The organism is Spiroplasma floricola 23-6, from assembly GCF_002813555.1.
Classification (GTDB): domain Bacteria; phylum Bacillota_I; class Bacilli_A; order Mycoplasmatales; family Mycoplasmataceae; genus Spiroplasma_A; species Spiroplasma_A floricola.
Genome location: NZ_CP025057.1, coordinates 576,713 through 634,383 on the forward strand (window position 1 = coordinate 576,713; position 57,671 = coordinate 634,383).

Annotated in this window: 46 protein-coding genes; 38 read left to right on the forward strand and 8 right to left on the reverse strand. The window is 22.3% G+C overall.

The window, feature by feature from the left end:
* Positions 1 to 1,081: 1,081 nt before the first annotated feature.
* The 10 genes from SFLOR_RS06165 (at position 1,082) to SFLOR_RS02720 (ending at position 13,622) form a co-directional block, all read left to right on the forward strand.
* Positions 1,082 to 1,327, forward strand: a complete 246-nt coding sequence (locus SFLOR_RS06165; RefSeq protein ID WP_425443404.1) for an ROK family protein — start codon at positions 1,082 to 1,084, stop codon at positions 1,325 to 1,327.
* Positions 1,328 to 2,779: 1,452 nt separating this feature from the next.
* Positions 2,780 to 4,504 (forward strand): hypothetical protein, encoded by a 1,725-nt coding sequence (locus SFLOR_RS02680; RefSeq protein ID WP_100916557.1) that lies wholly within the window; start codon positions 2,780 to 2,782, stop codon positions 4,502 to 4,504.
* Entirely contained in the window at positions 4,505 to 4,996 is a 492-nt protein-coding gene (locus tag SFLOR_RS02685; protein WP_100916558.1) for an ATP-binding cassette domain-containing protein, read from the forward strand.
* A gap of 12 nt (positions 4,997 to 5,008) precedes the next feature.
* Positions 5,009 to 5,437 carry an ATP-binding cassette domain-containing protein gene (locus SFLOR_RS02690; RefSeq protein ID WP_100916559.1) on the forward strand — a complete coding sequence of 143 codons (429 nt, stop codon included), beginning with the start codon at positions 5,009 to 5,011 and terminating at the stop codon, positions 5,435 to 5,437.
* 27 nt (positions 5,438 to 5,464) lie between these two features.
* Positions 5,465 to 7,219, forward strand: a complete 1,755-nt coding sequence (locus SFLOR_RS02695; RefSeq protein ID WP_100916560.1) for a hypothetical protein — start codon at positions 5,465 to 5,467, stop codon at positions 7,217 to 7,219.
* A 299-nt stretch (positions 7,220 to 7,518) separates the two neighbouring features.
* Complete coding sequence (locus tag SFLOR_RS02700) at positions 7,519 to 8,229, forward strand: ABC transporter ATP-binding protein (RefSeq protein WP_100916561.1); 711 nt, start codon at positions 7,519 to 7,521, stop codon at positions 8,227 to 8,229.
* Complete coding sequence (locus SFLOR_RS02705; protein ID WP_100916562.1) at positions 8,222 to 9,130, forward strand: ABC transporter permease; 909 nt, start codon at positions 8,222 to 8,224, stop codon at positions 9,128 to 9,130. Before SFLOR_RS02700 ends, SFLOR_RS02705 begins: the two co-directional genes overlap by 8 nt.
* Positions 9,131 to 9,255: 125 nt before the next feature.
* Positions 9,256 to 11,979 (forward strand): DEAD/DEAH box helicase family protein, encoded by a 2,724-nt coding sequence (locus tag SFLOR_RS02710; RefSeq protein WP_100916563.1) that lies wholly within the window; start codon positions 9,256 to 9,258, stop codon positions 11,977 to 11,979.
* A gap of 271 nt (positions 11,980 to 12,250) precedes the next feature.
* On the forward strand, positions 12,251 to 12,826 hold the full coding sequence (locus SFLOR_RS02715) for a hypothetical protein (protein ID WP_100916564.1): 576 nt from the start codon (positions 12,251 to 12,253) through the stop codon (positions 12,824 to 12,826).
* Positions 12,827 to 12,989: 163 nt separating this feature from the next.
* Positions 12,990 to 13,622, forward strand: a complete 633-nt coding sequence (locus SFLOR_RS02720) for a helix-turn-helix domain-containing protein (RefSeq protein WP_157806936.1) — start codon at positions 12,990 to 12,992, stop codon at positions 13,620 to 13,622.
* Between the two features lie 38 nt (positions 13,623 to 13,660).
* Here SFLOR_RS02720 and SFLOR_RS02725 read toward each other — a convergent pair whose 3' ends face one another.
* Positions 13,661 to 14,497, reverse strand: coding sequence for an SDR family oxidoreductase (locus tag SFLOR_RS02725; RefSeq protein WP_100916566.1), 837 nt, complete (start codon positions 14,495 to 14,497; stop codon positions 13,661 to 13,663).
* A gap of 845 nt (positions 14,498 to 15,342) precedes the next feature.
* On the opposite strand from SFLOR_RS02725, the gene SFLOR_RS02730 reads away from it, so the two are divergent.
* The 8 genes from SFLOR_RS02730 (at position 15,343) to nrdG (ending at position 25,927) form a co-directional block, all read left to right on the forward strand.
* The gene (locus tag SFLOR_RS02730) at positions 15,343 to 17,031 is read left to right on the forward strand and encodes a PTS transporter subunit EIIC (protein ID WP_169919186.1); all 1,689 of its coding nucleotides are present in this window, start codon (positions 15,343 to 15,345) and stop codon (positions 17,029 to 17,031) included.
* Positions 17,032 to 17,072: 41 nt separating this feature from the next.
* Entirely contained in the window at positions 17,073 to 17,771 is a 699-nt protein-coding gene (locus SFLOR_RS02735; protein WP_100916568.1) for a GntR family transcriptional regulator, read from the forward strand.
* A 24-nt stretch (positions 17,772 to 17,795) separates the two neighbouring features.
* Positions 17,796 to 19,781, forward strand: a complete 1,986-nt coding sequence (locus tag SFLOR_RS02740) for a PTS transporter subunit EIIC (protein ID WP_100916569.1) — start codon at positions 17,796 to 17,798, stop codon at positions 19,779 to 19,781.
* Positions 19,782 to 19,807: 26 nt separating this feature from the next.
* Positions 19,808 to 21,259, forward strand: coding sequence for a glycoside hydrolase family 32 protein (locus SFLOR_RS02745; RefSeq protein ID WP_100916570.1), 1,452 nt, complete (start codon positions 19,808 to 19,810; stop codon positions 21,257 to 21,259).
* Positions 21,260 to 21,265: 6 nt separating this feature from the next.
* Positions 21,266 to 22,186 carry a carbohydrate kinase family protein gene (locus SFLOR_RS02750; protein WP_100916571.1) on the forward strand — a complete coding sequence of 307 codons (921 nt, stop codon included), beginning with the start codon at positions 21,266 to 21,268 and terminating at the stop codon, positions 22,184 to 22,186.
* 138 nt (positions 22,187 to 22,324) lie between these two features.
* A complete protein-coding gene (locus SFLOR_RS02755) occupies positions 22,325 to 23,059 on the forward strand; it encodes a hypothetical protein (protein ID WP_100916572.1) in 735 nt (244 codons plus the stop codon).
* 250 nt (positions 23,060 to 23,309) lie between these two features.
* Complete coding sequence (locus SFLOR_RS02760) at positions 23,310 to 25,430, forward strand: anaerobic ribonucleoside triphosphate reductase (RefSeq protein ID WP_100916573.1); 2,121 nt, start codon at positions 23,310 to 23,312, stop codon at positions 25,428 to 25,430.
* On the forward strand, positions 25,430 to 25,927 hold the full coding sequence (gene nrdG, locus SFLOR_RS02765) for an anaerobic ribonucleoside-triphosphate reductase activating protein (RefSeq protein WP_100916574.1): 498 nt from the start codon (positions 25,430 to 25,432) through the stop codon (positions 25,925 to 25,927). The genes SFLOR_RS02760 and nrdG overlap by 1 nt, the downstream gene beginning before the upstream one ends.
* 118 nt (positions 25,928 to 26,045) lie before the next feature.
* Here the strand turns inward: nrdG and SFLOR_RS02770 are convergent, their stop codons facing one another.
* Entirely contained in the window at positions 26,046 to 26,900 is an 855-nt protein-coding gene (locus tag SFLOR_RS02770; RefSeq protein ID WP_100916575.1) for a DDE-type integrase/transposase/recombinase, read from the reverse strand.
* Positions 26,867 to 27,196, reverse strand: coding sequence for a hypothetical protein (locus SFLOR_RS02775; RefSeq protein WP_100916301.1), 330 nt, complete (start codon positions 27,194 to 27,196; stop codon positions 26,867 to 26,869). The genes SFLOR_RS02770 and SFLOR_RS02775 overlap by 34 nt, the downstream gene beginning before the upstream one ends.
* Positions 27,197 to 27,401: 205 nt before the next feature.
* Between SFLOR_RS02775 and SFLOR_RS02780 the strand changes: the two genes are divergently transcribed.
* The 10 genes from SFLOR_RS02780 (at position 27,402) to SFLOR_RS02825 (ending at position 39,407) form a co-directional block, all read left to right on the forward strand.
* Positions 27,402 to 29,273 (forward strand): lipoprotein, encoded by a 1,872-nt coding sequence (locus SFLOR_RS02780; protein WP_100916576.1) that lies wholly within the window; start codon positions 27,402 to 27,404, stop codon positions 29,271 to 29,273.
* Positions 29,274 to 29,393: 120 nt separating this feature from the next.
* Complete coding sequence (locus SFLOR_RS02785) at positions 29,394 to 31,190, forward strand: lipoprotein (protein ID WP_100916577.1); 1,797 nt, start codon at positions 29,394 to 29,396, stop codon at positions 31,188 to 31,190.
* 198 nt (positions 31,191 to 31,388) lie between these two features.
* Positions 31,389 to 31,976: an NAD(P)H-dependent oxidoreductase gene (locus SFLOR_RS02790; RefSeq protein ID WP_100916578.1), complete on the forward strand. Its 588-nt coding sequence runs from the start codon at positions 31,389 to 31,391 to the stop codon at positions 31,974 to 31,976.
* Positions 31,977 to 32,326: 350 nt separating this feature from the next.
* Positions 32,327 to 34,969 (forward strand): glycoside hydrolase domain-containing protein, encoded by a 2,643-nt coding sequence (locus tag SFLOR_RS02795; RefSeq protein WP_100916579.1) that lies wholly within the window; start codon positions 32,327 to 32,329, stop codon positions 34,967 to 34,969.
* Between the two features lie 172 nt (positions 34,970 to 35,141).
* Positions 35,142 to 35,678, forward strand: coding sequence for a hypothetical protein (locus SFLOR_RS02800; RefSeq protein ID WP_100916580.1), 537 nt, complete (start codon positions 35,142 to 35,144; stop codon positions 35,676 to 35,678).
* Positions 35,679 to 35,682: 4 nt separating this feature from the next.
* Positions 35,683 to 36,240, forward strand: a complete 558-nt coding sequence (locus tag SFLOR_RS02805) for a hypothetical protein (RefSeq protein WP_100916581.1) — start codon at positions 35,683 to 35,685, stop codon at positions 36,238 to 36,240.
* A gap of 50 nt (positions 36,241 to 36,290) precedes the next feature.
* On the forward strand, positions 36,291 to 36,614 hold the full coding sequence (locus SFLOR_RS02810) for a hypothetical protein (RefSeq protein WP_100916582.1): 324 nt from the start codon (positions 36,291 to 36,293) through the stop codon (positions 36,612 to 36,614).
* 19 nt (positions 36,615 to 36,633) lie between these two features.
* Positions 36,634 to 37,224, forward strand: coding sequence for a ribosome biogenesis GTP-binding protein YihA/YsxC (gene yihA / locus SFLOR_RS02815; protein WP_100916583.1), 591 nt, complete (start codon positions 36,634 to 36,636; stop codon positions 37,222 to 37,224).
* 30 nt (positions 37,225 to 37,254) lie between these two features.
* A complete protein-coding gene (locus SFLOR_RS02820; RefSeq protein WP_100916584.1) occupies positions 37,255 to 38,370 on the forward strand; it encodes an AEC family transporter in 1,116 nt (371 codons plus the stop codon).
* Positions 38,371 to 39,008: 638 nt separating this feature from the next.
* Positions 39,009 to 39,407, forward strand: a complete 399-nt coding sequence (locus SFLOR_RS02825; RefSeq protein ID WP_100916585.1) for a hypothetical protein — start codon at positions 39,009 to 39,011, stop codon at positions 39,405 to 39,407.
* Positions 39,408 to 40,240: 833 nt separating this feature from the next.
* On the opposite strand, the gene SFLOR_RS06040 is transcribed toward SFLOR_RS02825, so the two are convergent.
* Complete coding sequence (locus SFLOR_RS06040) at positions 40,241 to 42,193, reverse strand: ABC transporter ATP-binding protein (RefSeq protein ID WP_100916586.1); 1,953 nt, start codon at positions 42,191 to 42,193, stop codon at positions 40,241 to 40,243.
* A 138-nt stretch (positions 42,194 to 42,331) separates the two neighbouring features.
* Between SFLOR_RS06040 and SFLOR_RS02835 the strand changes: the two genes are divergently transcribed.
* The 8 genes from SFLOR_RS02835 (at position 42,332) to SFLOR_RS02870 (ending at position 52,599) form a co-directional block, all read left to right on the forward strand.
* Positions 42,332 to 42,769, forward strand: coding sequence for a MarR family winged helix-turn-helix transcriptional regulator (locus SFLOR_RS02835; RefSeq protein ID WP_100916587.1), 438 nt, complete (start codon positions 42,332 to 42,334; stop codon positions 42,767 to 42,769).
* 510 nt (positions 42,770 to 43,279) lie between these two features.
* Positions 43,280 to 43,972, forward strand: coding sequence for a hypothetical protein (locus SFLOR_RS02840; protein WP_100916588.1), 693 nt, complete (start codon positions 43,280 to 43,282; stop codon positions 43,970 to 43,972).
* Positions 43,973 to 44,064: 92 nt separating this feature from the next.
* Positions 44,065 to 45,408: a lipoprotein gene (locus tag SFLOR_RS02845; protein WP_100916589.1), complete on the forward strand. Its 1,344-nt coding sequence runs from the start codon at positions 44,065 to 44,067 to the stop codon at positions 45,406 to 45,408.
* Between the two features lie 7 nt (positions 45,409 to 45,415).
* The gene (locus SFLOR_RS02850) at positions 45,416 to 49,519 is read left to right on the forward strand and encodes an ABC transporter permease (RefSeq protein WP_100916590.1); all 4,104 of its coding nucleotides are present in this window, start codon (positions 45,416 to 45,418) and stop codon (positions 49,517 to 49,519) included.
* Positions 49,520 to 49,530: 11 nt separating this feature from the next.
* On the forward strand, positions 49,531 to 50,520 hold the full coding sequence (locus SFLOR_RS02855) for a hypothetical protein (protein WP_100916591.1): 990 nt from the start codon (positions 49,531 to 49,533) through the stop codon (positions 50,518 to 50,520).
* 331 nt (positions 50,521 to 50,851) lie between these two features.
* Positions 50,852 to 51,256, forward strand: a complete 405-nt coding sequence (locus tag SFLOR_RS02860) for a hypothetical protein (RefSeq protein WP_100916592.1) — start codon at positions 50,852 to 50,854, stop codon at positions 51,254 to 51,256.
* Positions 51,257 to 51,259: 3 nt separating this feature from the next.
* Positions 51,260 to 52,273: a DUF1700 domain-containing protein gene (locus tag SFLOR_RS02865; protein ID WP_100916593.1), complete on the forward strand. Its 1,014-nt coding sequence runs from the start codon at positions 51,260 to 51,262 to the stop codon at positions 52,271 to 52,273.
* Between the two features lie 35 nt (positions 52,274 to 52,308).
* Positions 52,309 to 52,599, forward strand: a complete 291-nt coding sequence (locus SFLOR_RS02870; RefSeq protein WP_100916594.1) for a PadR family transcriptional regulator — start codon at positions 52,309 to 52,311, stop codon at positions 52,597 to 52,599.
* Between the two features lie 122 nt (positions 52,600 to 52,721).
* On the opposite strand, the gene SFLOR_RS02875 is transcribed toward SFLOR_RS02870, so the two are convergent.
* Both SFLOR_RS02875 and SFLOR_RS02880 read right to left on the reverse strand, forming a co-directional pair.
* Complete coding sequence (locus SFLOR_RS02875) at positions 52,722 to 53,576, reverse strand: DDE-type integrase/transposase/recombinase (RefSeq protein WP_100916333.1); 855 nt, start codon at positions 53,574 to 53,576, stop codon at positions 52,722 to 52,724.
* A complete protein-coding gene (locus tag SFLOR_RS02880; protein WP_100916301.1) occupies positions 53,543 to 53,872 on the reverse strand; it encodes a hypothetical protein in 330 nt (109 codons plus the stop codon). Before SFLOR_RS02880 ends, SFLOR_RS02875 begins: the two co-directional genes overlap by 34 nt.
* A gap of 164 nt (positions 53,873 to 54,036) precedes the next feature.
* On the opposite strand from SFLOR_RS02880, the gene SFLOR_RS02885 reads away from it, so the two are divergent.
* Entirely contained in the window at positions 54,037 to 55,845 is a 1,809-nt protein-coding gene (locus SFLOR_RS02885) for a lipoprotein (protein WP_100916595.1), read from the forward strand.
* A gap of 251 nt (positions 55,846 to 56,096) precedes the next feature.
* Here SFLOR_RS02885 and SFLOR_RS02890 read toward each other — a convergent pair whose 3' ends face one another.
* Together SFLOR_RS02890 and SFLOR_RS02895 are read right to left on the reverse strand one after the other, a co-directional pair.
* Positions 56,097 to 56,666, reverse strand: coding sequence for a hypothetical protein (locus SFLOR_RS02890; RefSeq protein ID WP_100916596.1), 570 nt, complete (start codon positions 56,664 to 56,666; stop codon positions 56,097 to 56,099).
* 30 nt (positions 56,667 to 56,696) lie between these two features.
* Entirely contained in the window at positions 56,697 to 57,266 is a 570-nt protein-coding gene (locus SFLOR_RS02895) for a hypothetical protein (protein ID WP_100916597.1), read from the reverse strand.
* 140 nt (positions 57,267 to 57,406) lie between these two features.
* Between SFLOR_RS02895 and SFLOR_RS02900 the strand changes: the two genes are divergently transcribed.
* Positions 57,407 to 57,637, forward strand: a complete 231-nt coding sequence (locus SFLOR_RS02900; RefSeq protein ID WP_100916598.1) for a hypothetical protein — start codon at positions 57,407 to 57,409, stop codon at positions 57,635 to 57,637.
* The last annotated feature ends 34 nt before the right edge of the window (positions 57,638 to 57,671 follow it).

Sequence of the window (57,671 nt, forward strand, 5' to 3'; positions counted from 1 at the left end):
TTAAGATTAGTTTTGAATTAATATTTTTCAATTAAAATGGGAATTAATTAAAAAGATTAATAAATAAAATTTAAGAGTAAAAAAGAAATTCTAAATATTATAGTTATTGGTTCAATAAGTCTATAAAATATTTTTAAGCTACTAAAAGTATTTTACTTTTACTTCACTCATAGTTCATAAAATTTAATTAAGAGGAAGAGAATATGAAATATGAGCAAAAATGAATTTTTAGAACTATACTATAAAAAGATTAAAATTAGGTATATACTGTTTGGTATGCTAAATATTTTCATATTTATTGCTTTATTAATAATAACAATAGTTTTTTAAAAAAAATGAGATTTTAAACACTTGGGAAGTTTTAAAGTTTGCATGACTTTTTTCTTAATAATAAACTGATTTTTTACTATTATTTTTTTTAATAGTTTTTGGATTAATAAATGCGTGAAGAATAAAGAATGGAACTGATGAAAAAAAGGAATTAGGTTATAAATATTTTCTATCACTTTTTACTAGCGTAGAAAAAATAAAGATTATTTATCCCAAAACAAATGAAATATTATCTTTAGAAATTTTTATAAGTATAACATTTAACTCTTTTGCACTATATTATGACTTATTTCTTATTTAATTATTTTTATATTAATAAAAATAATCTTTATTCCTTTTGAAATGAAAATAAATAAGGAAATAAGAAATATAAAAATAGAAGAAGAAGGAATTGAAAGTAAATATATAAATAAAAAAAATTTAAAAATTAAATAATAAATTCTGAGTATTACAATTACTTTCAAAAATAGAAATAATATAAATTATTAAATTATATTATTTAGAGAATAAATATTTTTGAAATAAATTAAAAAAATTTTCATAAAAATTTAATTTCATAAAAATGAAAGAGGTAAAAAAATGAATTTATGCTTTGATTTAGGGGGAATGTCTTTAAAAATATTGTTATATTAAAAATAATAAAATTGTTTTTAAAGACTTTATAAAATTTCAAGGCTTTGTTACTGGAGATTATGTTTTAAATTTAATAATGAAATTAGTATAAGATAATCTTAATAAAAATATTGAAAATATCTGCATTTCAAATTCAGGAGTTATTAATTCGGGTATTGGTGAAATAACTGGCTTGTCGGCTATTATAGATTTACATAAAATTAATTTTAAAACTAGTCTCTTTAAAAAATACAAAATTCCTGTTTTTATAGAGAATGACTCAAACTGTGCAGCTTTAGCTGAATTAAAATTAGGAAATGCAAAATATGCTAAAAACTCTGTAGTTATTTTAATAGGTTGGAATAGGGTGTTCCTTAATAATTAATAAAAAAATTTTTAAAGGATCTTTTTTAGGCTTTGGAAAATTAGGTTGTATTTTAAACAGTTTTAAAAATGAAGAATATATAAATTGATCATATGCTGCAAGTATGAATTTTTTTAGAAAAAAATATTTTAGTTTAACAGCTAATGATATAAGTAGTAAAAAATTTATGAAAATTATTATAAAGATTTAATAGCAAAAGAAGTGATTACAGAGTAAATTACGAGTCTTGCTATTTTAATATTAAATTTGTAATTTATAATGGATCCAAAACTTATTGTTTATAGAATTATTAGAAGAAATTATATTTTTTATTTATCAAATCTGGACTGAAAAGAAACATGAAGTTAAAGAATGCTTGTTTTTTAACGATTCCCATTTATCAGGTACCAATGAATTAGGCAAATTATAGTTAGCAAAATATAAAATAAGTAAGTATATTATTTTAATACAAAAAGACTTTTTAAAACATAAAAATATTTTTATGAAAAAACTTAAAAATATATTATATTTTTAAGTTGAATTTAAAAAGTACTTTTTTAGTTTCTTTGAATACAATAATTTTAGGTTCTTACTATATATTTTATTTTAAGAAACATATTAAAAAAAAACCGAAAAAATTGTGATAATATTTTGATTAAATTATATATTTCAATCAAATGTATATGGTCTTAAATTTATATAGCTAAAAATAAAAAAAGTATTTTTAGAATTATTAATTTTAAAAAAAGACTATATTTTTAAAAAAATTTTGTATAAAAATAGAAACTAGTTATTTTTCAAAATATGAATTAGTAACAAAACTTAAAATAAAACATTTTTGACAATATATATGGATTAGAATTTTTTTTTTTTTTTTAAAAAAAAAAAAAAAAGAATGAAAAGCAAGATGAATAATTTTTTTCACTTATTAACAGCTTCAATTTTTATTATAAGTTTAAGTATTATAACATCTTTTCAAAAAAAGAGTTAGAAATAACTATTTAGTAGTAAATGACTTTGAGTCGAAAAAAATTAAACATTTAATTTATAAGAAGGCGGAAGAAAACTTTAATGAATACCATTCAAATTTTACTTACTAATTTAATTCAAGTAACCTCAACAAAAAAATTTAATAAATTTTTAAATAAACAAATGTTAATCAAAAAAATCTGTGAGGAAGAAATTTGATCAGATAATAACAAAACTAATTTTATTAGTAATCTTAAGCAAATTTTTAGGGATAATAAAGTTCAAAAAAAAATAAATAATATTTTGGAAATGAATGAGAAATAATATTATGAGAAATTTAAATTTTTTAAAGGGAATGAAAAATAAATATAGAGAAGAAAAAAATATTTATTTTCTTTTTAAAAAAATATTTTCAATTAAAAATTATTTAAAAGTAAATATAAATTTATTTTTAATATTAAAATATAGCAATACAATTAGTTTGGAACAATACTACATAAACTGATGGTAAAAGTAAGACGTATTATCTCTTCAGGAGTAATAATTAAATTTACAATAAAATTAATTATTAAAGAGAAAACATATCTAGCTATAAATATTTTTTCACTATTATTATCTGCTGCTTTTTTAACTTATTTTTTAACTATTAATAATAATGAAAAATTAGTTATAATGTTTGATTACTATGCTTTATTTTATTTATTTATTTTAATGTTTATGTTGTGCTTAAGATTAGTATTTTTTATTTTTATAAACAAAAGAGATGATAAGACGTTACAAATTATAATCTCACATCAAGTCAAAAGAACTAAGTTATTTTTATTTCAAATAATAACTATTCTTATATTAGTCACTATAAACATAATTATTAATTACTTATTAATTAATACTATCTATAGTTTAATTAGATGAGATATTAATTTTGTACTTTTAAGAATATCAAGTGTTTACTTCTTTTATGTTTTTATTAGTTGTATTTTTTTAATAAACTTTTTTTTACTAATGTCTTTAATTGCCGGTCAACAATTTTTAGCAATTATTGCAACATTTATATTGTCATTGAGTTTCATAAGTAATTTACCATTACAATTTTTATTAAAAGATATTGAAAATAAAAATATTACAATGCGAAGTAATAATTATGGTCAAACAACAATGAAAGTTAATGAGATGTATGATTCCTATAATCTTAGAAATCATGCACTTAATAAAAAAAATAAATATCCAAATTTAAGTTATGATATTTTTAATTTTTTTATAGAAAGTTCCTTTAGAACTTCTACATTCGAAGAAAACAAAAACAAAGAATTAAGAATTAATTTTTTAAAGAGTAAAGGCATCGTTGTAGAAAAACCTGTTGCAGTTGAATTAAAAACTCCAACTAGAATGGCAACTGCATATTCAAGATCATTGCTTAGTCCTTGAGTAGGATCTAATGTTACTTTTAAAACTTCTCTTAAATATAGATTTTTAAGTATTGAGGAGTTAAAAGAAAAATATCCAGATGATTTATTTATAAAAGAATTTATTGAATTTACAAATTACATAAATAGTATTTATGCTAATTTTCAATCTCAGTTTTATTCTCTTTTTGAGCATTTTATTATTTTAGATAATAATAATATTGCTACAAGTTATATTAAAAATGAGCAAACTGGACAAAGTCTAATATTTGATCCTGAATATTTAATTGATATTTATCAGAATTATTTCAATTTAAATCAAAACAAATTATCTCTTGACAAAACTACAGCACTAGATGTATTAATTACAGAAACAATTAATTTTCCTACAATGTTGAGTGTTAGAATTCTAGAAGACTATTTTTTAAGATACACAAGCAATCTTGTTATATTAGATGATAGTGTCATTATAACTACTTCAGCTGATTGAGAAGATTATAAAAATGTAACTTCCTTGTATGGTGGGTTCTTTCATGCTAATCTTATTTCCAATATGTTACTTAACTATTCTTATTATGGGGGTAGAGCATTTGATGAAATATGATTTGAACCTGATAGTACAAGTAAAATTTTCTTTAATAAACAAAACAATCTTTTTATAAGTCATATCTTTTATACTTTTAAATTAGATTCAACTTATAAAATAACTTATGATACATACAATAATTATTTAGAACCATATTTCTATATATTAGTTCAAATAGTTATATGTACAGTTAACTTTTTTATAGCAAGAAGAAAATTCAATAGAATGGATTTGGCATAAATGATAGATCAAAAACCTGTAATAACTTTTAAAGACTATTTAAAAAAATTTAAAAATTCTAAAATTGGACCACTAACTTTTGAAATTCAAAGTAGTAAAATCACAGCATTACTTGGTAGTAGTGGTAGTGGAAAAACAGTTATTATAAATACACTTTTAGGAATAATAAGAAAATATAAAGGCGATATAGTTTTAAACGATATAAATCGAAAGGCATATAGTTACTATAAAGCCAATTACAATGTTGGTTTTTATACACAAATGGATTTTTCGCTATATGAAGTTACAGCATATGAGTTTTTATTAGATATTTGTTTAATGCTTGGTCTTTATAAAAAAGAGTATAAAAAAAGAATTGAGTATTGAATGAAGTATTTTGATTTATGAGAATCAAAAGATAAAAAAATTAAAAATTACTCATGGGGTATGAAAAATAGAATGAATTTAATTTTATGTTTCATAAAAGAACCTTCAATAATTATTTTAGATTAACCCGGAGCAAATTTGGACTCTTATTGAAGAGAAAAAATAAAAAAGATCTTAACTAAATTTAAAAATGAAGGAAAAACTATAATAATTACTGTTCATAATATTGATGAAATAAATGAGATAATTGATGATTATTTAATTATTGATAAAGGACAATTAGTTTTTTCAGGTTCAAAAGTTGAATTAGATATATATTCAAAATATAAAATCTTTATTACAAAAAAATATGATGTAAATAAATTTAGACTTTTTTTGAAACAAAATAATATTAAATCATTTAAATATGATGAGGATGAAAACTCATTAGTAATATCAATTAGCAATTATAAAGAATTAAATTATATAGTTCTTTATTTAATAAAAAATAATTTACCTTTAAAGAATCTTATAAAATTGCCAATAAATATGGAATCAATTTATAAAGCTTTAGATGATAAAAATTAAAACAACTTTTTAGAAAAGAGGGTAAAAATGAAAAAAATATTAACACTACTTTCAGGATTGACTATATTTTCAGCTCCAATAACAACTGTTATTTCTTGTAGAACAACTCCTGTTGATCCACCTCCAACTACTGAAGAAGACGATTATGCGAAGTTAATTCAGGAATTAACTCAAGATGTTAGAGATATTTATAATAATCATTATGCACAAGTAATTTCAAATCTAATTGGTGTTCCATCAACAGAAATTTCAAATGAATTTTTAAGAGAAGAAAATATAAAAGCAAATTCTGGTAAAGAGTCAGAAATAACTGATAAACAAAGACTTGCAATAACAAATGATTTTAATAAAATCATGAGAACTAATGAGTTATTTGCAGAGTTTAGAAAAATGACAGAAAAAGATAAATATAAAATTTTATTTTACGATATAGAAACTATTTCTGAAATTACAATTAATTTTGATACTTTAAAAATTAATAATGGACATATAGAAGAAAATAATATTTGAATGGGAAATGTTCAATTTGATTTTAAAGTTATAATTAATTATAATAATGGAATTACTAATAATACAGAAGCTTTAACTTTAAATGAAACATTTGCATATTCTTCAACAGAAAGTGATGCTTTTAAACAAGGTACTGATAACTTTCTTGAAAATATAACAAGAGATTATTATACTTCAAATGATGCTATCGAATATACAGATTTATTTTATAACAAAATAGCTCCAAATGGAGAACCTCAAGATGCTTATTCAGGTTATTATGAAAATTATATTAAAGATTTTTATAATAAAGATGAAGAATTTAAAAATAATCTAACAAATTTTATTAGCAATAAATATTTTTCAAGTATTCAAAGTCTACCTTTAATTTTTTCACAAGATGGCATTTACCAAGAAATTAATAAAGTAAATAATATGGAAAAAAAATTAAATCCAATTGAATATACTTATGATGTAAACAATACTCAAAATGATGCTTGATTTTTATTTAATTCTATATTTAAATTAGATCCAAATTCACTAGAAGCTTCTAACATAATAAATGATAAATATTTACTTAAAAATAAAAATGACTTTGAAAGTGATTATTTAATAAAACAAGAAGAATTTTTAAAGGAAAAAGATATAGAACTTACTAGTGAAATTTCAGATCGTAAAGGATATAAAAATGCAATTTCAATGGATATAGTTTCTTTAAATGGACTTTCTATAAAAGTTGGAGGAGGTTCTTCATCAGTTTATGAACACCGTTTACCAAAATTTGATTTACTTATTAATTATTCAGCAAATGATCAAACAGGAAAATTAGATGTTGATGATTTAAATACTTTTATAAAACATGAAATTAAATCATTTAGAAATATTTTTGGTATTGAAAGTTCACAAATGGGAGATCCTAAAAAATTAATGACTATAACTAATACTAATGAATTTTTTGATTCTTGAATTGGAGAATTTGTACAAAATAGTGCAGTTCCAAAAAAAGGTATAAATGTACTTCTTAATTTAACAGGATCTTTGAACACTATTACTAATAATATAACTAATTTTGGAATTGGAATGAGAAGTAAATTACTATTAGAGTCAAAAAGTGATCAATATAGATTTGCTTTTGTAAATGGCGAAGGTCCGAAATTTTTAGAAGAAACTACAGAAAGTTATACTGGTTTTGCTACTCGTAAAAATTCAAACACTCCTATATCAGATGCTAAAAACATTTATTATTATTATGCAGATTGAGATATAAAAGGAAAAAATTTAAGATTACTATAATGAAATATGAACTGAATTAATTTACTTTTTGATGTTACTTCAATGTTTTCTTATGATAAAGTAAATAATCCAAATATAGCTTGAATTGATTTTAATCGTATTCCTAGTAATATTAAATAAGGAAATAAAAAAGAATATTTAAAATATTCTTTTTTATTTCCTTAAAAATATAAAAGTTTTTAAAATCTTTAAAATTTTATTCTTATAAGTAATTTTATTCATTTTTAAAAAAATAATAAAGAATATGTATTTTTTGTTATCATATATGTTATATTTAAATGAATTAAAGGAGAAGAAAAATGCAAACATTAATTGACATTAAAAATGTATCAAAGAGCTTTGGCAAAAAAGTAATATTTAAAAACTTTGATCTAAAAATTGAAGAAGGTCAAAGAGTTGCACTAATGGGAGCAAATGGTTGCGGTAAAACAACTTTAGTTGAAATGATAGCTCAATTTAGTAAGCCTGATTCAGGAGATATCAAAATCAATTTAACTGAAAATATTAAACAAGAAATAGGAATTCAATTACAAGAAGGAAATTGACCTACTGGTATAACAGCACAAAATATGTTAGATTTTTATAAATTTGTTTACCCAAAATTTACAAAAGAATGAGAAACTAAATTAAAGGAAGTTTTTGAAATTGATGAGTTTATAAACAGACCTCTTAAAAAATTAAGTGGTGGACAAAGACAACGATTTAATGCTATGATATCAATTATGAACAATCCAAAAATAATAATTCTTGATGAATTAACAACAGGATTGGATATGGAATTACAGTTTAAAATTATTGATTTTTTTAAAAAAAATACAAAAGAATTTAAACAAACTTTATTGCTAGTTTCACATCATCCTGAAGAAGTTGAAGAAATGTGCAATAGACTAATAATTATTAAAGATAGTAAAATTTGATATGATGATTCAGTTGAAAATACAGTTAAAAAATATGAATCTGTAAGAAAATTAATGAATAAATTCTTTAAAGGAGAGAAATATAATGACTAAAACTGAAAAGAAAAATAAATTTGAAGTTAAAAAACAAATTAGTATTTTTAATAACTTATCATTATTACTTTATAAATCTTTTATAAAAGAACCAAAATCAATAATTTTTATGATTTTTGTTCCAATATTTTTTAATATTATGTTTTTCTTTATAATGGGAGCTAAAATTCAAGGAGAAAAATATGGTGCATTATTTGGTTATACATTATTACCTTGTTTAACATGCTTAACTTTATTAGCTCCTGCTGTTGTTGAATGAAAAAACTCTGTATTTCTAAAAAGAATTGATATTACAGGAATTAGAAAATCAATGTTTATTGGAGCTCTTTGATTTGTTTATCTAATTGCGGGAATAGTAGCTTTCTTTTTAATGATGATATTTAATTTAATTTTTTCACAAATACATAAATTAGTTTCATCAAGTGATGCATTAAGCTTTGCACAACTTTTAGGAAAAGTAAATTGAGGTTATATGCTATTGTCTATGATTTTAATTACATTAACATCAATTGCTCTTGCAACATTTTTTGGTGGACTATTTAGTTCAGTTGGTTCAATGCAAGGAATGATAATGATGATATATTTCTTTAGTATTTTCTTATCAGGAATAATGTTACCTCCAGAAGCATTTGAATCAAGTAAAGGAATGATAATCTTTACATATTTTATACCTCATAAGTATGGTGTATTCTTATTTTTATATGCAACAAGAGGTTGAAGTGATAAAGGATGAGAAAGTGGATTTAATAATCACTATAAAAATCCAATGCAACCAATTTCAGAAGAGTTTATTGGAAAAGATTTTACAGCAACATGACAGCCAATACTTGGAGCAGTATTAATACTTGCTGCAATATTTGCACTTACAACATTTACTTTTAAATGATCAGCTAAAAAATAATTAAAAAACATTTACTTTAAGTAAATGTTTTTGTCTTTTAAATATAAAAATACAAAATTTATAGATATTTTTTTGTAATTCTTATTAAAACCTATAAAATTTTAATAAGAAAAGAGATAAAAAAAATGGAAAATGATAAATTTTTTACAAATAGAAATCAACAAGAGCTTTTAAATGAAATTCAAAATGAAATTAAAACTTCTGATGAAGTCTATTTAATTTATCCATTTATTTCTAAAACAATATTAAATAAAATATCTCTATGTTTTGACTATTGCTTAGAAAATAATATTCCAATAAAAATTATCTCAACAACTTTTGATGATTTATCTCAGTTTAATAATTTGAATGAACTGAAGTTAATTGTTCAAAAGTATAAAAACATTCAAATTAAAATCGAAGATAATATGGAAAGAAATAGTGAAAGAATTCATATTAAAGCTTCTATTTTTAAAAGAAAAACTTTACCAGATAGTGCAATTATGGGATCTTCAAATCTAACTTATAAAGGTATGATAAGTGGAAGAGAATGAAATATAAAAATTACTTCTAAAAATGAAAATGACTTAGTTCAACAAATGATTCAAGAATTTGATAATTTATGAAATGAAGATTTTGTTGATTTCTCAATTGCAAAAGATAGAGATGATCTTATTGAAAGAATTAAACAAAATCAATTGGTAAAAAATCAAGTAGAGTTATCAAATCAAATTCAATTTAGCAAAAAATACTTATATAAGTTTCAAAAAGAGATTATTGAGAAACTAAAATATCGAAGATATATCGGGAAAACTAAAAATTTAATTATTATGGCAACAGGAACAGGTAAAACTTTAGTGTCTGCTTTTGACTATAAAAATCAAAGACAAAGTGCTAAAAATAATTTAAGTATATTATTTTTAGCACATCAAAAAGAAATTATAGATCAAGCAATTAAAACTTATCGACAAGTTTTAGAAGAACAAAATTTTGGTGAAGTACTTTATGATGGTCAAATAATAGCAGATAAACCCAAACATTTATTTGCAACGATTCAATCACTTTCAAACAGATTAAATAATTTTGATAAAGATCACTTTGATTTAATTATTTTTGATGAAGCACATCATTTAGCTGCTAACTCTTTTGATAAAGTTTTTAATTACTTTAATCCAAAACAAGTTATTGGTTTGACAGCAACTCCTGAAAGAGAAGATGGCAAAGATATTAAACAATACTTTGATAATGAATTTGCATCAGAATTAAGACTTTGAGATGCAATTAATCAAAAACTTTTATGTCCTTTTGATTACTACTGTATTGATGATACATCAACAAATTTGCAAGGAATTGATTTAAATTCAGACAAAGATATTTTTAAAGTAGTTAATACAGATTCAAGAAATGAATTATTATTTAAAACAATTGAAAAGTATTTAGGTATTTATGCAAGACCAACTGCTTTAATTTTTTGTACAACAATTGATCATGCAAAGATTATTGCAAATTTTTTAGTTCAAAAAGGATTAAAAGCAGAAGCATTTACTTCTGAAAATAATAAAGAAAGAAATAGAATTTTGCATGAATTTAAAATTGGAAGAATTAATTATCTTTGTGTTGTAAATATTTTTAATGAGGGAATTGATATTCCTGAAATTAACACAATAATTTTGTTAAGACCAACAAGTTCAAAAACAGTTTATTTACAACAATTGGGAAGGGGTTTAAGAAAAATAGAGTTAAAAAATAAACTTGAAGTTTATGATTTAATTTCTAACATAGATTCCAAGTATGATATAACTTTGGGCATAAGGAATTTATTCAATCCAAATATTATTGGAACTAATTTTATTTCTACAAAAGAAGGTTTACCTTATGATTCTACAATTACTTTAGAAAAAAATACAAAAGAAATTATTTTAAAAAGTTTAAAAAAATGATTTGGAAATAAAGATATTATTAGAAAACAAGTTATTCAATATTATAAAAAATATCAAGATTTTGCTCTAGAGAAAATACTTCAAGATTATGAAATCAGTTTATTAGATTTTTATAATAAGTTAGATGAATTATTCTTGAAGGTAGGAAAAGAAATAAGAATTTATGATAAAAATGAAAACGATACAAATAGAAATAAGAATATATTAAAGCAATTTATTTTTTTAGATAATTTTAAAATAATAAATTATTTTTATAATAGATTAAGAAACAATATTTCAAAAGAAGAAATTGATTTAGATTTGGATAATCTATTAATGACTTCGTTTTTATATGAAATAACAAGTATGGAGAAATTCTTAACTATTTATCCAAATTATTTAGAAATTGAAGATTTAGTACAATATTTTATTAATACAAATAGATTAATTGTTGATGAATTGGCAATGATTTTAAAATACAAATTAGAAAAAGAAACATTGGTAATTACAGAAAGTACTGAAAAAATGTTAACAATAGATTCAACATATACAGTAAAACAAGCTCTTGCAGCAGTGGGAAGAACAAATTTTTTACATTATAGAGAAGAGTTAAAAGTTTTGACTTTTCAAGCAGGTTATTTAACATTTTTCAAAACAAAACAAATTATTTTGGCTGATGAAGATGGTAATGGATATGGAAAACTAACTAAATATGATGAATTAAGTAAGAAGTTTTATTGATCATTGCCTGAAAAAATGACAATAAATCATAAAATTATTGAAGACTTTAATAATAAAAATATAGTAAAGTACTTATTTATTCACGATAAACAAAATTATGGTAATAAAAATATGTTTTTAAAGCTTTATAAATTTAGTGGAATAGGAAAGTTTGTAAAAATGAATACAGAACAATATCTAACTGTAGAATTTGATATAGAAAATAACTAAATATAAAATTTGAATTTAATATGAAACATTTTTAGGAGATTTCTATTAAATTAGTAAAATATAAATAAGCATATTAATTAAAACTGGACATATTCTATATTTAATAGAGTATGTTTTTTTATGATTAATTTTTAATTATTGTGTTTATAAAGTTAGTACAAACAAAAATAAATAATTTGAAAGGGTGTCAAAAAATAAAAAAGTGTGTCATTTTAAGAAATCCCTAATTTTGTTTATCCTTTTTTGATAATGTTATTTCAGAGGTGATTGTATGAATTTAAAAACTAAAATAAAAATTAATTATGGTATATTAATCTCTTTAGTTATATCATTATTAATTAATATACTCTTAATTCTAATTGTTTATGTCTTTGGCAATATTAAATTTAAAAGTAATGATATTGTGTATACAATATCATTATTTAGTTATCTTAAAAAAACACCAAGCTTTTTAATTAGTGAATTATTTAAAACGTGTCTTTACATTTGACTTATATATAAAATAATAAAATGTATTAAAACTGATAATAACTTTAGTTTTAAAATATGAGTCTACATCTTAATAATAATATTTGAAATTGCTCCTCATATACAGCATTTTAATTTATTTAGTAGCTCATTTCTTGAAAAAAAATATGATCAGTTTGTTCTTTTGAATCCTGATATAAGCATCACTAAAGATCTTTTTTTAACTCTTGCCAAAACAAGACTAGTATTTTTTTATGCTATATCAACTATATCAGTATTTTCTCTAGTTTTTCGCTTTTCTTTATATACAGTTTATATATTGTATAATATAAAGAAAAGAAGGGAATTAAAGAAAGTTGATGAAAATCAATTACATTAATTTATTTATTCATAATATTATAAATAGAATTGTTTTTTTAATAATTTTATTTTTCTTTTTATTTTTACTAACAAACTCATTAATTATTATTTACACATTTTTTCCAATTATATTTTTGCTAAGTTTAGGTTTACTTTTTACAATACTTTATAAGAGAAAAAAAGTGTCTATTAAGTTTTTATACTTTTGTTTTATTCCTTTATTTCCATATAAAATTTTTATTAAAATTGTGTTTTTTAATAAAAATCATGATAATTATTTTGAGAGTTTTAGAATAAAATTATTCCTAAGACAAGTATCAGCACTATTATCTAACTTAGCTATTTTTATTGTAATTTTGTGCTTTTCAACATATAATTTGAAATATTGAATTCTAATTTCTATGTCATTGTGTTGTGTTATTGTACAAATTGTATTTTTTTCAATTACTGTATATTCAATAAAAAATAAAGTTAATGTAGCTCCTTTAAAATTTTTTTATAAAATGTTTTCTCATAATTCTGATAAAAGACATAAAAGTTTTAAAAGTGAAATAATAAGTGAAATAGATAATAATAATGGCATTTTAACTTATAAAGAATTAAACACTAAATTTTCTATTTCTTTAAAAACTTTAAATAATATAGTTATTGAATTTAAAAATACAAACTTTAAAACATATTCAATACAACTTAAAATGGAATTTGCTAAAAGTCTATATCAAGAAGCAAATTATTCAACAAAACAAATAGCTGAAAAGTGTGGTTATTTGTCAAAGTCTTCTTTTTTAAAGGCATATAACAGTTATTACAAGTAAAATAATGAATTTAAAAAATCACTATAAAAGTGATTTTTTTAATCTACATGTAAATTTGTAGCTTCTTTTTCTAATTCTTTCATATCATTTGATATTTTTTTCATTTTATCTTCAGCATCTTTATAGGCATCTCTTCCAGTAAAAATATGTAATGGAGGTTTAGCAGATTTACTTGTTAAATTAATTATAAAATCACAGTATTTTTCTGGATCTCCATCTTGTTTTTTATTGAATTTAACTAGTGCTTCAAAATATTGATCTCTTGCTTTTTTATAATCTGAGATTTTATCTTCTCCAGTTACCATTGAAGTTGCTTCTAAGAAATTAGTTCTAAATCCTCCAGGTTTTATACAACTAATTCCAATATTTAAACCTTTAAGTTCATGACTTAAAGCTTCACTTCATCCATCAGTGGCAAACTTAACAGCTGCATAAGTTGAGATATAAGGATCTCCAACATAACCTCAAATAGAAGAAGTTGTAAAAATATGTCCATATCCTTGTTTTCTCATATATGGTAAAGCAGCACGAGTTGCATTTAAAGTTCCAAAAAAGTTAACTTCAAAACATTTTCTAATTTCTTCATCACTTGTTTCTTCAAAAGTTCAAAGTTGGCCATATCCTGCATTATTTAACAAAATATCAACTGAGTCAAATTTATTAACACATTCTTTCATTGCTTTATCCAATTGTTTTTGATCAGATAAGTCAACTTTTAAAGCTAATAAATTTTCATTTTTCCCGACTTGTTCAATGATTTTTTCAGGACTTCTGCTAGTAGCGCAAACAAAATGTCCTTTATCTAATAGTTTTTTTACAAATATTAAACCAAAGCCTTGACTAGCTCCAGTTATAAATCAAACTTTATTTTTCATAAATTATTTCACCTCTATGTATATTTTAGAACATTACAGTTAATATAATGCAAGTGAAATAACGATTTTTTTTAAAATAAAAATTTCCAATTGGTGTGTTAATTAAAATAGGAAATAATTAACACCCTTTAATAATAAAAAAAAAAAAAAAAGCATAGTAAAAAACGAAATATAAAAATATTTTTGTAAATGTAAAATATTTTTATATTTATTCTTTTAAAAATGTCAGTGTAAAGAAAATAGGATATTTAATAGAATTTTTTCTAAAATATTTTTAGATTCTGTAAAGTTATAGATTTTATTACTATTTTTTGAAACAATAAAGTTGAAAGAAATATTAATTTCTTTCACGAATTAAAGGTTATAAGTAAAATGTTTATATTTAAAATAAACTATTATAAATTTAAAACTTTAAGTATTCTAATCCTCTAATAAGAATACCAAAATAAAATTTATACATGTATTTAGTATAAAACTTGCAGATCACAATTAAAAGTATTTTATAAAATGAAAGTAATATAGACATTGCAATGCAATTAAAAAAAGATATATTCAATAAAATATAAACATATCATCAAAATAGATAATGTAACTTAAGGTTGCCAAAAGTTAAATTGTCTGAAATTTATTTAAAAATAATTAACATTAAGTTTTACGTTTATTATTTTAATATAAAATTTTATTTTTAAATCTTTCAAATAAAACTATTCTTTATTAAATTAAATTCTCTATTTATTAGAGATTTTTTTTGTTCTTTTTTAAAAATCAAAAACTTATAATCATAGGTATATATATTCTTGATATAAAAATAAATAATGATAATGTATAAAAGTTTAGGAGATACTATGTCAAAAAACATATTTTATGACAATGCTGTTTTAATGATTGATTTACTTGGTGGTAAAGACAATATTAAAGAAATTCAGCATTGTGCAACAAGATTAAGATTTATATTAAAAGATGATACAAAATTTGATTTAGAAAAAGTTAAAAAGCATCCTTTATTTAAAGGGTACAAAAAACAAGAAAGTCAACACCAAATTATTATTGGAACAGGTGTTGTTGACAAATTGTATAAACAAATAAATTTAATTCTTAAAGATGATTTACAAGAAGGCGAAATAAAAGTTGAAAATAAAGAACCATTTTGAAGAAAAGATGTTTCTGTAAAATCAAATTTATTTATGATTTCAAAAAGAGGAATGAACTCTTTTGCTTCAATTTTTGTGCCTTTAATTCCCATATTTATAGCAGGGGGAATGTCATTGGCTTTAAAATCCTTAATTGGTTCATTTGCTCCAAATTCAGGATTTACTAAACTTTTAGATATAATTGGGGGAGCAATTTTAGGATCTCTTCCAGCATTTGTTGGATATACAGCTGCAAAAAAATGAGGAGGTAATCCTTATCTTGGTATGGCAATGGGATTAGTTCTAATATCTCCAGGTTTATTAAATAGTTATGCTATAAATACACCAGTTTTATTAGGATTTGATTTAAATACAAGTTCAGATGTTATTCAAAGTGCAAGAGAAGCTGCATTTAAACAGTGACTTGAATCAAATGGATTTACAGAATCACAAATACCAACTGATCCAGGTCAATATAATGAACTTCTTAACAAGACTGTAGGAGCTTATTATTATATATTTGGAAATGTAGCAGGAGGTTTTTTTAAGATTAAATTAATTGAATACCAAGCTCAAATTATTCCAGTATTATTAGTTTTAGCTTTATCTGTTAACTTAGAAAGATTACTTAAAAAAATAACTCCCAATGTTATTGCCATTATTGTAGTTCCTCTAGTGACAGTTTTAGTATCATCATGACTTGCTTTTTGACTAATAGGTCCATTAGGTCAAATTATTGGAAAAGGAATATCTATTGAACTGGCAGGAATGTTTAAATATACTAATTGAAATTTCATTGGATTTGGAGGATTAGTGTTTGCATTCTTTTATCCATTCCTTGTGATTACAGGATTACATCAAGGATTTTTACCAATTGAAACTCAACTATTAGTTGATACTCAATTGAAATATGGACATTCATTTTCATTTATTACTCCAATTGCTTGTGTTTCAAATATTGCACAAGGTTCTGCAACATTAATGCTCATCTTCTTTTGTAAAAAAGATAAAGAACAAATTACAAAAGCATCATCTGGAACCATTGGAGCATTTACAGGCATAACAGAACCTGCAATGTTTGGAGTTAATTTACAAATTAAACCATTGTTTTTATCAGCTGCAATTGGAAGTGGAATTGCAGGGTGATGATTGGGAATGACACACACTGTTGCAAATTCACTTGGAAGTGCAAGTTGAATTGGTTTAGTTCAATTTGATTGAACTACTCAAGCAACTCAAAATTATTTTGCAAAAGAGAATATAAATGCTGTTTTCCAATCAATTCCAATGGGAGCTCATATTGCAATTGCTATGTTAATTTCGATGGGAGCTACAGTTGGAGTTTCAACAATATTGTTAAAAACAAAGTGAGGTAAAAAATCTCTTGAAAATTATTTAAAATAGATGCAAAAATTGTATAATTTTAAATAAGGGGAAATAAAAAAATGGACAAAAAATGAGAAATAGTTTTTGACTATTTAATGTATTTAATTAGAGAAAATAAAGTAAAACCTGGTGAAGTATTGCCAAGTCAAAATATGTTAAAAACTAAATTTGGTTACTCAGAACAGCCCATTAGAATAGCATTCAATAAATTAATTGAATTACAAATTGTAAAATCAGTTAATGGAAAGGGTTTTGTTGTTCAAGATAAAATTTCCAACAATTTATTATTTAGTTTCAGAGAATTATTTCCTGGATCTAAAAGTATATATACAGATTTTGAAGAATTGATTTGTGATGCTTTATTAGCACATGAAAGTGGTTATCAAATTAATGAAAGACTTATAAAATTTAAGTGTTTTCGAAAAACAGAGAAAAACGAATTAATTTTATTTCAAGAAAGTTATATTAAAAAAGAAAAGTTTAAAAATTTGACATTAAAAGACTTAAATCAAGAAGGTTTAATGTATTTTATTGAGAAAAAAACATCTTCAATTGTGAGTCACTCATCTAAAAAAATATCATTTATTACAAATTCAGAAGATATTGAAAAATATTTTAATTTAACTGAAAATGCTATTAATGGTTTAATTTTAGATGAAGGAAAAGTTTATGACATTTTTGGAGAAATTTTAGAATTCAGAAAAAGTTATTATCAACCAAAATTTTTTGAATGAAATTTTATAGAATGAAGAAAATAAAAAATAGAAAAGGTACTACTAATTATGGCAAAAGTAAATTATGCTCAAGAAGCTAAAAGATTTATTGATGCAGTTGGTGGAGAAGAAAATATTGAATCATATTTACATTGTGTTACAAGATTACGTTTCAATGTAATCGATAAAGAAAAAGTAAATATTGATGAAATTAAATCTTCACCAATTGCTAAAGGTACAAACTGAACTCAAAATCAATTGCAAATTATTTTGGGAACAGGTGTTGTTGAAGCAGCTTATGCTGAAGTTCAAAAAATATTAGAAGTTAAAAATAATGTAGAGAGCTCTTCACAATCAACAAAAGGTGAATCATTTGAAGAGTTTGCACTAAAAGCAAAAGCAAATAAAGAAGCTTTAAGAAATAAAGGTGGAAGATTTGCTTGATTGCAAATGAGTATGAAAACATTGGGAGATATTTTCTTACCAATTATTCCTGCTATTGTTGCAGCTGGTCTTGCAATGGGAGTTGCAGCTTTAATAAAAACTATTGTTAAATCATCTGCAGGTGATGAAGCTATTAATCCTAATTCATTGCTATGAATTATCATTGATATAGTTACAAAAACAGCATTTAGTTCACTTTCAGTACTAATTTGTTGATCTACTGTTAAAAGATTTGGTGGAAATCCAGTTATTGGAATTATTATAGGATTGATGTTAGTATCACCATTATTACCAGATAAAGGTGCTATTGCTTCATGAGATGCACAAAGTCAATTTTTAGAAAATTATAAGATTAATCCTATTGATCCAAAACTTACTGGTGAACAATATTGAGTAGATCACTTAAAATTAAATTTAATGACTCAAGAAGTTAAACCAATATATTTATGAATTATTCCAATTACTGGATATCAAGGTTCAGTATTGCCAGCTTTAATTATTGGAATTGGAGTTGCTTATTTAGAAAAATGAATTAAAACATGAATGCCTAAATCAGTAAATATTATATTCACTCCATTTTTAACAATAGTTGTTGCATTGCTTGTTGCATTGCTTGCACTTGGACCAGTTTTACTTCTAGTTGAAAAGGGAGTATTGATTGGAACTCAAGCAATACTTAATATTCCATTTGGATTTGGAACTGCTTTAATTGCAGGAGTACTTCAAGCAATTGTTATTACTGGTTGTCACCAAGTATTACAAGGATTGGAAATGCAATTAGTAACAAATGGTAGCATACCTGTAGATGGTGTAGCTAGTGGATCAATTTTCAATGCTATATGAACAGCTTCAATTATTTCACAAGGTGGAGCTGCAATGGCAGTTGCGTTGAAAACAAAATCAAAACAAGAAAAGAATTTAGCAATGTCTTCATCAGTATCAACAATGTTTGGTATAACAGAGCCAGCTATTTTTGGAGTTAACTTACCAAAAATAAAACCATTTATTTTTGCATCAGCGGGAGGAGCAATTGGAGGATTTGTTGCAGGTCTGTTAAATGTAAAATGTAGTGGAATGGGAGTTACTGTATTGCCAGGATTGCTATTGTATACAGACAGTGTTAGAAACTTATTGTTAATTATATTAGTAAATGTAGTTTCATTTGGTAGTGCTTTTGCCTTATCATTCTTTTTCTATTGAGAAGCAGGAAGAAAAGTAACTCAAAAACAAATTGATGCTTATGCAACAAAAGTTGTTAATGCTCAAATTGATTTGAAAAAATTTGCAAAAGAAGTAGAAGTTAAAAATCATGAGCAAAAAGTAAAATCATTTGAAAATAAATTGGAAAAAATGAAAGTTAAAGAAGCAAAATTAAAAGAAGATAAAGTTAAATATGAAACTTATATTCAAGAAGTTAAAGTTTTAAAAGAACAAGAAAAAGCTGAAAAAACAAAAGTTAAATTAGAAAAACAACAAGCTAAAGAAGAATTACAAAAACTAAAAGCTGATCCCAAAAAATGAGAAGAACTTTTAGCAAAAGTAAAAGCAGACAAACTTGTTGAAAAACAAAAACTAAAAGAAGAAAAAGCAAAAAATAAAATAACTAGATAATAAAACAAAGTAATGAGGATGACAAAATGAAATGAGAAAAATATAGTTTAATAAATGAAAGTCATTTAGAACTTTTTAAACAATATCATGACAAAAAAGAAAAAGATTGATATAACAATCAATTTCATTTATCAGGATATGCAGGTTCAACAAATGATCCAAATGGTTTAGTATTTTACAGAGGACAATATTTTGTATTTATGCAAAATTGTCCTTTTAGCATTGAACATTGAAATAAATCATGAGGATTATATACTACAAAAGATTTTATTAATTATACATATGAAGGACTGACTTTAATTCCATCAAATGACTATGATAAGAATGGTGTTTTTTCAGGAAGTGCAAGAGTTAATTCAAAAGGTGAAATGGAAATCTACTATACAGGTAATGTAAAATTTAATGACATTGACAGAACAAGTTATACTTTAAGAGCATTTATTGATTTAAAAGAAAAAATTGTAACTAAAGAACTTTTATTTGAATGTGATTTAAAAAAATATACAGGTCATTTTAGAGATCCAATTGTATTTGAGAAGAATAATAAATTATTTATGTTAAATGGAGCACAAACTTTAAATAAAGAAGGTGTTTTAAATGTTTATGAATTTAATGGCAATAGTTGAGAATTCAAAAAAGATATTTTAATCGATGAAGGTGATGAACAAAATTCATATATGGTTGAATGTCCAAATTACTTTGCAATTGATGGCAAGGAATATATTTTTTCTTGCTTGGAGCAAGAAACTTCATTAAAAGAGGGAAGTCACTTTGTTAAATATAGAGAAGTTGAAATTGACAATGATTTAAACTTTAATTTTAAAACTAATTTAAGAAAGATAGATTTAGGTTTTGATTTCTATGCTCCACAAATATTTTCAAATACTCAAGATAGAATTATTATGCTGGGTTGATTAGGAAATTCAAAATCAAATCCATTTCCTGAAGAGTTAACTACTTGAAGTAATCATTTAACAATTCCAAGAGAATTATTTGTAAAGAATGATTATTTATATCAATTACCAATTAAAGAGTTGGAAAATTTAAGATTAGGTGAAATTAGTTCAAATAAAGATTCTTATGAGTATAAAAATGGTTTAGTAGAAATAATTGGAGAAAATATTTCAAATAAAGATTTTGAAATTAAGATTCAAAGTAATGATAAGTTTATTAGTTTAAGAAATGAAAATAGTAATTTTATTATTGACAGATCAAAAATGGATTTTAATGATGAAGAAAATCTACCTTCAATAATTAATTTAAATAATTTGGATATTGATAAAATTAGAATTTTAGTGGATAGAAGCTGTTTAGAGATTTTTATTAATGATGGTCAATTTGCAATTTCTTTAAGATTTTTTATAAAAAATCATAATACAATTATTACAGATTTAGAAAATAAAAAAATTATTCAACTAGATTCAAACAAATATATTTGAAATAATATAATGTTTAAAAATCAAATGATGGAGAGATAAAAAAGTATGAAAAAAATAATTTCAATAGGTGAAGTTTTAATGGATGTATATTCAACAAATGAAGTTAATCAAGCAATAGTGGGTGGTGCAAGTTTTAATGTGGCATGTTCAATAGCTGCTTTGAAAAATAATGAAAGTTATTTTATGGGAAGTTTAGGAAATGACAATTATAAAGAAGATATAAAGTTATTTATAGAAAAATTTGGTATAAAAACAGATTTTATTCAACACTCTGAACTGCCAACAACAATTGCAAAAGTTACTTTAGATGAAAATAAAGAAAGATTTTTTGAATTTATTAGAAATAGTGATGCTGATTTTCATTTATCTAAATTTTCAAATAATCAATTAAAAAAAATTGACTTTGTTCATTTTGGAAGTGCAACAGGATTATTAGATGGAGATTTAAATAAATCTTATTGAGATTTATTTAAATTTGTAAAAGACAATAATATTAAGTTTTGTTTTGATCCAAATTTCAGAGACAAATTATGAAAAACTGAATCTGAGATAAAGCAATTTATTAAATTGTGCAAACCTTTTTTAGACTCAGCAAATTTAATTAAATTAAGTGATGAAGAATTATTGTTAATATCAGGAATGATTAAAGAAGAAAATGCTTTAAAATCTTTAATGAAATCCAATCCAAATGCTTTAATTTGCATAACTCGTGGAAGTAAAGAAACTATGTGTGGTTGAAAAAATGAAATAATTTATGTTCCAACAATTGAATGTAAAGAAATAGCAGATACAACTGGAGCAGGAGATGCATTTATTTCATGTTTAATTAATGAATTTGTATCAAAAGATATTGAACAAAAATCTTCAAAAGAAGAAATTATTGAAATTATTTCAACTTCAAATAAATTTGCAAATAAAGCTGTTAGATATCTAGGGGCTTTAACTTTCCTTGATCATTTAGACTAAAATATTTTTAAGTGTAGTAAATAAAGTTTATAAAGTATCTATTTTATAGATATTTTTTTATTTAGGTATATATTATAAGTAACTAGACTTATTTATTTGCTTTTCTTAATAAGAAAGCCATCTGAAAGAGGCGATCAAATGAGAAATTATTATGAACAGATAATTTTAACAATTTTATCACTTATAATTATTTTTCTAGTTATATTTTATTTAGTAACAGAGATATTTTTACCAGTTTATGCTAGAAAAAATAGTTTATATTTTAAAAGCAAAATTGATACACAAAAAATTAATGCAAAAATTAAAGAAGAAAAATGAAAACGTTTTATTCTATTTTGAACAATTCTATTAATAGTTGCTACATTTTTAATGAGTTTAACTTATTTTTTCATTCAATCAAGAAAAATATATGTTCATTATTCATTATTTATGATAATAGTATTTACATCCTCATTTTCAGCTTTAGTATTTATTTACTTTATAGTAAGATTCAAATTATCTAAAAAGGAATGAAAATCAAAAAAAGAAATCATTGTTTATTTTTGAAAATATAAATATAAAAATATAAATAATGCTGTTTTTAAAGAAATTAAACTTTTAAATAAAATTGGAGAAGAAAATCTAAAAATTAATAGAAAAATATCTAAAAATCAAAAATTAGTTATAAAGAAATTAAATAAATTATCTAAGTTTAAAGATAGTACTTATAAAGAATTTTATATATTTAAAAAATATATAAATAAAAATGGACTTATTTTAAAACATTTAGAAAAAAAATATATAAAAAATAATTTGAAAATAAATAAAAGTATGGATTCAATTGATGATTTATCAACAGCAATGATTGATAATTTCCTTACTTTTATGAAATAATATTTGAGAAAAAGACAATTAATAAATTGTTTTTTTTATTATATGTTTATAAGTGTGGATAAAATGTGGATAACTTTTTTCAAAAAAGTAAGTAAATATAATCTTTTTAGATGTTTAATAACATAAAAAAATTTAAAAAAAATCTTAAAAAATATTGATTTTTTAATATAATTTGAGAATATAAACTCAAACCAATAAAAAATAAGAACAAGAAAAGCAAAATTTAAAGTAATAAGAAAGGAATAATAAAATGAGTTTAAAAGGAAATAATTACAATGTTATTGTTGATGAATTTAACCAAGTAATTTCAACTACAAGCAATGATATTAAGAATGAAAATGCGAATATGAGCGGAGATACTCCAAGTGGAAAAATGATGAAATTTGCTTCAATTTCAGCAAAAGATTTTGCTTTGGAAAATTTAGTTAAAGATACTCACTCAAAATTACACAAAAAATCATTGATTCACATTCATGATTTGGATTATTATCCAACTAAATCAGCGACTTGTGTACAATACAATATTGAAGAAATATTTAAAAATGGTTTTAAAACTAGAAATGGTTTAATTAAAGAACCACAATCAATAGGGGTTTATACTGAGCTTGCAGCAATAGTTTTTCAAACTGCACAAAATGAAATGCATGGTGGTCAATCAATTCCAGCATTTGATTATTTTATGGCACCAGGAGTTAATAAAAGTTTTAGAAAAGCTTTAATTAAGAATTTAAATCATTTTTTTATATTTTCAAGTATTGAATTTAATGAGCAAAAAATTAATGAAATAAAAAATGATGAACAAATAACATTTAAAAATTTAACAAAATCAACTCTTGAAAAGTACTTATCAGGTTATAAAATATCAGATGAGAATTTTAAAAAAATATATGATTTAACAGTTAAAGAAGTTGAAAAAGAAACAGATCAAGCAATGGAAGGTTTTGTTTATAATTTAAATACTCAACATTCACGTGGAGGAAATCAAGTAGTTTTCTCATCTGTTAATTTAGGAACAGATACTTCAAAAGAAGGAAGACAAGTTATAAGATCATTATTTAAAGCATTAGAAAATGGATTGGGAAATGGAGAAACTTCAATTTTCCCAATAGTTATTTTTAAAATTAAACTAGGAGTTAACTTTGATGAAAATGACTATAATAAAGCTATGAGTTTAAGTCAAGATAAATGATTTGAAGATAATACTTGAAATGTTAAAAACTTTGATTTGTTTTTACAAGCAATTAGAACTACAAGTTTAAGATTATTTCCAAACTTTATGTTTTTAGATCAAAAATTTAATCAACATGAATTATGAAAAGCAGATGATAAAAACTCATGATATTATGAACCTGCAACAATGGGATGTAGAACTAGAGTATTTGAAAATATCAATGGAGAAAAAACTTCAATTGGAAGAGGGAATTTGAGCTTTACATCATTAAACTTACCTTATATTGCTCTTGAACTATTAAAAGAGCAAGGAAAATTAAAAGATGAAAAAATTAATTTTAATGAAATTGATATCGATCAAATCAAAAAAGATTTCTTAAAAAAAATAGAGTTTTATTCACAAAAAGTTTGTGAACAATTAAAAATTCGCTATGATTATCAAACAACAGCACTTGCAAAAGAATTTCCATTTTTAATGAGAAATAATATTTTAACAGGGGGAAAAGATTTACAAGCAGAAGAGTTTGTTAAAGAAGTATTTAACCAAGGAACATTAACAGTTGGTTTTGTTGGTCTTGCAGAAGCTCTTAAAGCTCTTTTAAATGTTCATCACGGAGAATCAAATGATGCACAAAAATTTGGAATAGAAATAATTAAAGTTATTAATAAAGTTGCTTTAAAATGAAAAGAAGATACTCATTTAAATTTTGGAGTTATTGCAACTCCAGCAGAATCAGTAGCTGGAAGAATGGCAAAAATTACAAGAAAAGAGTTTGGTTTAATAAAAGAAATAACTGAAAGAGATTATTTTACAAATTCAAATCATGTTCCAGTTTATTACAACATTAGTGCTGCTGAAAAAATAAAAAAAGAAGCTGAGTATCACTCTTTAACTTTAGCAGGAAGTATAAGTTATGTAGAACTTGATGGAGAGGCAAAGAAAAACTTACATGCAATTCTTTCGATTATTAATGCAATGAGAGTTTATGGCACTAATTATGGAAGTTTAAATCATCCAGTGGATAGATGTAAAGAATGTAATTATACTTCTTTAATTCCATTTAAATGCCAAATGTGTGGAAGTGAAGAAATTTCAAGAACAAGAAGAATTACTGGTTACTTAGTTGGTGATTTAGATGGATGAAATAAAGGTAAACAAGCTGAAGAAGCAGAGAGAGTTAAACATAATACTAACTGTTAATGAAAATTTTAAAAATTTTTAAAGAAACAATAAGTGATGGACCAGGAATAAGATATTCAATTTATGTAGCGGGTTGTTTACATGCTTGTAAAGGTTGTCATAATATGATTAGTTGAAGTTTTAAAATTGGGAGAGACTTTGATAAACAATACGAGCAAGAAATTATAGATGAAATAAAAGCAAATCCCTTATTAAATGGAATTACATTTAGTGGGGGAGATCCAATGTTTAGTGCAATTGAATTAATTCCTTTTGTTAAAAGAATTAAAAAAGAAACTGGTTTAAACATATGACTTTATACTGGTTTTACAATTGAAGAGTTAATTGCAAAAAAAGATGATAAAGATGAAAATCAATCAGCTATGTATCAACTTTTATTAGAAGTAGATATACTTGTTGATGGAAGGTTTGTTCAAGAACTTTATGATCCAAATATTTTATACAGAGGAAGTTCAAATCAAAGATTAATTGATGTTAAGAATTATTTAAAATTGTAAAAATTAATTTAATTAAAATGTAAAGTTATTTTATAAAGTATAGAATAACTTTTTTTAATTTAATGATTACCAATTTTAACAACGTTCCCCCCAAATTGGGAACGTTTTTTTTTTTTTTTTATCATTTTTTATTCATTCTAATTCTATCATTATTATAAAAGTCCAATCATGCTCATGCTATTTCCATACATTGATTAATGTTTTCAATATAACATGTTCTTATAGTTTCATCTTTTAAACGACCATGAAAACTTTCATGTTTACCATTATGATGAGGTGTTCCTGGTTTTGAATAGCTTCTAATAATTTGTAAATCATTACATAAACTTATGTAATCCAGAGAGGTATATTGATTTCCATTATCTGAATGTAATAATATTGAACCTAAATATTTTTTATTTTTATATGCCATTTCTACAGCTTCAAGAACAAAATCTGTTTTTTGATTATCAATTCTTTTAGATTTTCCTATTATTTCTCCAGTTAAATTATCTTGAACTGTGCAAATATAACCTTTTTTTGTTTTAACTGAAAATTCAGTTATATCACTAGTTCAAATATTTTCAAAACCAATTTCTTTTGCTTCTTTTAAATAATTCTTTCTAATAGTTTCGTTATATCTTTTAATCTCATGTTTAGATTGTTTCTTAATGTAATATGCAATATGATTAAATTTTTTAAATATACGTTCTAATTTTTTATGATTAATTCTGAAAGGGTCAATATAATTTAATTTAAAATATAGGGCTCATCTTTTAGCACTATAAGCACTAAGGAAATTATTCCTTTCAATTTCTGAAATAACTAAATTCATAATTCTTGTATCATCCAGGAAATTCATTAAAGTTTTATTTTTTTTATATGTTGATGTTCTATTAATATTTAAAATTTTACAAATCATTGTTCTATTGCTCTTGGTATTTATCAATAATTGTTGAACTATTTCTTTTTGGTTTTGGCCTTGGAGGCTCATTGCTTTTTTAAAATATCATTCTCCTTAATTAATTCCTTATTGTAATCAAATAGAATTCCTACAAACAGATCATTTGCCTTTTGAGATATACTGTAATCTATTTTATAAGGTAAACGAGTTTTTGAATCACCAATATCTGTATTTTTGTATTTGTTTATTATTGTTCCAATTGATCCTGTAGTTGAGTTAAATTTTAATGCTATTTCCTTTAGAGAATAACCATTCAAACTTAATTCAATAATTTTTTCTTTTTCTTCTTGAGTTCACTTTCTAAACTTTTGTCCTTTTTTTGCCATATACTTTATCCTTTTCTATTATTGTATAAAAACTGTTGCCTAAATGGGGGGAACATTCAAATTGATAAATTAAAATTTATTCAACTTATCTATTGCTTTTTTTTTTTTTTTTTATTTAACATAAAAATAACAATTTGAATTTAAGAGTAAAAAACTAAGGGCGCTTATTTGTTTTTTCATTTATTTATTTTAAAAAGGAGAAAAAATGAAAAAATTATTAAGTGTATTGGCAACAATTGGTTTTGTATCGTCATCAACTGTTAGTGTAGTTGCTTGTGGTACAAAAGAGAAATCTAAAGATACTTCTAAACCAGAAGAGCCTAAAAAAGAAGATTTAAATGATATTATAAGAGATTTTCAATCTGAAGTTACAAAAATTTACAATAATCATATGAAAAGTGAAGTTATTGGAAATCTTATAGGTCTACAAGAAACAGAAAAAAACTATTTGTTTATTAAAAAGGATAATATAATAGCTTTTTCAAATAAAGAAAAAGATATAACAGCTGAAAATAAAAAACAAATAGAAAATGATGAAAATTTAATTTTAAGATCAAAATTATTGGCAGAAAAATTAAATGAGTTAAAAAAAGTAAATAGATATAAAGTTATTTTAGATGATGTTGACTCTATTTTTGATGGAATAGAAGTTATTTATAATGATAATTTTAAAATAAAATCAGGTGAGTTATCTCAAGGAGTTTATATTGGAAACCTTATAAATGAATATAAAGTGAATATAAAATATAAAGGAAAAAATGATATTGAGAAATTTGAAATTGGAGATACTTTAAAATATACTTCAACAGATGATGAAACATTTAAAGTAGCAGGAGATAATCTAGCAAAAAATATTGAAAAAGATTTTTTAGTTTCAAATGAAATGAAAAAATACTCTAATTTTGAGTGAAAGAATATAAAAAATAGTAAAAATTTTTATGAAGGGTATGGAGAATTTTCAAATGAAATAAAAAATTATATAAATTCAAATGATGAATATAAAAATAGTTTAATTAGTTTTATTAAACAAAATTATTTTAAAAGTTTTGAAAATTTAAATTTAAATTTTAATCAAAGCAATATTTATATGGATTCAAGTTTTAGAAATAATTTATTAAATGTATTTGAAACTAAAAGTGCAACCTCTTTTGAAGATTATACAAAGTCAGATCAAAATTCTGAGAAAATTTTTAAAACTATTTTTAGAAATGATCCAAATAGTGAATCAACTAAACAAGTTCTAAAAGAATTATATTTTACAAGTAATAATATGGATAAATGAAATAAAGAGCTAATTACTTTAAAAAGTAATTATCTTAAAAATTTAAAATTAACAGATCAACAAATTAACTTAATTGAAAAATCAAATGAATATATTAGTGCAGATTCAATAGGGAATATTAAATTAAAAGGGGCAACTATTACAATAGGTTCAGGAGTTAATAAATATATTCATGAATTGCCTGATTTTAATTTATCTGTAACATATAATGCTTCTTCAAAAGTTGAAGAAAAAATTGACTTTTTAAGTGAGTTTACTTCAAAAGTAATAATAAAAGGTATGCATAATTTTTATGGAATGGATTCAAATTTTAAATATCCAGAGTTTAATTCTGATCAAGATTATTTAATGAATATCGGAGATAAAGAATTAATTAATTTTATGAAAGAATATATTAAGTCTAATCCTTCAAAATCAGGAGGTTTAGTTCGTCTATGATGAAGTCTTTGAAATGATTTAGATTATCAAAAAACTAAGGAGTTTATTAGTAATTTAAATATTTTTAATATGTTGTTAACTAATAACCTGAAATCAGTCTATTTAATTAATTCAAACCTTTCAAATAATATCAAAGATATTTCAAATTCAACTCAGGAAACTTATTGAAATAATAAAATTGAATATGTTTTAAACGAAAATGATATATCTTTTATTCCTGCAAAAAGTGGAGCAAAAGATAAAATTCCTGACACTATTACATTTAAATTGGGTTATTTAGCAATTAACTTTAAATATGAAAAATTATTTAATTTATCTGAAAATCAAGAAGCAAAAGCATTTATTAAATTTGTGTAGTTTAAAAATAAATTTTTAAAGAAAAGTCAAAAAAGTTGACTTTTTTTTTTTTTTTTATAATTAGCAATATCAATTTGAATTGTTTTATTTGTTTTTATAGCTCTTTAAAAAGGAGGAAAAGTGAAAAAATTATTAAGTGTATTGGCAGCAATTAGTTTTGTATCATCTTCAACTGTTAGTGTAGTTGCATGTGGTACAAAAGAAAAACCAAAGGAATCAAAACCAGAAGAGCCAAAAAATGATATGAATGAGGTTATTCAAGATTTTAAAAAGGAAGTTACAAAAATATGAACACAACACTACGAAAAAGAAGTTGCAAATAATCTAATTACTATAGAAGATGTTAAAAATGATTACAAATTTTTAAATAAAGAAAATATTCAAAAGTATTCGAAACCTGAAAATAAAGATAAATTAACAGTTGAAGAGAAAAAACAATTTACAAATGATGTGGAAAAATTATTTAAAGCTAAATTACTAAAGCAACAATTAAACGAGCTGAAAAAAGTAAATAAATATAAAGTTATTTTAGATGATGTTGATTCAGTTTTTGAACATGTAGAGTTACTTTTTAATGATAATTTTGAAATTAATTCAGGAGAAATTATTAAGGGAAGTTATATTGGAAATGTGATTGTTGATTATAATATTGTAATTCAATATAAAGGACTTAACGATGTTGAAAAATTTAAACAATCAGGAACAATGAAGTATACTTCAACTAAAAGTGAGTCTTTTAAAAAAGTTGGAGATTCAATGTATAAAAATATTGCAAAAGATATGTTCACTTCGCAAGAAACTTTAAAATATGTAAACTTGAAGTGAAATGAAATTAAGAATAAAAGCAAAGATTCAGATGCTTATGTAAATTCAAACAATGAGTTAAAAAATTATTACAATAGCAATGAAGATTTTCATCAAGCTTTATTAAATTTAGTTAAAGAGAAGTACTTTAAAGATAGTTTTCCAACATTAGAAATTAATTATAGTAAAAAAAGCATATATAGATCAAATAATTTTTTAGAAGAAAACAAAAAATATTTAATTGTAAATAACTTTGATAAAGAAAATAGTATAAATTTGAGACAAAAGGATAGTAGAGAAATAATATCAAAAATTCTTTTAGGAGATGAAGAAGTAATAAAAGAAAATTTAAAATCAGATATATTTAACTCAAGAACTTTGCAAAAAAATAGAGTTAAATATAGAGCTACTCAAGATCAATTTTTAAAAGAGTTTTTAAATACTCAAGAAGTAGAAAATTATAAAATAAGTGATAGTTATCAATTTGCCATAGCAATGGGTTATGCTGATTTTATTGGACCAGTTATTAAAATTGGAGAGAAAGAAAATTCTTATATGCACAAACTTCCTGATTTTAAATTAGCTATTTCTTATTCAATGAATGGTGAAAATGATGAAATCAGTGAAAGTCTTATAGATTTATCACTAAAATTATTTAATGTTTATAAAAAAATTTGAGCACCTAGCATAGTGACAGATACAAAATATTTATTTAACATAAATTATAAACAACAAAATATTTGAAATGAATTTAATACTCGTTATAGTCGTTTATTAGCTAGAAGAGTTAATGATTTTTTAAATAATTATAATTCTTTTTATTTTATAGAGTTAGAAAAGAATTTGAATTTATTAAATATGACAAGAAATACTTTTAATAGTTCTAATTTCTTTTACTCAATAAATGTCGATAATTTTGAATCAAATTTAGCTGATATATCTTTTTTTAATAAAAGTAGTAGTAAATATTACTTTGAAGTAGAAGAACAAATTGGTACTGATAACAAAGTTAACTTTTTTGATACAGTTAATTATTTAACTTTTGATCTATTTGGAATAGTAAAAATGAATATTTATTTTACTAAAGAAATTAGACAAGCAATCTTTTTTTAAAATAGATACTTTAAAATAAGTTAAAATTAATAGGTGTATTTGCACCTATTTTTTCATTATCAATTTAAAAGTAGTTTGAAATTTTTTTAAATCACCTTAATTATTTTTTAAAAGATGAATATGGTCAAAAAATAGTGAAATGCCTCTATTTTCAAACTAAAGAAAGTGTTATATTAATATAAAAGAGGGAGTAAAAGAATGAAAACAGTTGTAATTATTGCTAATCCAAAACCTAATAGTTTTAATCATGCAATTTCAAACTCTGTTGTAGCAGGTTTAAAAAAAGCAAATAAGAAATATGAAATTTGAGACTTGTATGAAATGAAATTTAATCCAATAATAAGCAAAGAAGAATTTGAATTATTTGGTTATGCAGAATATGATGGAACACTAGAACATTTTATGAATGTATTAAGAGATGAATGTGAACAAATTGTATTAATTTATCCAATAGTTTTTTTTGAAATGCCTGCTATTTTAAAAGGATTTCTAGATAGAGTCTTTATTGGAACTTTAATTAAAGAAGGAGAGGATCCAATTAATTGAATGCCTTCAATTAGTATAGAAAAGACTTTCATTATTGAAACATCTCTTGGAGATATGTGATCTCTTGCAGGTAATCAAAATAGAAAGCAAAATGAAGTTCTTACAGCACAAATAATGAGAAGAATTGGATTAAACAATCCTATTATAGAAATATATAAAAATTTGGCTACATCAACTTTAGAAGAACGTGAAGAATTTCTAAAAAGAATAGAGCAACAATTTTCATCATTTAATATTTAAAATAAGGTAATTAAAAAAGATCATTAATACATTATATTCATTAAATCTAAATTTTGTAATTTTTCTAGAATTTATAGTCTTATTATCTTTTTTAATTTTTTTGTTACTTGATTTAATTTTCTCACTTTATGATATTGGATACATTTTCAAGTTTTAATAAATAATACAAGTTTATATTATTTATTTCAAAAATACTATATTTAAAAAATTTCTGTATATACACAAAATTTAATAAATTAATATCCTTTTCTTTAAAATGTTTAAATTTAAAAATATTTTTAAGAAAAAAGTAAAAGTATTTAGTGACACTTCTCTTGTTATAATTTTTAACAAATTAGGGGATAAAATATATGAAAAAAATATGAAACATTTTTATTGCCATAGCGCTTATAGTTACACCATTTTCATACGTCTTAGCATGTACTTGAAAGTCAACACAAGAAGAACTTAAATTTTGAGAAAATAATTATCAATATGGACCTCAAAAAGAATTTAAAACTCAAAGTGCTTCAAATAATCAATATATAGATTATTTTTTTGGAAAGCCAGAATTCAATTATGCAACTTATCTGATAGAAGCAAACAGTGTTGAAGAAACAATAATTTCTGAAACAGTTAAATTTAATGGGGATTTAGAAAATGTTAAAAAAACACCACTAAATCAATCAGAATTAAAGTTATGAAAAAATGATACTCAATCAACGCAATTAATATTGTTTAAAGAAAATAGTGAAGATGTAATTAGTGATTTAAAAATTGAAATATTAAATTCTAAAGATGAAGATATAGAAATTAATGCCAATTTTATTAAACCTATAAAAGCAAAAAATACAATTAATAATATATATAATCCAGCTTCACCAAAAGCAGTTTTCTACAATTATGATGAAATAGCTACTAATGAACTATCTTCAATTAAATTGGATTTTCAACCATTATTAATAACTGCAAAAACAAATGATCAAACACAAGTTGGTAAAAGAGATGTTAATTTTAAATTGACTTTCAAAGCCAATAGTGTAGAGCAACAAATTGATTTTCGTCAAGAGTTAAATGTTGTTGATATGAATATTAATCGAGCAAATGAACAAATTAATGCTATCAGTTCTGATTCAATGTCTTTTCCAACATCATCACAAAAATTTGTTTTAAAACAATTTGATAAAGTGATAACAAAGAAAAGCATTAATTTAAGTCAAAAAGAATATGACAATTTATTTAATTTAACTGAACAAGAAATTTTAAAAATTATTAAAGATAATAATATAAGTATGCCTTCAGATACTAAAATTATTAGATGAGAAGATGAAGAAAATGAAGGCGAAATTTTTAGAAAAGATAAAGATAATAAACATGTTAGCATTTTAATTCAATCAGATACTTACTTTGTAACAAATAAAGCTGCAAATAAAATAAATGGTCAAGACAATCCAACAGATAAAATTCAAATTTATTTTAATAATCCTAATCCTAATCCTAATCCTAATAAAAGTATAAATAAAACAAAAGGATATGATCAGTCAGTTTATGTTAAACCAACTTTCAAAAATGATTCAGTAACTAGTGTTTTTTCAAATCCAGATAAAAACTATTCAAGATTGGTAAATTATAAAAATAGTTTACATGATTTTTTAGTAAAAGAAGATAATGAAAATGAAAATAGAAGTTTAGATAATAAATATGGTAGAAAATTTAGTCAATTAAAGCAAGAAAATAATGCAAAATATGGCTATGTGCCAAATTTTGGTTTAGGTTATATCAAATATACAGCAACAAATAATAATTTAAAAACTGTAGATGATTTTTGATCTTCAGTTGATAAAAATAATTTAGCAGATATCTTCAATGAGGATTTAGAATGAAGTATTAATTTTGATATCCTTGATGAATATATGAACTTTTTAAATGAAAGTGGTTATGAAAAAATATTCATACCAGTTACTGCAAGAAATGCCAATCCCTTTAACTTTTATTATAAAACAGATATTGATGCAATTAATCAAAGTGGGGGAAATGCTCAACAAAAAGTATTGGCAAATATTACTTATAAAAATAAATTTATAGATCCTAGTGGCAATATTTCAAAAGATTATGAAGTATTAAGAGATGAAATTATTGCCATTTTAACTAAAAACTTAGTAACTCATATAAATAAAATTAAAGCAAATAATAGCTCAACTTATTATGATGCTTATAATAATATTGATATTTACTATTCTTTTGATGAAACTAAACAAGAAATTAATGAAAAAGTAATTGACACTTATCAATTAGAAGATCCAGAGAATTTAATTAAAACACATGCTTATATTGGATGAGAATTTGAAGTTGAAGACTATTATAATGTGGATGAATTAGAACAAAAATTTAATCCTTATGATGAAATTACTTTACAACAAAGAGAGTATATTTTTAATTATGAAAAGGGCAGTCAAAAAGATGTTAGTAACTTTAGAAAATTAGTTGAAGATCGTCACAGTCAAGAAAAAAATACAAGATTTTATTCTTCATGACAAAATTTTCCTGGAGGATATTTATCTTCAGTGCCAGGAGATTTAACTTGATCTACTTTAATGGCATATAAATATGGAACAAATGGATTTGATCGTTTCCAATTAGATGGATTTTATTCAAATGATATATCCTTAGATGGCTATATTTTGGGCCATCCTCATGAACCAGCAGATGCATCACTTATTTATCCTGGAGATAGTGAAAAAATTTATGATAGTTTAAGATTAGTAAACCTTCAAAATGGAATTAAATTAGTATGAAAATTAATTACTCTTGAACAAGAAAATAAAATTTCTGCTCAAGATGCTTTAAAAATTAGAAATTATATTAAATGAAACAATGATATAAGATCAAATATTGAATATAAATGAACAACAAATTTAAATGATACTATTACAATCAACAATTTTGATAGTGAAAATGATACTGTTTATACTCAAATATTTAAAATTAAAGAGTTTGTTAATATGTTTAGTTAAAATGGTTTTCTAATAGTGAAAGTAAATTTATATAATAAAAAGTAAACATAGATAAAATCTATGTTTTTTTATTAAATATTTATTTAATAATTTTAAATTATTTTGTTTTGTTAGAATGAGTAATTAAAACTCATAGTTGTTATAATAAATAAAGCAAAAGGAGTTTTGTAAGATGACAAATAAAGATGTTTTAATTATTGTTGTAGTTTCAACATGACTTATTGGCGTATTAATTACAGGACTTTTAGCATTAATTTTTAAAGATAAATTTAAAAATTTCAAAGAACAAAATATATTAATTCAATCTCAATTAAAACAAGAAAGTAGTAATTTCAAGTTAAAGGAAGTTGAAATTAACTTTAAATTACCAAAAGAGGAAAAGTGTTTTTTTTATGAAAAAAATATTAACTTATTTAAAGTAAAATTAAATAATAAAAAAGCAAAGCAAAATTATAAAAAAGAGTTAAAAGAATCTAAACTTAACTGTTCAATATATGTTACAAATAAAAGAATAATGATTCAATTAAATGATCAGTATTTTCAATATTATATAAAAAATACTCTTTATTGCAATTATCTTTTAGTTTATTTTAAAAGAAATTGACTAAATTCAATTCAATTAGAAATAAATGAAGATAAATATATTATTTTAAGTCAAAATTTTAATTTATTGTTAACAGTTAAAGAGTTAAATAAAAAGGAGAAATAAAGAAATGTTATATTCAAGTGTATGAACAAGTAGTGTGATTACTGGCTATATTTTAATGTCATTTACAACATTAGCATTATGTTTTTTCTTTGCAAATCACTTTAAAAGATTGAAAAAAATGAAACTTATCTGACCTGAAAATAAATACTTAAATAAAAAAATGTATAATTTTTTTAATTTATATATATTTGTAGGATTCATTCCAATGTTTTTAGTAATGTCAATTTTTTTTGCAATAAGTTTAATATTTAGAAATATTCAATTATTAGGAATTATATTCACATTTTGCTATTTAGCTTATACTGTTCAACTTTTTTTATATATAATTCTTTTAAACAATAAACAATCTTCAATTGTTGCTTTTGAATATGAAAATCAATTAATTTTATTTAATGAAGTAATAAAATTAGAAGATATTGTCGATATTAGTCACAATCTTAAAAGAACCATTATTTTTATTACATTTAAAGATGAAAAACAGTTAGAAGATATTATAAAACTTAATTATAATTGAAGATTATTTGATTTTTTGAAAGGTCTAAACTTGAAAATAAACAATTAAATTGGAAAATTTGTTTTATAATTTAAGTAAGTTTAATAAGGAGTTTTAAAATGCTAGAAAAATTATTAAATAAACAAGAAAAAGAGTTATTCTCTTTAAAAACTTTAAACAAAATTAAAAAACAAGATTTTAAAGCTTATTTAGATATACAAGAAAATATTTTAGAATCTCTTAAAAAACAAAGTCAATTAGATGTGAAATATACTAATGAAATTTTGAAAGAAAAAATTGTAAAGCAACAAAATTTTGTTAATAAATTAACTGTTTATTATAATGAAGTTATCTTAAAAAAAGAAAAACAAGTAGAAGAAGTTGACTTTATTACAGAAGAGTTTGAAAATATGATAAAAGAATTAGTGAAAATACAAAAATAAAAGTGGAGAATAAAATATTATGATAAAACAAGCAAAATTTATTACTTCTGCTGCCAATAAAAGTGGTTGATTAAAAGATAATATTCCTGAAGTTTGTTTTATAGGAAGAAGTAATGTTGGTAAATCTACTTTTATTAATGCTTTAACAAATCAAAATAAATTGGCAAAAACTTCATCAACACCAGGAAAAACAAGATTGTTGAATTTTTTTGATATTAATAATAATCAATTTAGAATAGTTGATGCTCCAGGATATGGTTATGCAAGAGTTAATCATGATCAAAAATTAGCTTTTGCCAAAATGATGGATGAATATTTAATAAATAGAGAAGAGTTAAAGTTTATTTGTCAGTTAGTAGATTTAAGACATCCTCCAACAAAAGATGATATTGAAATGTATAAGTTTTTTAAACACCATAAAATTAAAGTTTTTATTGTAGCTACGAAAAAAGATAAATGTAAAAAAAATGACATTCAAAAAAATGAAAAAATAATAAAGCAAAATTTGGAATTTGATTCAAATGATAAATTTTTGTCAGTTTCATCAACAGAAAAAAATAACTTAGATAAAGTTTATGACATTTTTATAGAAATGTTTGAAATGAATTAATAAATAATTTTAACAATAGGAGAGATAGCAATGTTCTATAGCAATTCATTAAAAGCTATTGTAGATGTCGTTTCAAATTTTAATTTTTGAAGTATTTTAATAGCAGCTTCACTTGTTATATTTATAGGATTTATCTTTCAAAAAAAGCAATTAATTTTTGCTGATTGAGAAAAGGTGATTGTTAAAATAATATTGTATGTGGCATTGCCCGCACTAGCTTTAAAAAGTTTTTTAATAGATATTAATACAGAAAATATTTGAGAATCAGTTGCAATAGCAATTATTGGTTTAATTTTTTATACAAGTTTAACTTTTGGATCAAAATACTTTTTCTTAAAAACTACAAAATCAAAACAAGATACACTTGCTATGAGTGTTGCTTTTTCATCAGCAGTTTATTTTGGAGTAATGATAATTAAAGCAATTTATCCACAAAAGCAACAAGAAATTGATTTATATTCATCTTTATTTTTAGTAGGTTTTTGAATTTTTATGTACTCTGCTGCTGCAAGTATTATGCAAAAAAAATATTATGATGAAAAAACAATTCAAGAATCATTACTTGATCAAAACAAAAAATGATGAGATTTCTTTAAGGTTTTTAAAAATCCAATAATAATTGAAACTTTTGTTGGAATATTTTTATGACTATTTCAATTGATTCCTGGAGTTAACATTATTAAAGGAGGATATTCAATAAGCAGAGTTGATAAATATATACCAGGAGTAAATCAAATTTTATCAATTTTAGCACCTCTAGCAAGTCCGCTTGCATGATTTTCTATGGGATCAATTTTGGCAAAAAGTGAAATAAAAGAAGCATTTAAATCAAAATTAGTTTGATGAGCTTCATTTGTTAAAAGTTTTATAACACCTTTAATTTGTCTGGTTTTATTTATTATTTTCTCATTAGTTTTTAAATCAATTTCAGAAACTTCAATATCATCTTTAGCTTTAGTTTTAAGTATTGCAATTGTTGCTTCTCCAACTGCAAATACAATAGTGGGTTATGCTATTTTATATGATAAAGAACCCAAAATAGCTTCGCACATAGGAACATTAACAATATTATTAAGTATTGTAGTGATACCAGTATGAATACTTGTTGCATCAGCAATTGGAGCAACAAGTTTATTTACACAATAATTAAAAAATTAAAAATATTAAGTTCTAAAGTGAATGTATGCAAAGAGTTGTAAATTTCATTTTTTAAAGAAAAGTCAAAAAAGTTGATTTTTTTTTTTTTTTTATAATTAATAATAACAGTTTGAATTATTCTGAAATTCTTAAAAAAGAAAGATAAATGGAGTATAAAAAAATAAGATATTTTAATTTCTTAATATTATTTACATTTAGATATTAATATTTAAAATCAACTTAAAAATATTTTAATAATTTCAAAATCCTTTTAAGTTCTCTATAGTCTATACACTTTAATTATATAATTTATTTAGAAACAATATTATATACAGAAAAGATTCGAAGGAAATGTAAAGTGCTAAAAAATTTTTTGCAGATTAAGTTGCTATATTTTTTTATTAAAATTAATAATGTAAAAGAAAAACCTCTATAGATAATAATGTCTATACTATATAAAAGTTTTTAATCTATATTTGCAAAAATAGTTATTATTAATTTTGTAATTTTATTATCTTTAAACATATAATTTTAGTTATGTTTTTTAATAATAATAGTAATAATAATTTATATTCAATAAGCAATTTACTTTTTAAAAACTTGAATATATGTCATTTATTATGAAATATTTGAAGGAGGTGAAAAAAATGAGTACTACATCGAAAGGTTTAGGAATTGCAGGTTCAATAGTTATGATTGTAACAACATTGATATCTTCAATTATAGCTATTATTGCTTGTGCATATCTATTATCTAAAGAATTAACAGGAACAGATAAATGAATTGCAGCAATTATTGTATTAGTAATTTTAGCAATAGGATTGATGATAACAATAGTATTTCCAATTATTATTTTAGTATTTTTAACTTCCAAAGATAAAAGTAATAAAAAAATATTAGCAGCAGGAATACTTTCAATTATTGTTGCAGCTCTTTCAATATTAGGATCTATTTCAAATCCAATTTACTGGATAAATTTAATATCTGCAGGTTTACTACTAGCAAGTGGTATTATGATCTGTAATGAATATAAAAAAGCAAAATAAAATTTTTAAATTAATAAATATAATTCTCTGAGTATAAGTAATGTTGGGAAAACATAAAGAAAATATAAGGAGAGTTTTTTATTTTAATTTTTTTAAAAAGAATAATTTAGAATAATTACAAAAAACACTGACTTTTTTTTTTTTTTTTTATAATTAATAATAGCAATTTGAATTGTTCTTAAATTCTTAAAAAAAAAAAAAAAAGTATATGGACGATAAAAAAAGTTGATTATTAATGGCGTTAGAAAACTTATTCTGATAAACTTTTCCTATATAATATAATTAATTGAAATAGGAAAAAATATAAATTGTTTCGATTTTAAACCAAAAAAAAAAAAAAAGTATTCTTATTATAAAAAGTCTAGTCATAATAGTTCAAATAATTGAAAACAATATTATGATAAAAAAAATAAATAAACTAGTTGATGTCAAAAAAATATATAAAATAAATTAAAACTTTTGATTAATATTTTTATTCAAAAGTTATTCAAATAAAAAAATACAAGATAAATTAATAAGTCAATTTTAAAAAGCTACTTTGAAATACAATTATTAATTTAAATAATATGTTATAAATAAACTTCATTAGTAAATATTTTAATATTTACTAATGAAGTTTTAATTGCTTTCTCAAATTATTGAAATAAATTAAATCTTTTAAAACTAAAACAAATAAATTAAAAAATTTATTATAATCACAAAAAAATATGTTAATCTTAATACTTTATAAAAAAAATATTGAAGTTATTTTTTTTTTTTTTTTTGAAAAATAGCATAAATTATATTGAAATGAAAAAAAATCCCACACAAGAAAGAAGTGTGGGATTTGTTTTTTATTTTGATAATTGATATAAAGTTTTGAATAGTCCTTCAGTTGAAATTAATTTTTCAAAATTTCCTGTATCAACAATTCCTTTTTTTTGCTCTAAAACATAAATTTCATCAAAATTTTTAATTGTACTTAGTCTATGAGCAATTGATATTGTTGTTCTTCCTTCCATTAAACTTTCTAATTCTTTTTGAATTTCTGCTTCAACAATATTGTCAAGAGCACTTGTTGCTTCATCAAGTATTAAAATTTCAGGATTTTTTAAAATTAATCTAGCAATTACTAGACGTTGTTTTTGTCCTCCACTTAATTGTGCTCCTCGTTCAAATAAAATTGTTTCATATTGATCTGGTCAACTCATAATTAAGTCATGTATTTTTGCTTTTTTACAAGCTTCAATTATATCCTTGTGATTTTTATTTTCTAAACCATAACTTACATTTTGATAAATGTTTCCACTCAGTATTTGAGGTTCTTGATCTACATAACCAACTTTATCTAATCATGATTTTAAGTTTAATTCCTTTAATTTAATTTTATTGTTAATAAGAATTTCTCCTTGTTGAGGATCATAGAAACGAAGCAATAATTTTGCTATTGTTGATTTTCCACTTCCAGTAGGTCCAACAAAGGCATACTTTTTACCTTTAACTAAATCAATATTAAAATCTTTAATAATAAATTCATCAGTTTGAGGATAGGCAAATCCAATATTTTTTAAGCTAATTGAATTAACTGTTTCGTTAATTTCTTTTTCTTTATCTTTTTCAATAAAAATTTCACTTTCAAGCAAAGCACTAACATTTACAGCAGATACTCTTGCTTGAGGAGCGTCAGAAATTATTTGTCGCAATTGCATAATTGGAATTGTCATAACAATAACACCAGCTGTAAATGAAGTCATAATACTAATTAGAGCTTGAGTTTGATTATAAAATAGAAATACTCCAAATATAATGGATGCCATTGAAAAGCTTCCTATACCTCCAATTATTAATGCAGAAGGGACTTCTGAAGCAAAGAATTTTTTCTTTTTCTTTTTAGAAACATGATCGATCATTTCGTCAAAATGTTGTTTTTCTTCTTTAAAAGTTCCAACAGATTTAACTAATCTTATGTTATATATTTTTTCACTCAATTCATTGTCTAAACCTTGTGAGATTTTACTAATTTTTCTTGTTGCTTTATTTGAAATTATTATTGTTATAAAAATTATTAACATAAAAGCAAGTAATAACCCAAATACACATAAAGCTAATTTTCAACTAATATTAAACATTAATATTGCAGAAAATGAAATTGTAATTGTTGATAAAAAGTAAATAATTGGTGCTTCTTTTATGTAAGAAGAGACAATAGAACTATCTTTTACTATTGTTGAAATTAATTGACCAGTTTTATTAGAATTAAAATAATGTAAGTCTTGATCAATTATTTTATTTATAAGTTTTCTTTTTAATTGTGTTTCATATGCTTGAGCAATATGACCACTGATAATAAAATTTATATAAGAGAGTATTACAACAAGTGTAACATCAAAAATCATTGAAAATGATAAAGCATATAAACCAAAATTTTTACCAAATAAAGTTATTGATAGGTTTTGTCCATCATAATGAACAAAATCATAAAAGAACTTTTGAATTATTTGTTCATATACGCTAGATCCAACATTTATACTATTTAAAATTTGATCAATTTGTTCTTGAGTCAAATTCAATCCTAATTGTTTAATGATTTCATAAATATCATTTGTTTTCAATGAAAGCATTGAATCTAAAACACTTTTAGATACTAAAAGAGCTGTAATATATTCAATTGCTTTAATATTTCAAATTAACAATAAAGCAATTGAAACTGTTATCATAAACATTAAAAATGTTAATATTTTTTTGTTTTTCATTGCATTGAATAAGTGAACGTAGAGTTCTACTTTTTTTCTTTTTTTAATAATCATTTTTTTCTATTCCCCGTATTTTTCTTTATAATAAATATTAGTGACAAATATTATTTCAAATAAGTTATATTATTTCAAATAGATTAACTCATTTCATATGAAACAAGTTAATCTTATAATAGTTTTTTAGAGGTGTCAATGAAAAAACAATACAATTTAGATAATTTAAGTACTCTTGTAAAAGGAAACTTAGTTATTATCATCTTAAGTAAAAGAATAAGTTTAAGAATGATCAGAAAATATCCAGATCTATATAGGTTAGCATATTTACATTTAATGTTTATTAAAAATGTTGAAGGTATCAGTCAAGTAGAATTAGCTGATTTAACAGATACAAATACTTCAACAATACACAGAAATATTCAAATTTTAATTAAAAACAATTATATTGAAAAAAAAGTCTCTTCAAGAGCAAATGAAAATGAATTGTATTTAACTCAAAAGGGTGAAAGTGTAGTTAAAGATATTATTGAATGAGTTAATGAATATGAAAAAGAAATGGGATTTAATGAAGAAAATACAAAAGAGTTATCATTAATGTTTAAAAAAATGATAACTAAATATTCTGATTTTTAGATTAAAATACTTTAAATTTAAAAAAAGAACAATATTTATTATATAAAAATAAGCTAAAAAGAGTTATTAAAAAGTATAATGAAAAAAGCTATACAGTTTTGATTATGCTTATTTGTTACTACTTTATACTTTTAATAAGCCAAATAGCTTAATGTTTATAATGTCAAAAACAAATCAAACTATGCCAATTATTATGTATAAATTTCAAGAATTTCTATTGTATTTATAATAAAACCTATGATTTAAATTGCTAAAAGAGATTTAATCTAAAAGTTTAAAAGAGAAAAGTACTAAAAAGCTTTTCTTTTTTTTAATTAAGCAGATTTAAATATTAAATAAAAACCTTAATATTCTAATTTGAATAAAATATGTGTTAATATATTTTTAAGTTTAAAACTAAAAATAGTTTTAAGGGTAAACTTTGTTTTGTTCTAAAATTAAATGAATAAAAAAATTCATATAATAAAAATGTACTTATAAGTTAATTTATGAAACTTTGTAGGTGAATATATGCTAAAAATAAAAAAATGAAATAAACATTTAATATATTTTATATTTGTTACAATAATTTTTATTCATTTTTGTTTAATAACTATAAATGAATATGAAGTTTTTATAAACAAAAGAACAGATAGTATATTTAAACATTTTAATATTGTTTTAAATACACTATTTATGCTTATAATGTTATTTACTTTGATTATTCAATTTAGTAAATTTATGCATTTTGTTGATATTAACAGTAACAATCAAAATTTGAAATGAATGATAAAAAAAGAGAATTTAGAAATTTTGGCTAAAATAATTTATCTAACTTTACCTTTTATTGCTTTATTTTTAATAAATTTTTACATAAGAAGAAGTAGACATTTTGAATTTACTATTTGAATTTTAACTTATACTTCTTTAACTGCTATTTCAATGATTGTTTTAACAATATTGACTTTTATTTATAAATTTGTTGTTAAAAAAAATATTATAGCAAATTATGAAGAGGATTTTATTTTTAAAATGCAATTATTATATTTACGTTCCTTATTTCATTTAAATATTTTTGATTTTAAAAATCAAAAATTTAAATTTAAAGAAGCTATTAAAGTTTTTCTTTCTTATTTACATCAAGAAAATGAAATGAGATATTCATTAAAAAATTCTCTATCTTTAAAAGATATGAAAAAAGCAACAATTCCACCAAGGATTTAATTTTTTGTAATAACTTGAAAAAATACTTATATGCTTAAATTCAAAGTTTAAATTTTTATGTATAAATTTAAATGAAAGAGAAGTATAAAATTATGAAAAAATTATTATCATTATTAGGAGCATTAGGAATAACTGCTTCTACAAGTATAACAGCAGTTGCATGTGCAAAACCATCATCTTCAAATACAAAAACAGAAGATGTTTTATTAAATAATGTTTTACCCGAAACTATTTTAAAAGCTTACAAAGAGAAAAACCCAAATGCAAATATAGATGAACTTGAAGTATTTGATTACAATCAAAATAGTGCACGATTAGTTTATAAAAAATCTTCAAATTCTAATGGTAAATTTGAACCAATTATTTTTAATTATAAAATTAAAGCTTTAGATTTATCTGATAACAATCAAGCATTGGTAAGAAATATTCTTGTAGGAGAAATGGATGAGAATGGTGTTATAAATAAAACAATTAGTGCAAGTGATGTAGTGAAGAATAAAAAAGTTACAAAAAATTCAATAAGAACTTCATTTGCAATAATGAACGGAGTTTTCTTAAATGAAGAAGATATTGAAATTGGAGATATAAATTATAATAACGATACAGTAACAATCAAATCAAAAAATCAAAATATTTTAAAAGGAACTGAAGAAGTTATTTTAACACTTAACAAAAATGTAAGTTCAAATGATATTTTAAAAGTTACAGAGATAGGAAATATTTATTTGCCAGGATCTTTATATGATAATAGAAGAAATTATTTTGATGGAACTTATAAAGATGAGCAAGGCAATAATGTTGCTGAAGGAAATATTCTTGTAGCTTTACCTATATTGTTTCAAAATCTAGGAGATAGAAATAAACTATTCTCTTATTTAGCAACTGATTTAGTTTTATCAGCTATGGCTATTGCAGGAGTTAGTTCTTCAAAAATAGAAGAAAATATGTCTATGAATTTCTTTAAATTAAACTTATCATGAGGGGGAGAACAAAATAGTTTGGTTTCAAATAATATAATTACAGCAACTGATTCACAAACAGTAAATATTAAATTTAATTTGCAAAAAGAAGATAGATTGATTTTAGGAGAACATAGACCCAGTTCAAAAGACTTTACAGTATCAAAAAAAGCATATGCTTCTAAAGACATTAAAACAATAATTTCAGAGATTTATGATCAAGCAGATAGTGCTTTTAAAAATCAAGTATCAAAAGAAATGTTTATAAAGTTTTCAACAATTAATTTTGCAAGTGAAAATGAAACTCCAACAATTGAATTGCTTCCTGGAGGAGATTATGTTTATGCATTTGACCCAATGGCATTTCAATTAGTTTCATATCAATTAGATCAAGAAAAAGATAAGGAGTTAATTAAAAAACTTAAACCTCCAAAAGAAGGAAAAACCTTTGGCTATAAATTTGTAGTACAAGAATAGTTTTATAATGCAAAAATTATTTTTTAGAAACATATTTAAAAACATTATCAAAAATAAATTACAATTAGTAATGGTTATTTTGTTAATGTTTTTATCTGTTTTTATATTCACTATGACAGATTCTTCTTCACAAAGATTAGTTAAGAGTAGAGAAGATTTTGCATTAAAGAGTAATTTACATGACTCAATCATTCAGTTTACAGAAAGTAGCTACAATTATATAGAAAATGATGAATTTAAAACTATTGCAAATAATGAAGTTAGAGATGAAATTATTTTAAATTACTTAAAGAATAGTTTAGATAAAAAAAACAGTAATTTAAAATTCTATTTTGATAGAACAGAAACTAGAAATTTTATTTTAGGTTCAAATAAAAATATTAAAGTTATTAACTTAGAACCTGAGAAAAAAGTTGATACATTTATTGTCAAAAATGGTATGAGTTTGAAAACTTGAAAAAGTTATGTTGATTCAGAAAATGATTTGTCTAAAAGGTGAGTTTATCTCTCTGAACAATTTGCAAAAAATAATAATATTAAAATTAATGATATTATTCGTTTGAATGATGATTCTTTTGGTTCAACTATTTTAGTTAAAAATAGTGAAAGAAATTCAGTTGATATTTCACAATATGAAAATAAAGATATTAATGAATGAATTGTTAATTCAAACTATTCATCAATGAATTGATTTCAAGTTGTAGGTTATGGATCAAGTGCAGACTTCATGATGCCTATAATATCTTCCAATTCACCATTGCCAAATTTAAATAATGAAGGATTAGCCTATGTAAATCCAAAAAACTTTGGTTGACAAAAAACATATTTAAAAACTTCTTTTAAAGATAATATTGTAAATAAAATGAAAGAAGTTATTAGCAAAGAAGAAATTGAAAATTTTAGAGTTTGAAATTATAATTCTGAAACTCAATCACAAGAAACACTTAGACTAATTTCTCCAAGAGATAAAGAAGTTTATTATTCTTTAAAATTTGTAAATAAAAGTAATAAAGAGATGAATGGAGAATTAAATTCAATATTAACAGATATCAACAAAGCAAGAGAATATGGTTTAACAATTAGCTATGATCCACCATCCTCTAGTTCTGATAAAGTTATCTATGATGTTGCAGATAAAGATTACTCTTTTGTTTTAAGAACTCAGATGTATTTACAAATAATTAAATATTTTAAAATAATTATGTATGCAGTTACAATTGTAACTGTACTAATTGGAATATGAATTTTAACTATAATTTTAAGAAATAATATTCAAAAAACATTTGGACAAAATGGAATATTATTGTCTCTTGGTTATAAAAAAAATGAACTTATAATGTCTAACTGTTTGTATCCCTTTTTTATTTCAATAATAGGGGGAACGTTAGGATATCTTCTAGCATTACCAATGCAAATATTTATTATAAATATTTTTAAAAATTTCTTTACTATGAATTTCTCACAAATTAGTTTTTCATGGTTGGGTCTATTAACAATGGTTATAGGATTATTTCTATTTTTACTAATAGTGACACTGTCTATTAATTATTTTGTTTTTAATAAATATAATGCTTTGCAAATGATAAACTATGAAAATATTTCAACAGTAAATAAATATAAACTTAAAATTCAAAAATTTTTAACAAGAAGTAAAAAGTTTGATTCTAGATTTAAAGGAGCAATATTGGCTTCTTCAATATCAAGATTGATAACTATAACATCAGTTATGTTGATTTCTTCAACAATAACTTCCATTGGTGTTATTGCTCCTTCAATTTTAAATAATTATACAAAGTACAAATATATAGATAATAATTATGATAATCAAATTGAATATGAATCTCCAATCTATAATGCTCCAACTACTTTTTATAAAACATATAATCCTATAAGTGAAAAAAATAATAAAACAAATAGTGCTCAAGAAATATTTGATATGTATTTAAATAATCAAATATCATCTTCAACTTTTACACCAAATGAAGATGTTGCAAAATTATCAGATTTAACTTATAAAAATTTAAATAAAGATTTTTTAACAAATCCTGATTTAAAATTAGACATTAATATTGAAGGAATTGATAAATCTGTTTTAAAAGGAACTTTAATATCTAGTGTTTGAAAAGATTATAAGTTTTATAAACTTGATCAGTATTATGAATCTTCTAAAGTTTTAGAAGTGATTAGCAGTAAAAATAGTTTAAAAGATAAACTTGAGGATTTTGAAAATTTAAGAGTTTTTTATTTAAAATATAAAACAACAATAGGTTTAAATATTCAAAGAAAAGAATATTTTGAAAATGGACAATACAAAAATAATTTAGAAAAATTAATTAGTAATGAGCAGTTAAAAAAAATTGGAATAAGTGGAGGAGATGCAACTCCAGTATTGGCAAAATCAGGAAGAATTAGAAAAGATTCTATATTTGAAAAAAGCTTTTATGAAGATTTAGAAATAAATGATGAAGATACATGATGAAAAAATACATCTCGTAATGTAGCTGCAATTTATAATTGAATAAAAGCATATTTTATTGATAATTTACAACAAGGATTTCTACAAGGAGTATATGCAAGTTCACCAGAAGCTTTAAGAAAAATTATTTCAGAAAGTTTTTTGGATGAAAGCAAACAGTTTAATGCTTTGTTTAATATAATACCTTATGTTAAATCAACAAATGACTTAGGAATTGCAATTGAAGCTGCTTTTAAAAATAAAACTTTTAAAATATATGGTCTTAATAAAGAAAATAGAACTCAATCTCTTTTTGATTTCAATAATAATAATTTAAAAGAAAAACTTTTTGAAGATGAAAATAATATAGTTTTAAATTCTTCTCTAGCAAAAATTTTAAAAGCTAAAGTTGGAGAAACAATTGATGTTGAACATTTTAAAAAAGTTTTAGCTGTAAATGAAAAAGAATTAGATCCATATAGTTGAGATACAACAAAAATGGATGCTAAAGGAGAGTTATATACAAATTCTAAAGAATTGTATTCAAGATCTCTTGTAAGTTCTAAACAAAAAGGATGGAAAAATAAACAAATAACTCAAAATGATAATCAATTTGTTTATAATACAGATTTAGATACAACATCTGAAACAATGACAAAACCAACAGAAATGTCTGAAAAAGTAGATTCAGGAAGAGTTACTAAAAAAAGAGTGAGTGAAAATAAAACTTATAAAGTTGTTGGTATATCTCGACAATATGGAAGTGCAAAAGCATGAGTTCAAAATAATAGTGTAAAAAAAATATATGGATATGATAAAAGCGAACAAATTCTTTTTCAAAATTTTATTAAAGAGTGAATTAATCCAAAAGATAAAGATAATGCAAATTCTGTGTTAAAAGAATTTATTCAAAAAATAGGAGATTGAGAAATTAAGAATTATTCTCAAAATGAGTATAAAAATAAATTTGAGAGTTTTAAAAAGTGAGTTGAACAAGACTCAAAAAGAGAAGATATACTTAAACTTTTTGAAAGTGAATATCCAATATTCAATTACAAAAATTCAAAAGATAATTCTTTTGCAGATTTAAGTAAGGGAATTACTGTAAGTCAACAATTTGGAGATTTCTCAAGTTATGGTTTGAATGGTGGAGTTGTAAACTCTCAAACTATTTCAGGATATCAAATATCGGCAATTAAATCCATTGATCAAAAACAAGCAGCTTTAGAAATAATGTCACGTATAATGAAGTATGCAAAAGTTATTGTCTATTATGTAACAACTATTTTCTTATTAATTTGTGTAATTATAATTATGTTAATAGTTAACTTAGTAATAGTTAAATATCAAAAAAATATAGCTGTATTAAAAGTTCTTGGATATAAAAACTTTTATATAATTAAGTTATTTATCGGAATGTATATTCCTATAGTTCTTATAACTACGTTAATTGGTATAGGATTTGGTATTTTAATAGTTCAAATTGTTTCTTCAAATCTAATTACTTCAGGTATTGTTGTTCCATTTTTTGCAACAACATGATGATATAGCATATCAACATTTTTATTAGTATGAATTATTTATATATTAGCTTCAATAATAAGTTGATTTATTTTAAAAAGAATTAATTTATTATTAGCTGTTCAAGAAAGCTAGGTGGAGAATAAATGAAAAAAATATTAATGTTTTTAACAACTATTTCAATGACAACATCAACTTCTTTTAGTGTGCTTTCTTGTAAAACAACAACAGAGTATAAAGAAATAATAAGACCAGAACCTGTATATTTGATAAAACAATATGGTTTTAAAGGTTTTGACAGTAAAAAAATAGATGTCAAAAAATATGTTTATACTTATGATTTAATTGATGAATTAAATAAGTATTTACAATTAGCTGGATATAATTTAAATAATTTAAGCTGAGATATAACTCGCAATAAAATGATTCTAGAAAAAGGTTTAGAAGATAATTTACTAAGAAATGGAAACTATTTTTTTGTAATAAAAAATAAATTAAATGAAAATGACAAAATTGAAGTTAAACAAAAAATTTCTAACTCTAAATATCTAAAAGATGTAATTTTAAAAACTAATTTAAAAGACATTGAAGATAATAGAGTAAAAACTGTACTTATGAAAATGATCTTTAATAATTTAAACTTAATTTCTAGAATTGATGATATTGCAAAGGAAATGTTAAACAGTGAGAATATTACAATAACAGATAAAAATGCAATATTAAATTTTAAAGACTTTGATAAAAAAAATAGGGATAAATTTTATGGACAAATTACATTAGATTTTAATGTGACTGGACCAAATCCTAATTGACCTTCTGAAAAAATTGATATTAATAATCTTGCAAAAGAAGGAGGAACTAATGTAAAAAATGATTTAGGAATACTTAAAACTGTAAATCCTTTTCAAATTTTCTCTCAATACGTTACTTTAAATTTCTCAAATAAATTACAATATTTAACAATTTTAGTAAATGACATTGATATAGAAGGTATAAAAATTAATAAAATAGATAAAAACTATTATAAAGCAGTTTTTGAAACTCTTAAAGATACTGGAAGTAAATATAAAAATTATCTTACAGGAAAATTGGAATTAACATTTAATTATTTTGGCAATGAAATAATCTCTCGTTAATTTGTTTAAAATAACTCAATGTTACTTTGAATAAAATAATTAGAAGCAAAGAATAATCTAAAGTATTTTAGATTATTTTTTTTATTTTAATATTTTAGAAAAAATCTGAATAAAGTTTTAACTAAAACTAATTTTATAGAATCTTATTCTGACAATTTTTTTAAAAGTAACTTGTACGTTATCAAAAATTTATATTTTTAGCTTTTTAAAATTAATAATATGATTATTATAGTAAAAATAGTTTTATTAAAAATAAAAATGAAATATCTTATATTATACTACTTGACAATGTATAATACTAACTATATTATAGTAGTGATAGGAGAAAACAATGAATATAAAATTAAAAGAGATTAATTCGCAAAGAATTAAAGCATGTATAGTTACATTAATATTACAAACTATGTCAACATTGTCTTTGTTAATAGCAGCAGTGGTACAAAGCATATACCCATTAACAAATGAAGCAATTTTATTGCTTTGACTATTTTCAATATATTTTTTATATGCAAATATTTGAATAGGTATTGTATTGGCAATGGATTTAAAAAATAAAATAAATAGCAAAAATGAGATAAAATTATTATTTTCAGGAGTTGGATCAATTATTAGCATATTTTCATTAATTGTTTGAATTATTTTTGTTAGAGAAATATATTATGAAAAAAAATATAATATTGATTTATTAGAAAATGTTGGTGTTGAAGATGAAGAAACTTCATCAAAAGGGGAATAAAAAATGAAAATAGAAATTTTATTTTTAAAAAATCTTGAAAAACAGCTTAGATTTTTAAAACCAAAAGATAGAGAAGATTTTATTTCAAATTATCGTTTACAAATTTATGATCGTTATAAAAGTGGAGAATCAACTACAGATATTATTAATAGCTTTGAAAGTCCAGAGTCAATTGCAAGCAATATTTATCAAGAGTTAGAAATTGATATTAAAAAAGAAAAAGCTAAGGAGTATAAATCATCAGGATTAGCAAAAATGCTTTTGGGATTATCAACTATATTACCTCAAATACTTGTATTTCTTTTTTCAATAATATTTTTTACTACAAGTTTTGTACTAATTGTTGGATTTTTATTTTCTTTAGTATTATTTTGACTTAACTTTGAAACTTTACAAGCAATTGGGGGAACATTTTTATCATTAGGTTTGTTACCTTTGTTAGCAATTTTATTTTTCTATATAGGAATAGAAATATATAAATTTGAAAAACTATTTTTTAAAATTTCAATTGAACTTGTAGTTGGCAGAGAAATGGAAATTTATAATAAAACAGATAAAGTCAAAAGTAAAAAAAATAAAATTATTATAATAATTTTATTAAGTGTATTTTCTCTATTTACGTTTGCAGGTGTAATTGGAACTTTTGCTGGACCTAAAACAATTGGGGGAGCATCATTGTCTGGGAATATGATTAATACTAAAACAGATACATTAAACTATTCAAGTTTTATGGAAACTAAAGATAATGAAAAATTGAATTTTAATTATAGTTTTTTAAGAGATTATAGTTGATATAAAATCAATCTAATAGAAGACAAAGAATTAAAAAGTGAATTAAAAGTTAAAAGAGATTATAATTTTAAATCTTCTTTAAATTTTGACTATGAAATAAAACAAGATAAGAATTTCAATAATTATCATTTGCAGCCAGTTAATGTTTCTTTAAATTTAAAAATTTTTAACATTTCAAGTATTATTTTCACTATAACATATAATCCAGATGAGGTTAAATTTTAAATTTGGATATTCAATTAAAAAAAGGGGTCCTAGATATGATTATTTTAGACCTTTTAAAAAAACAAGATTATTATGCATATGAATTAAACAAAGTATTAAATAAATTTATTTCAATAAATGAATCTACAGCTTATGCTATTTTTAAAAAATTAGTTGATAAGGGCTTGGTATCATATTACTTGGCAGAATCAAGCAATGGTCCTGTAAGAAAATATTATAAAATTACTAAGCTTGGTTTAGAAAAACTTAAAGAATATTTAGAAAATTGAAATGAATTTGTAAATTTAGTACAGAATTTTATAGATGAAAATAAGCAAGATAACTAAAAGTAAATACAAATACATACAAATACAAAATTAAAAATAGAGTAGTTTACTTATTAATATTATTTATAGAAATTTAATTCCCTCAACGTTCCCCCCAAATTGGGAACGTTTTTTTTTTTTTTTTATCATTTTTTATTCATTCTAATTCTATCATTATTATAAAAGTCCAATCATGCTCATGCTATTTCCATACATTGATTAATGTTTTCAATATGACATGTTCTTATAGTTTCATCTTTTAAACGACCATGAAAACTTTCATGTTTACCATTATGATGAGGTGTTCCTGGTTTTGAATAGCTTCTAATAATTTGTAAATCATTACATAAACTTATGTAATCCAGAGAGGTATATTGATTTCCATTATCTGAATGTAATAATATTGAACCTAAATATTTTTTATTTTTATATGCCATTTCTACAGCTTCAAGAACAAAATCTGTTTTTTGATTATCAATTCTTTTAGATTTTCCTATTATTTCTCCAGTTAAATTATCTTGAACTGTGCAAATATAACCTTTTTTTGTTTTAACTGAAAATTCAGTTATATCACTAGTTCAAATATTTTCAAAACCAATTTCTTTTGCTTCTTTTAAATAATTCTTTCTAATAGTTTCGTTATATCTTTTAATCTCATGTTTAGATTGTTTCTTAATGTAATATGCAATATGATTAAATTTTTTAAATATACGTTCTAATTTTTTATGATTAATTCTGAAAGGGTCAATATAATTTAATTTAAAATATAGGGCTCATCTTTTAGCACTATAAGCACTAAGGAAATTATTCCTTTCAATTTCTGAAATAACTAAATTCATAATTCTTGTATCATCCAGGAAATTCATTAAAGTTTTATTTTTTTTATATGTTGATGTTCTATTAATATTTAAAATTTTACAAATCATTGTTCTATTGCTCTTGGTATTTATCAATAATTGTTGAACTATTTCTTTTTGGTTTTGGCCTTGGAGGCTCATTGCTTTTTTAAAATATCATTCTCCTTAATTAATTCCTTATTGTAATCAAATAGAATTCCTACAAACAGATCATTTGCCTTTTGAGATATACTGTAATCTATTTTATAAGGTAAACGAGTTTTTGAATCACCAATATCTGTATTTTTGTATTTGTTTATTATTGTTCCAATTGATCCTGTAGTTGAGTTAAATTTTAATGCTATTTCCTTTAGAGAATAACCATTCAAACTTAATTCAATAATTTTTTCTTTTTCTTCTTGAGTTCACTTTCTAAACTTTTGTCCTTTTTTTGCCATATACTTTATCCTTTTCTATTATTGTATAAAAATTGTTGCCTAAATGGGGGGAACATTCCCTAAAAAAGTTAAAAAAGTTGATTTTTTTTTTTTTTTTATATAATCATTGATATCAATTTGAATTGTTTATTTGTATTTTAACAGCTCTTTAAAAAAGGAGGAAAATGAAAAAATTATTAAGTGTATTGGCAACAATTGGACTTGTATCAACATCAGCTGTTAGTGTAGTTGCTTGTGGTACAAAACCAGAAAAAAAACTTGAAGAGTCCAAAAAAAATATTACTCAGATAGTTAAAGACTTTGAACAAGACGTAACAAAAATTTGAACAGAGCACTATGAAAAAGAAGTCACTGAAAATTTAATTGGTGTTGAAATTATAGAAAAAAATAATGAGTTTGTAAATAAAGAAAATATTTTAAAATTTTCAAAACCAGAGAACAAAAATAAATTAACAATAGAAAACAAAAAGCAATTGGCAAATGATATTGAGAAACTATTTAAGATAAAATTATTAGAAGAAAAATTAAATGATCTTAAAAAAATTAATAAATACAAAATTATTCTTAGTGAGATATCTAATGTTTTTGAAAGCGTGGAGTTAGTTTTTAATGATAACTTTCAAATTAACTCAGGAGAAATTGTTGAAAATAGTTATATAGGAAATATAATAATAGATTATAAAATTGTAACTCACTATAAAGGACTTAATGATACTGAGAAATTTAAACTATCTGAAACACTGAAGTATACTTCAACAGACAATGATTCATTTAAAAAAGTTGGAGATAAAATGTATAAAAATATTGCAAAGGATATGTTTATCTCTTCAGAAACTGAGAAATATGTAAATTTAAAATGAATTGATATTAAAGAAAATAGTGATGACTCTGATGCTTATTTATCTTCAAATAATATTTTAAAAGAATATTATAATGAAAATAATGAATTTCATGATGCATTATTAAGCACTATTAATAATAAATACTTTAAACAACAATTCCCATCAATTAATATAAGCTATAATAAAAAAAGTATTTACAAAACAGATAATTTTGCAACACAAAATAGTAAATATTTAATTATAAATAATTTATATTCAAATGATGAAAAAAATGATATTTCAACTTTTAATTTAGAAAATCAAAACGAAAAAGAAAAAGTAAATAAAATACTTCTTTGCGATAAAAATGAATTAAACAAATTTTTTCTAAATGATCAATTCAGTTCATTTAAATGAAATAAGGTTCGAAATAATTATAAAACTATACAAAATAATTTTTTAAATACTTTTTTAAGCAAAGATGAAATATCTAAATACCAAGAAACTTTAAATTATAAGTTTGCAGTAGCAATAGGTTATATTGATTTTATTGGACCAAGCATAAAAATTGGAAAAGGTGAATCAACTTACATTCATCAATTACCTGATTTTAAACTAGTAACTTCTTATTCAATAAATGGAATAACTGATGGAAATTATGAAAGTCTTGCAACTTTTTCAATGAAGTTATTTAATATTTATAAAGATATTTATAAACCTAATGTAGATGATTTACAAAGTAATGACAATTATATTTTAGATTTAACATTTAAAAATCAAGAAATTTGAAATAATGTTTCTACAAAAAGCGATTTAAATGAAGCTGAAATGAATTCTTATTTATCTAGTTTCTCTAGTAATTATTATAAGAAACTATTTTCAACATTAAGTAATAATAATCTTGAAATAAATTCTTTAATAAATAATAATATATTTTTTTCCTTAAAAAATATGTTCTATTATACTAGAAATCAAAATGCTTCATTTATAAATCAAAATAAAGGTGGATATTTTAAATTAAATAGCTCATCGAGTAGTGGTTATTATTTAAATGATTTTAGATACATGACCTTTAATTTATTTGGAATAATAAAATTTGAAATAAAATTTAATAGTAGCATATATATGAGTAATAACTGATGAATTTTTTAAAAATTTTATAACTTGTAAAAAGTCAATCTATTTGACTTTTTTATTAAGACTAATAATATTTTTTTCATTGTTCTAGAAAAATATTATTAAAAAATAGAGAAATAAAAAAATATTAAGTATATTGATCAGACTTGAGTATTATAATTTCAATAACTTTGGATATAAAAATTTTCAAGTGATTAGTTTTTTTTATTTATATAGTTATTGTGTCATAAAAAATATCTCTATTTTTTGTGTCATAAAAAATATCTCTATTTTTTATTGTTTGCATTTGGATTATCTTGTATTCCTCAGTTATATATTTTTTGTATGTGTTGTTTTGTATGAACAGTTGAATATCTATAATTCAAAGAACCGTTTAAATTGTTAGCATATCTTTCTTTATTATTAGCTTCTAAATTTAATTTATATCCTAATGGGGTTATTAATTCTTTTTTATATTTTGGATTAAATTGATAAATTTTATATTGATATGTTCCAAATCATCAAAATTGAAAAATCTCACTTTTTTGAGTTTCTATTGAATTACTAAAAAAATTTATTTTATGTTCATCTTTTTCATCTTCTTTTAAATTATCTCAATTTTTAATATTGTCTCTGTATTTTAATCAGTTTTCTAATTTTATATTTAGATATTCTTGGTTTTTATCGTATGCTTCACATGCTAGTTTTTCAATTTCTTCTATTGATTTTGGTTGTTCATTAAGTTCTGGAATATAGTAATCTGGATCAATTTTTGGCTCTGTTTTGCAACTAATTAGGTTGCTTGTTGGAAAGACTGTAACTAATAGTCCTGAAATAATGTATAAAAGTTTTTTCATATTTAATTTCTCCTTAAACAATTAATAAATTTATTTTTTATTTCTTGCATTTGGATTGTCTTGTATTCCTCAGTTATATATTTTTTGTATGTGTTCTTTTGTATTATTAGTTAGATATTCATTATTCAAAAAAAGTTTAAGAGAATAAGAATATAATTCTTTGTTTTCAGCTTTTAAATCTAATTTGTATCCGCTAAGAGTCATTAATTCTTTTTTGTATTCTGGATTAAATTGATAAATTTTATATTGATATGTGCTACCTCATCAAAATTGAAAAATTAATTGTTTTTGATATTCTAATGAACTAGTAAAAAAAATTTCTCTATGTTTATTTTTTTCTTCATCGCCTAATTCATTTCAATTTAAAATACTTTGCTTATATTTATTTCACTTTTCATTTTTGATATTTAAGTATTCTTGGTTTTTATCGTATGCTTCACATGCTAGTTTTTCAATTTCTTCTATTGATTTTGGTTGTTCATTAAGTTCTGGAATATTGTAGTCTTGATCAATTTTTGGCTTTGTTTTGCAACTAATTAGGTTGCTTGTTGGAAAGACTGTAACTGATAGTCCTGAAATAATGTATAAAAGTTTTTTCATATTTAATTTCTCCTTGAACAATTATATTTTATATTAAAATAAATGATATTAAAATATTTCCAAAAAAATATATTATTTTTGGAAATATATCTAGACTTTTTTTTTTTTTTTTTGTTAATTTATGAGTAGGAGGTGTAATAATGAAAAATAATAAAAATACCTTATCCAAATTTGTTGATAAACTAATAGGAAAAAAAAGTTCAATAAAAATAAAAAAACCTTTAGTATTATTTTCAATAGTGGGTCTTATTATTTCATTGTTTTTATCAATCTCATTACCTTTATTTTTAAAGAGTAACTCAAAAGAAAATATTTATTATAAATTTGATAATAAATATTTTGAATCTAAAGATGAAGTATATCAGTATTAATATAGTAGATCAATTAATAATAATTATTCATTTG